Genomic DNA, 57,671 nt, shown 5'->3' with positions numbered 1-57,671 from the left:
AGTTGAAATATATTTCTATCTGGTTCTATGTGTACTGGGTGTTCGGGCGATGCAATTCGACTTCAAGCGCTACATCATCGCTGCCTTGGTGATTGCAGTCCTCGCCGCGCTGACGTTCAAATTCAAAAGTTATCTTATCGGTGTGCAGATGGCATCGGGTCTCATGCTGCTGCTGGGCATGAGTTACTACTCGCTGCTGAACAGCAAGCTCAGCACACGCCAGTTCTGGATACTTCAAGTATTGGTGAGTGTGCTGATTCCGATCTTGTGGCTGCTGGTAGCCACACGTGCTGAATATACCTACCAGTGGATGTCCGGCTATCTGGCAGCCATTGCAATCTTCCACCTCTGCTATCTGTCGAGAAACAGCTTCACGGACAACCGGCTGCTTTCCCATTTCGCCGATATCAGTTATCCGCTGTATGTCGTTCACGCCCTGTTTGGCTATGCCGTCATGTATGTTCTGGTGGAAAAGGGGGCGGGCCCGATAACCGCCATCGCCGTGGCGATGCTGGCCTCCTATCTGGCAGCGCTGGGTATTCACCTTGTGATCGAGAAACCATCACTGCGCTGGAGCAAGCTCGGACGTCCACAACCGGTCGCTACCTGACCCCCGGATGCAGCCCCTGCCCGTTGCCGGACAAGGGGGAGGTATTCAAGCCTGGATTTGTGCCACCACGGCCGCCAACGCTTGCGACGGATCGGCGGCTTGGCTAATCGGACGCCCGATGACCAGATAATCCGAACCTGCGTCCAATGCCTCACGCGGTGTCAGGATGCGTCGCTGGTCGTCCTGACGGCTTCCCGCCGGTCGAATGCCGGGAGTCACCAGTTTCAATGAAGGATGCGCCACCTTCAGCGCCGAGGCCTCCAGGGCAGAGCACACCAGACCGTCCATGCCAGCCTTTTCGGCAAGTGCAGCCAGGCGCAGAACCTGCTCCTGCGGCTCGATATCCAACCCGATACCTGCAAGATCCTCGCGCTCCATGCTGGTCAGTACCGTTACACCGATCAGCAGGGGCTGCGGGCCGCTGCGCTTGTCCAATTCCTCGCGACAGGCAGCCATCATGCGCAAGCCACCGGAGCAATGCACATTGACCATCCATACTCCCATCTCAGCAGCTGCCTTCACGGCCATGGCAGTGGTGTTGGGAATATCGTGGAATTTCAGGTCGAGAAACACCTCGAAGCCCTTGTCGCAGAGGGTTTCGACGATGCCCGACGCACTGCTGGTAAACAGCTCCTTGCCTACTTTGACCCGGCACAGAGCTGGATCAAGCTGGTCGGCCAAGCGCAGCGCAGCTTCACGGGTAGGAAAGTCCAGGGCGACAATCAGGGGCGTCTGGCAGGTCATGGTCTGTCTCGTGGCAATTCGAAAATGGCGCGCATTGTAAACGATGTGATCGGCAGAGGTAGCCGAAAAAGTTGAACGGCCATGCCCGGCACTATGCCTGGAAAGGAACCGAAAGAGCGGAAGAAAATCCAACGAAGACAAACGGCGCCAATGCCGTTTATGGGAGAGCAAGATGCCGTGGTATGCCTGGTTAATTCTGATCGTGGCCCTCGGGTCAATCATTGGCGGACTGATGCTGCTGCGCGACACCGCCAAGAAGCTGCCGCTGACCGAGGAACAACTGCGCAAGGTCCATGAGAGAAATGCCGAAATGGACGCTAAGGAGAGGGAGGACCGTTGACTTTCATCGACTAGACGGCCGATCTACATGGGTAGATCGGCCGATCTCTTTACTACCTTGAACGCTATTCCACTGTCAGCCTTTCTCGATTTCGATCCAGTAACGTCTTGCCGATACCTTTGATTTCGAGCAGTTCATCGACTGAAGCGAACGGCCCGTTGGCCTCGCGATAAGCAACGATGGCTTCCGCCTTGGTCCTACCGATTCCGCTCAGCCCTGCCTGAAGACCGATGGCATCAGCCTCGTTCAGGTTCAACTTGACCGGAGCCACCTGCACGCTTTGGCCATGCGTTCCGTCAGCTACGGCTACCGAATGGGAGGGCGCTGCAGGCAGGGTCATGGGCAACGCGGCAAAGAGAGCCGCCAGACAGCAGGAAAGGACAGTTTTTCGCATGGTTCATCACTCCTGTGACTTGATTGGCAAGGCAGCGTTTCCTTGAGCTGCGAGAGGAAGGTTAGAAGCAATTGGAGTGAGATAAAAGGCGATTGAATCGTCAATTCAATACCAAAAAAGTCAGGCCGGCAGCCTTCGGCACATCGCACAAGCGCGATGCATCACATGCTCCCAGCATGCTGGAAACATGTGATCTTCAACACCTGAGATATCCGATCAGTGCTCCAGTCGATACTCGCGACCTGCCTCAAGCAATCCCTGGCGAACACTCACAGGCGGCGTCCACTGCAACAGCCTCTTGCACTTTGACGAATCCACCTGCAGAGAGCCGCACAACTGGATATACAGATTCTTCTTTCCTGCTGCCGCAGCCAAGCCACCCAGCACCGCGGATGGAACGGGCAGCAGCACCTGCTTCTTGCCCATGCCCTCAGCGAGCAGACGCAGCATCTGCGCAGTGGAAACATCCTCGTCGTCACTGATCAGGAACAGCTCGTTCGCCGCGGCCGGATGACCTGCGCAAGTGATGATGAAGTCGGTAAGATTCTCCAGGGCCACAAGGCTTCTCTGGTTTTTCACCATGCCAAACGGCATTGGCAGACCGGAGGCAACGAGCTTCAAAAGCCGTCGGAAGTTGCCGGGGGCATGAGCGGCATAGACCAGTGGCGGCCTGATGATCACCAACTCCATGCTGCTACCGGACATCAATTGCTTCAGCGCCTCTTCAGCCTCGTACTTCGATGTTGCGTAGTCGGCATGGGGTGCCGGAACAGAAGACTCCGAGAACGGAACGGCATCGGTGACATTGCCATTGACGCCGATGGAGCTGATGAAGACGAAGCGCTTCACTCCCTTTTCGATGGCACTTCTGGCAAGCGCCAGAGCGGCCTCGACATTGGTACGCCTGAACGCCGAGAGCGGATCGGAATTGGTGTCGTTCAGGATATGCGCACGCGCTGCCAGATGTATAACGACATCGACACCGTCCAGGGCAATGGACCAGTCCGTATCCGGTCCCATGTCACCGATCGCGAAATAGGAGCCGGCAGAAGGCTCCTCTGCCGGCAGTGAGCGCACTGCCCCCGTTACCGTGATCGAGGCATCGGCCTGCAACCGTTCGAACACCGCGCGCCCCACAAACCCCTTCGCCCCGGTTACCAATACGCGCATATTTTCTCCTGAACCGGCTGCGAGCAGCGCATGCGGCGGCAGCCAGGTTTCTTGATCGTCAAAAAGCAAAATCGTCAGTTCATTGCATGAACTGACGATCGAACACTACCTGGCAGTTATCGGGTTGAACCGTACGATAACTTCACGGTTCGCAGCAGCGTTGCTGATGAATCCAGTCGACGATATCGCCTTCCGGCGCATAGCCGCTGACCGTTTCACGAAGCAATTGACGGACCCGGTTATAGTCGTCATTGGAAATGGCCACGAGCAATGCAGACAGCTTCTCTTTCAATACATCCCACGGCAGGTAATCTTCCGAGGCGCTCATGATCATCGGGTGTCGGGTGGCGGCGACATTGTCACCGATCAACAGCTCTTCATAGAGCTTCTCTCCAGGCCGGAGTCCGCTGAACACAATGGCGATATCACCATGTGGATTACGCTCGGAACGGACACTCAGACCGGAAAGATGAATCATTTTCTCGGCGAGTTCGACGATTTTCACTGGCGCCCCCATATCGAGAACGAATACGTCGCCCCCCTGCCCCATCGAGCCCGCCTGAATGACCAACTGCGCCGCTTCCGGGATGGTCATGAAATAGCGGGTGATATTCGGATGGGTCACGGTCAACGGCCCGCCCGACTTGATCTGCTTGTAGAAAAGCGGAATGACCGAGCCGGACGATCCCAGTACATTGCCGAAACGCACCATGGTGAAACGGGTCTTGTTTACCTGGGAAACGTTGCTCTGATCGGCGAACAGCACAGGAGCCAATTCACGGCTCAGCGCCTGCAACGTCATTTCGGCCAGACGCTTGGTACTGCCCATGACGTTGGTCGGGCGGACTGCCTTGTCGGTCGAGATCAGTACGAAATTGGCCACGCCCGCCTGCAGCGCTGCCTGAGCCGTGTAAAGGGTACCGATGACATTGTTCAGCACCCCTTCGGCGATATTGTGCTCGACCATCGGAACATGCTTGTAAGCAGCAGCGTGATAAACCGTATCGACGCTCCAGGTTTTCATGATGTCCAGCAACTGCGACTGATTGCGCACCGAGCCCAGAATCGGGATCAGGCGCACCGGCAGCGACTCGCGAGAGACCCGTTGCTCCAGTTCGGAAAGAATGGAGTACAGGTTGAACTCGCTATGTTCGAACAGAAGCAGGGTTCTGGGCCCTTGACTCAGGATCTGCCGGCATAGTTCGGAACCGATGGAACCACCGGCGCCGGTCACCAGGACAGATTGCGCAGCAATGCAACGTTCGAGGAGGTCCTCTTGGGCAGGAACGGCGTCACGCCCCAGGAGATCCGCAATGTCCACTTCCTGGATATCGTCCACCTTGACCCGACCACTCGCCAGATCCATGAATCCCGGAACACTGCGCACATGCAATGGGAAACCTTCGAGAAAGCCGAGGATCTCGCGACGCCGACCGCGCGAGGCGGACGGAACGGCCAGCAGTATCTCCTGTGCCCCCGTCATGTCGATCATCCGCTGAATATGGCGGGGCTTGTAGACCTGAAGTCCCGAGATAACGCGGTTGGATATGCTGCTGTCATCATCAATGAACGCGACAGGGCGCATCACCTTGCCCAGACGCAACGCTGCGACCAATTGATTGCCAGCAGCGCCCGCACCGTAGATCGCTACCTTGGGCAAGCCGTCGTCGCGCGTGGTGAACGGCACATGCTGTACCGCCGTGTACCAGTCACCGAGGAAGTACTGGCGCATGGCCAGACGTAGCCCGCCCACCATGATCAGGCTCAACCACCAGAAGTTGAAGATGATCGAGCGCGGAACGATATTCTGGTGCCCGCTGTACCAGTACACGACTACACCGAGAATCAACGACGCCAGGGAAACGGCCTTGATGATGGTGATCAAGGCGTCATTACCGAAATAACGCATGACGGCGCGGTACATACCGAACCGGATGAACAGGGGAATGGATATGACAGGAGCGACAAGGAACAACCAGAAGTGATCCATTATAGGATTGGCCAGATCGTCTATTCCAAGACGAACCACGAAGGCCAACCACAGGGCAACCCAGACCAAAATGACGTCCGTCACTACCTGCACCAACCGCTTCTGGCGCCGAGGCAACCCAAGCAGCGATGCCCGTACCCCATCCAAAACCCTATCGAACACCTGCACCGCTCCCATGTTGAATCTCTTTTACACCGGACATCGCTCGATGCTCCGTAGTCATCCCACTGACCAGTTTATTCGATGCTGCCCGCTTTATAGTAAAGCGCCAGACCTAGTAACGGTGCGTATGCAACCAGCAACGCCAGAAAACCATCGATATTCAACAGCATGACGCACAAGGCTACAGGTAACAACCAGAAAAGATTCACAGCAGCTACCCCCAGAGTCACCGGCAAATGCTTGCCGTAACGCCTCGAGGCAAACTGATAACCATGACTGCGGTGAGCCTCATAGACCTTGTCTCCCCGCGCCAGACGCCGAATGAGCGTGAACGTCGCATCGACGATGAACACGCCGAGGAGAATCAACCAGCACCAGAGCAGCTGAGAAGAAGCCCAGGCCGCCTGCAAGGACAGAACGCCCAGAATGATACCCAGGAATCCGCTACCCGCGTCCCCCATGAAAATACGCGCGGGAGGGAAGTTCCAGAACAGGAATCCCGCTACCGCCGCCGCGAGAACCAGGGGTAGAACGATCAGGTTGGCGAAACCGGTCAGCCAGTAGAGCAGGCATGCTCCCAGACAGGCGCAGATGGCCTCGATGCTGGCAAGGCCATCGATGCCATCCATGAAGTTGTAGAGATTCAGCATCCATACGAGATAAACCGCTGCAAGCACGCTACCGACCAGACCAAGGTCGATAGGCCAGCCAAACACGTGCAGTGGCGCCAGGCCATCGATCCAGAACAGTGCCCAGGCGGCAGCCGCAAAGTGGCCCAGCAGACGCCAGCGAGCAGCGATATGGCCATGATCGTCCATGAAACCGATGACCGCGACAAGACCACCCGCCCCTACCAGGGCCAATACCACCGAAGCGTCGATCAGGCCCAGCAGACCAAGGAAGCTGGCTGCAATAATGAATGCGAGAACAATGGCAACGCCTCCGCCCCGGGGAGTCGGAACCACATGCGAACTTCGTGCATTCGGGATATCAATGATGCTCTTTGCCAATGCATAACGTCGCAGTGCACCTGTCAACAGCACTGATACGAGCACCACCAGCGGAGCCAGCCACCATAGAGTCATTTTCTTGATTCTTCCTGATAATAACGAACGGCTGCTTCCAGCGCGTCATCGACACCCACAACGGGTGTCCACCCCAATAAAGTCCGCGTCTTCGATATATCAACCTGAAGCGATCCAAACAGACGCTTCGCGATGCTGGACCGCCCTAACATGCCCAACAACCACTTCAGCCAGCCCTCACCAAAAGGAACAAGAAGCACCGGCCTGTTCAGTGCGCGCGCCATTCGTCGCAACAGCATGGGTGTAGACAAATCTTCATCATCACTGACCAGAAACACCTGGTTTTCGGCAGCTGGATGGTCAGCGCATGTGACTATCAGACTGACAAGATTGTCGATGGCAACCAGGCTGCGCGAGTTTGCAATCGATGCAAATGGCAAAGGAATCCCACGATCGAGCCACTTCATCATCGAGAGGAAATTTCCTTTTACCCCTGGCCCGTAAACCATCACCGGGCGGATGATAACGACCTCGATGGAAGACTGCACAGCCAGTTCCAGCAATGCCTGTTCAGCTTCCAGTTTCGCAATACCGAATGCACCAACAGGGGCAGGAACATCATCAGTTCGATAAGGTTTTCCCGGAGTGGTGCCTTCGCCATTGACCTTGATCGAACTAATGAAGATAAAGCGCCTTACACCTGCTGACACAGCCTGGCGGGCCAGGTGAATGGTTCCCTCGACATTGCTCTTTCTATATTCATCCAGCAGATCGGCCTGCACGTCATCCATCACATGTGCCCGAGAAGCACAATGAATGACCACATCCACACCTTTCAGATGACTCTGCCAATCCGTTTTTGCGTCGAGAGGGTCACCCTTTATGACACAACCGGCCCCGATGGATGACAGGGCCTGGGTACGGGAGACTGCGGTTACGACAAATGAATCCATGCCCGCTAACGTCTTGTATACCGCACCACCTATGAAACCGCTTGCCCCCGTCAGAAAAACAGAACACGTCATGAGACCTCTTTCTTGCGCAAGGTCGCCGTGCGCATCAGAGACTCAAGCGTGATCATGAGCTTGTCCCTGGCGAAATGATCCTCATAGTACTGCCTTCCGGCACGCCCCATTGCTTCACGCTGTTCAGTTGTCATCAAAGCCATGGAACGCACGATCTGGGCGAGAGCAGCAGCGTCACCGGACGGACATGCAAGACCGGCTCCGGATTCATTGATGACCTTTGCCGCCTCTCCGTCCACCGCTCCAAGCACCGGACGCCCCGATGCAAGATAGGTCTGCACCTTCCCGGGAATGGTCTTGGCGATGATCTCGTTGGCCTTTAGAGACACGAGCAGTGCATCAGCCTGGGCGAAAAGTCCCGGCATGGCTTCCAACGGGTGCCTGCCCAGCAGATGAACGTCTTTCAGACCGCGGGCCACTACCTGCTCCGCAATCCACTCGCCCATTCGACCGTCCCCGACGATAATCCAGCGAACCGCGATATCGCCCGAGAGCGACTCCGCGGCATCGAGGATTGCTGGAAACCCCTGGGTTTCCCCCAGGTTCCCGGCGTAGACAATCGTGAATACACCTGGCTGGTTCTGGATCAGGTTCGACTGCGTCTGGTCCACCGATGAAAAGTTATCTTCTGCCCAACTTGGAAAATACACCAACCGATCTACTGGCATCGGTTTCGTGCAGTACTTCCTCACATCCTCCAGGAAAGCCCGCGATTGAACCAGAAGATAGTCGGTACGGTTATAGATCCACGAAACCATCTTCCCAACCATCGCCAGCAAACGAGGGTTCTTTACAACACCCACGAAATTCAATGACTCCGGCCACAAATCCAGGACCCAGACAAAGACCGGGGTGCGCTTCAAACGCCCCAGGACGATCGCAGGAATCGCCGCCATGATGGGCGAGACGGCATTCATGAAAATCGCATCGTACTTCCGTCCCCTGAGCTTATAGGCACCCAGGGTGGAAGCACTGATAAAGAAAGAAAGGTAGTTCAGCGCCAAGCCAAGCTTGCGGCTGCCCCGAGAAACAAGCGGCACACGCACTATTTCAGCACCGTGGTAGGACTGAAAAAGCTCTGGTTCCTTGCGATAGCTTTCGAACACTTCGCCTTCAGGGTAATTTGGCAGACCGGTCAAAACCGTCACCTCATGACCCTGCTCAGCAAAATAGCGGACCATATCATTGATCCGCATATTTTCTGGCCAGAAATACTGCGTAACGAGAAGAACTCTCAATTTTTTCTCGGTCATTCTCGTCACTCAGATCAATAGCGCTTCCAGACTACGCGGTTTACATAGTCGGTGTAGCTGTGAAGGATGCGAACGACCTTATCCGAGACGTTAGGCATGCTGTAGTCGCCCACCAAACGCAGGCTACGCTCCTCGCCACGCGCCTGGCTTTCGAGGATATTGAGGGCTTGCAGGACGCGCTCGGTTTCAAGACCGACCATCATTGCGGCTGCTTCCTCCATGCCTTCCGGGCGCTCGTGAGCTTCACGGATGTTCAAGGCCGGGAAATTGAGGATCGACGACTCTTCGTTGATGGTGCCACTGTCGGAGAGCACCGCTTTCGCTTCCAACTGCAGCTTGTTGTAGTCCTTGAAGCCCAGGGGTTTCAGCAGACGCACGTTTTCATGGAACGTAACGCCCATCGCATCCACTCGTTTCTGCGTGCGCGGATGGGTCGAGACGATAACTGGATAGTTGAATTGCTCCGCAACGGAGTTCAACACATCTACCAACTTGAGGAAGTTCTTGTCTGAATCTATGTTTTCTTCGCGGTGAGCACTGACCACAAAAAACTCGCCAGGCTTCAAACCGAGACGTGTCAGGACGTCGGAGGTATCGATGCCATCACGATAATGATTCAGCACTTCGAACATCGGACTGCCGGTTTTGATCACTCGGTCGGCAGGCAACCCTTCGCTCAACAGGTAATCCCGGGCGATGGTGCTGTAAGTCAAATTGATGTCGGCGGTGTGATCGACGATTCGACGGTTGATTTCCTCCGGCACGCGCATATCAAAGCAACGGTTACCGGCTTCCATGTGGAAGGTTGGAATCTTGCGACGTTTGGCCGGCAGAACGCTCATGCAACTGTTGGTGTCGCCCAGCACCAGGACAGCTTCAGGCTGAACCTCAGCAAGGACACGATCAACTGCAATAATGACGTTACCGATAGTTTCCGCACCGGTAGCACCTGCAGCGCTGAGGAAATGATCTGGTTTACGGATGCCAAGATCCTGGAAAAAGATCTCGTTGAGCTCGTAATCGTAATTCTGCCCGGTATGAACCAATATATGCTCGCAATGCTCATCCAGCTTAGCCAGAACACGCGACAAGCGAATGATTTCAGGGCGAGTGCCCACCACGGTTACAACCTTCAGTTTCTTCATTGCCGTTTCCTGTAGACAGTAACTCACGCCCCGGTACCGACCGGACGGGCATAAGTGTCTGGATGTTCGCGATCGAAAATCTCGTTAGCCCAGAGCATGACAATCATCTCTTCTTCACCGACGTTCGTGACATCGTGAGTCCAGCCAGGAACGGTTTCGACAATTTCCGGCTGCTCACCTGTGGTGAACAACTCATAATATTGTCCGGAAATCACATGGCGGAAGCCGAAACGCGCCTTGCCTTTGATGACCAGAAACTTCTCTGTCTTCGAGTGATGATAATGACCGCCCCTGGTGATACCCGGATGTGCGGTAAAGTACGAGAACTGTCCGGAATCCTTGGTCTTGAGCATTTCCACGAAGACGCCACGCGGATCACCATACTTGGCAACCTCGTAAGTGAAGCGCTCCGGCGGTAGATAGCTCAAGTAAGTGGAATAGAGCGCTCGGGTGAGCCCTGTCCCTACCGCTTCGGTGGTGATCGACGAACGGCTTTCCTTGAAAGCGTACAACTGGTCGGCAACTTCGCCGATCGTTACGCTATACACTGGCTCAGCCTGAACGAATGGATTTCCACTCAACTTGCCATCCATGACCCGAATGAACTGCCCTACGACATCGTCAATATAAACAAGTTTGACGATAGCCTTGGGGTCATGAATATTGATTGACAAGTCATTGGCGATATTATTGCAGAAAGTAGCTACCGCCGAATTGTAGTTTGGACGAGCCCATTTTCCGAAGACATTCGGCAAACGGAAAATATGCACCGGAATTTCGTGCTCTTCGCGGAGCTTCAGCAGTGCATTTTCCGCACCTCGCTTGCTACAGCCATACGGATTTTCAAGTTCCGCCTGGATAGAGGAGGTATACAACACTGGAATCGAGCGACCGGATTTCACGATCGCCTCTGCCAGCGCATGGGTCAAATCCGCGTTGCCCGACTGGAACTCTTGTGGATCCTGAGGGCGGTTGACTCCGGCCAGATGAAATACGAACTCAACCTGAGCGGCCAATTCTGGCAGGCTGTCCAATGGATCATTGCGGGTGAAACGCAAAACTTCAATATCATTGCGTTCTGCAAGATGAACCAACAGGTTTTGCCCAACGAAACCATTCGCGCCCGTAATCAGAACCTTCATCACTCATTCCTCTGGAGTAGCATGCTCACCGCGCTGGATGGCACGAATGAAGTCCAGCTTGAGCAGCAAACGCTGCATACCTTCAACGTCCAGACGCTGGGTATTATGAGAGTTGTAGTCTTCAGTGCGGGAAATCTTGGTTTCGCCCTCTTCGACAAACTTGGCGTAGTTAAGGTCACGAAGATCAGGCGGAACACGGAAGTAGTCACCCATATCTTCGGCACAAGCCATTTCTTCACGGCTGAGCAGGGCTTCGTAAAGTTTTTCACCGTGACGAGTACCGATAACCTGAATAGGATGCTCAGGATATCCGACCAACTGCGTCAGCGCTTTGGCAAGTACCTCAACGGTAGCGGCAGGAGCCTTCTGCACAAACAGATCACCGTTATTTCCATGCTCGAAGGCATAAAGCACCAGATCCACCGCATCGGCCAGCGTCATCATGAAGCGAGTCATGCTCGGATCAGTCAGAGTCAGGGGTTTACCGGCACGGATCTGCTCGATGAACAGAGGAATGACAGAACCACGAGAGGCCATGACATTGCCATAGCGGGTACCACAGATTACGGTTTTGCTTTCATCGACATTGCGCGATTTGGCAACCATGACCTTTTCCATCATGGCCTTGGAAATACCCATTGCGTTGATCGGGTACACCGCTTTGTCGGTACTCAGGCAGACAATGCGCTTTACATTGTTTTGGATAGCCGCTTCGAGAACGTTTTCGGTACCCAGAACGTTAGTTTTCACAGCCTCGAGCGGGTGAAACTCGCAGGAAGGTACTTGCTTCAAGGCGGCGGCGTGATAGATGTAATCTACACCACGACTGGCATTCAAAATGCTCTGATAATCTCGAACATCGCCAATATAGAATTTCAGCTTGGCGCTGGCATAGCGCTTGCGCATGTCATCCTGTTTTTTTTCATCGCGGCTGAATACGCGAATTTCAGCGATATCACTATCAAGGAACCGCTTCAGAACGGCATTACCGAAAGAACCTGTGCCGCCGGTGACCAGTAATGTTTTACCAGCAAAAATACTCACTTACTATTCTCCATAAATTCAATTACCCGCTTTCCGACGGCAATACTAGTTTTAGTCTCTAGCACCCATATCTTACCAAGCTCGGCCTTGGCTGACAAACGCCCTTGATCACTCGAGCAGAATTGAACCAGCGCTTGCGCTACCGCCTCGGCAGAGAACCCCTCGATCACATTCAAGTACTCGAAATACTCTGCAGGAATACCCTCCAGCCGCGTCGTCAGCACTGGAATACCAGCAGACATATACTCGATCAATTTAGAAGGAAATGAATAGCGCGTGAACGCCTCGGCAGGGTTTCGAGACAATACCAGGGCAGCCGCCTGCGCCTGATGCTCGGCAACCTCTGCAGGCGGCAGAAACCCAAGGTACTTGACGCTTGCATGCCGAGCACTGGTACTCACCAGATAATCTTCAAGATCACCACGCCCACAGATCACAAGCTCGTAATCGATCCCGGAGCTCAAAAACCCTTCCACCAGCTCCTCGATTCCATACGCTCGATTCACGCCGCCAGCGTAGAAAATTGTTTTCTTGCGCGCACCCGACTCAACCTTCGGAGCAGGAGAAGAATCAGCGATACCCTCAAGCACGAGGTAAGGCCTGGAACGCCAAGCCGGCATGTCTTCTACCATGGGGCGACTGATAACCAACAACCCCGCTGCCTCAGAGACAAGATAATTCAACAGTGCCGCATCGATTTTCTTGAGAATCGACCGCAGCACCCCTCGCCTCATTGCAACATCCATAAACCCTGGAAGATCAGGGATATAGACATAATACGGGAGCTTGTAAATTTTCGAACAAAGATAAGCGGCAAGTAGATTTGGTGAATGCGCCGCATATACACAAATGCCATCTACCTTGCGACCGATTTTTAGCAACGAATAAAAAGAACCAAAAAAACGAGTGGCCATTTTCACTGCCGGAAGATTGATCAAAGGCAGCACGAGACCACGTTGATCACCACCTGCCTGCAAACTGGCTGACGGAAACCAGATTCGCTTGATACGTGGAAAAGTCGACACAGCAATACTCGCGACCGTACGCACCTGAACACCGGTCGAACGAAGAGCAGAGAGCAGGCGAGCCTCCAATTTGTAAGCCGCTACCTGAGGAAAAGCATCACCTTTTGAATATCGATCAAAGTAATCATCCCCCACGTGAAACCCAAGCAGAACCAGATTACGCACTACATCCTCCCGGAACTTCAAAAGCAAAAATAACTACGAAGCGCGCACTGCCCAACTGCAACATACCCACCACCCCATCAGACAAACCGTCAGGGCCAACCATCTTGCTCAGGATGCGAAGTCACGCCAGCTTCGCACCGGCAAACTCTCTCCACGCTATCCCCTTCCACATCACCAACAATGACAAGACAGCAAATACCAGAATCCATGCCGTGACAATTGCCCACCAGGCTGCATCAAGCGTTATTACAAGTACGAGATGCAGCAGATACCCCAGCAGGACCGCCAGCAATGAAACACCCAAAGGACGAACAATGCCTTTGTAGAAACTGACTTTTTTCAAGACCGTTTGACCAACCAGGACAAAATAGGCGAACTGCCCAAGCAAAACACCAAGCGCGGTACCATACAAGCCAATGAACAAACCACCCACATAGGCAAATACAACGGAAGCCAATGCACAAACAACAGAAAGAATTGCCAACTTTCGCATTCTTCTATGAACCTCGAGCCGCTTCTGAACATACACAGCCGAGCAATTCAGAAAGACTCCAATGTAAGCGACCAACAGCGCGCCCATTGGCGCCGTGACCGGTTTACCAGTAAAATGCTCAAAAATCTCGAGACCGACGAAAGCAATCAAAGCCCATAGCAACGAAAAGACGATGATCAAAAAACCGATGGAGTTCTGAATCAGACTGCCTTCGAAGACGCCGTCACGGAAGCGCTTAATTATCAGGGGATGGACCAGCATCAGAAGCGGCATGCTCAAAAGACCGCCCGCCCCAACAAACAGGTCCTTCAATGAAAGATACGAATCACCACTTTCAATCCCGAGGTAGCCGATTGCAAAGCGATCCGCCGCAGCCATCACCAGCATGCCGAGCATCCAGGGAGCAAGTGGAGCCCCATACTCATAGACCAACCGGATATCGTGCTTCACCCCTGCAATCCCCTGCAGCTCGAACCGACCACACCGAGCGAGGAAGGCTATCAGCATGATCGCGGCCGCCGCCCCGTAGCCAACAGTCAGGGCGGTCATCGCCTGGAGATAGGAAATGCCATCGGCCGACATGAAAAGGAAAGCCAGCCCAACTTGAGCCAGAACCTGGACAGAAACTGCCAGCAGCTGCTGACGCACCAGAAAAGCGGCCTGACAAACGGAAGACATGAAGAAAAATCCCATCTGCGCTACGCACAGCCACCAGACACTCCCGAAAGCACCCTCAGCACCTGAAAATATTCCTGCTGCATATGCAGCCAATAAAGAGGACAACGGTGCAATGCACATTATCAAAATCAGGCAATGGAAAAAGAATTGGCTTTTCTCCTTTACACCTGAGTAATAATATACGAATGAATTAGCGACCCACATTGCACTAAGCTGCGCAACGATCAACGAGCAGGAAAGACTTACCGAATATGCAACATAGTCATCTGCGGAGAAGTATCGATACAAAAAAAAGATAAAACCCACGGTCAGCAATGCAGGCAACAGCTTTACCGGCACATAAAGCGCCAGTTTTTTCAGAAACCCATTGCCTTCACTCATTCATCACCTGCCAGTGCCACTACGAATACGCATTTCCATCTGCTGCTCAGTCTACGCACAGCTACCAAAATCCTTCCAGCCGATTTGAGGCAGAAAAATAGCTGACAATTTTAACTGAAATGCCACCTCTGAGGAACTAGCATTTAGGATCCAACCATCAACCTGCCAGATATCAACCTACCTCTCCACCACGACAGAATGAGACGAGGTCACACGCAAAATATCTGGGAGCGATAATGACGAAATGAACAACAGCGTCGAATGCCTGAGCAGCCGACCAACGGCAGCGCAAGCCTAACTCGTTGGCGAGCACAGGTTCGGAGAAGCGAAGTAGGGAAGCCTTGATACAGGCCACTACACATCGCTGAAACCATGACACTAATCCGGCGCACGAGAAAATATCAGCGCTTGCGCAGGCGCCCGGCAAGCACCAGCAACGGCCCGACCAACAAGCCAAAAATCAGGGCTGCCAATAGCAACACCGCCAGCGGCACAGAGGGCATCGACCAGCCAAAGATCACCAGCGTAACAGCCTGATGATTCTCCAACACCAGCACGACACTACCTATAACCAAAGCAAGTAGAAACAAGGCCAGTAGAAGCATTCTCAACCTACGCATACCTGGGACACCCCGAGTCAGATCGCATGATTTTCCTCTTCGTTCACACGATCACGCAGCTCCTTTCCGGGCTTGAAGTGCGGAACAAACTTGCCGTCCAAAGTAACAGACTGCCCCGTCTTAGGATTACGCCCTACACGAGGTGCGCGATAATGCAGTGAAAAACTGCCAAAACCACGGATTTCGATACGATCACCGGTCGCAAGGCACTGAGACATCTGCTCAAGCATGGTCTTGATGGCCAACTCCACATCCTTGGACGAGAGCAGCCCCTGATGGGTGACAATACGTTCGATCAGCTCCGACTTCGTCATATTTTTCCCTTCTGTATCAAGCAGCTAGGTCATTGCCTCCATTGGTTTTAGCATGGCTTGGTGAATTTGAACAGTGCGGTTATTGACTTGAACGGAAAATCCAGAAACAAAGAATGGCACCCCAACCCCGCAACGCCCTATTCACGGGGGTTGGCGCTTAACTGACTGAAATTTCAGGCATAAAAAAAGGCGACCGAAGTCGCCTTTTTTTGATCAAGCAGAACTTAGTTCTGTTTGGCCATTTCCGCACGCAGCAGGTCACCCAGGGTCGCGCCAGCGGCTTCTGGAGCCTTGTTGGCAGCGAGCACGCTGAGAGCATCTTTCTCTTCTTCAACGTCTTTCGACTTGATGGAGAGGTTGATTACGCGGGACTTGCGGTCAACGCTGATGATCTTGGCTTCGATCTCTTCGCCTTCCTTCAGGACGTTACGCGCGTCTTCAACGCGGTCACGGCTGATTTCGGAAGCTTTCAGAGTAGCTTCGATGTCGTCGGCCAGGGTGATGACAGCGCCTTTGGCGTCGACTTCCTTGACGGTACCCTTGACGATAGCGCCCTTGTCGTTCACAGCAACGTAGTTGGAGAACGGATCGTCTTCCAGTTGCTTGATACCCAGGGAGATGCGCTCACGCTCTGGATCAACGGACAGGATGACGGTTTCCAGCTCGTCGCCTTTCTTGAAGCGACGTACGGCTTCTTCGCCCACTTCGTTCCAGGAGATGTCGGACAGGTGAACCAGACCGTCGATGCCGCCGTCCAGACCGATGAAGATACCGAAGTCGGTGATCGACTTGATGGTGCCGGAGATCTTGTCGCCCTTGTTGAACTGGCCAGAGAAGTCTTCCCATGGGTTCGACTTGCACTGTTTGATGCCCAGGGAGATACGACGACGCTCTTCGTCGATGTCCAGAACCATGACTTCCACTTCGTCGCCAACCTGAACGACTTTCGACGGGTGGATGTTCTTGTTGGTCCAGTCCATTTCGGAAACGTGCACCAGACCTTCAACGCCTTCTTCCAGCTCAGCGAAGCAGCCGTAGTCGGTCAGGTTGGTGACGCGCGCCATGACGCGAGTGCTTTCTGGGTAACGAGCCTTGATAGCAACCCATGGGTCTTCGCCCAGTTGCTTCAGACCCAGGGAAACACGATTGCGCTCGCGATCGTACTTCAGAACCTTGACATCGATCTCGTCGCCAACGTTGACGATTTCCGATGGGTGCTTGATACGCTTCCAGGCCATGTCGGTGATGTGCAGCAGGCCGTCTACGCCGCCCAGGTCAACGAATGCGCCGTAGTCGGTGAGGTTCTTGACGATACCTTTGACTTGCTGGCCTTCCTGCAGCGATTCCAGCAGAGCTTCGCGCTCGGCGCTGTTTTCGGCTTCCAGGACACTGCGACGGGAAACGACAACGTTGTTGCGCTTCTGGTCCAGCTTGATGACCTTGAATTCCAGCTCTTTGCCTTCCAGGTGAGTGGTGTCGCGCACTGGGCGGACATCAACCAGGGAGCCCGGCAGGAACGCACGGATACCGTTAACGTCGACAGTGAAGCCGCCCTTAACTTTACCGTTGATAACGCCCTTGACCACTTCTTCGGCGGCGAAAGCTGCTTCCAGAACAATCCAGCACTCGGCGCGCTTGGCTTTTTCACGGGACAGTTTGGTTTCGCCAAAGCCGTCTTCCACCGCATCCAGCGCAACGTGAACTTCGTCACCGACCTTGATGGTCAGCTCGCCAGCTTCGTTGTAGAACTGCTCGAGCGGGATGACGCCCTCGGATTTCAGACCAGCGTGGACAGTAACCCAGTCACCGTCGATATCGACAACGATACCGGTGATGATCGCACCTGGTTGAAGGTTGAGGGTTTTCAGGCTTTCTTCAAAGAGTTCTGCAAAGCTTTCGCTCATTTTAATTCCTGTAGATTAGGGCGAAGAATACGCCCATCAGCCACATTCCAGACAATGTGGGTTCGTTCAAAGTAAGGTTGGCCTGCAGGACGTTGACTGGTGATCCTGCAGCCTCCCTGGTCATCCGGCGATATCGCGCAAAGCGACTTCGCTCAGAATGCGTTCCAGCACCTGCTCGATGGACAATTCAGTGGAATCCAGCTGAATCGCGTCGGCCGCCGGCTTGAGCGGGGCCACCGATCGCTGGGTGTCGCGCTCATCACGCGCACGTATCTCATCTAGCAGACTCGACAGACTAACATCATCACCCTTTGCCTTCAACTGCAGGTAACGGCGACGCGCCCGTTCCTCGGCGCTGGCTGTCAAAAAAATCTTCAACGGTGCATCGGGAAACACCACCGTGCCCATGTCCCGGCCATCGGCAATCAGCCCCGGCGCTTCGCGGAAGGCGCGCTGGCGCTGCAGCAGCGCCTCGCGCACCGCCGGCAGCGCGGCAACCTGGGAAGCACCGGCACCGACATGCTCCTTGCGGATGTCATTGCTGACGTCGTCACCTTCCAGAATGATGCGCTGCAACTGCCCTTCTTCGGCCGCAAGGAACTGCACGTCGAGATGGGCCGCCAGGGCCTTGAGCAATTCTTCGTTGGTCAGGTCGACACCGTGGTTGCTGGCAGCGAACGCCAGCAGGCGGTACAGGGCACCGGAATCCAGCAGGTTCCAGCCCAGGCGACGAGCCAGCAACCCCGCTACCGTGCCCTTGCCCGAGCCGCTCGGTCCGTCGATGGTGATGACCGGCGCTTGAGCGTTCACGATTTACCCTCTTCAGCGACACGGATGCCGACTTCCGCGCACAGCGCGAGGAAGTTCGGGAAAGAGGTCGCGACGTTGGCACAGTCGTGGATGCGAATCGGCGCGCTGGCGCGCAGCGAGGCGACACTGAAGGACATGGCGATGCGGTGGTCGCCATGACCATGCACCTCACCACCGCCAATCTCGCCACCGTCAATGATGATCCCGTCAGGAGTCGGTTCGCACTTCACGCCCAAGGCCTGCAGGCCGTCGGCCATGACCTGGATGCGGTCGGACTCCTTGACCCGCAGCTCCTCGGCACCGCGCAGCACGGTACGGCCTTCGGCGCAGGCAGCGGCGACGAACAGTACCGGGAACTCATCGATGGCCAGCGGCACCAGATGCTCGGGGATATCGATACCTTTGAGCTTCGCGCCGCGAACACGCAGGTCGGCCACCGGCTCGCCGCCGACTTCGCGCTGGTTCTCAAGGGTGATGTCGCCGCCCATCAGACGCAGAATGTCGATCACGCCAGTGCGGGTCGGGTTGATGCCGACGTGCTCCAGCAACAGCTCGGAACCTTCGGCGATCGACGCCGCGACCAGGAAGAAGGCCGCCGAGGAAATATCCGCCGGCACCTCGATATGGGTTGCGCTCAGCTTGCCGCCGGAGACCAGCGAGGCCGTCGCGCCGTCGACCTTCACGTCGTAACCGAAACCGCGCAGCATGCGCTCGGTGTGGTCGCGGGTCGGGGCCGGTTCGGTGACGGAGGTCTGGCCTTCGGCGTACAGGCCGGCCAGCAGCAGGCAGGATTTGACCTGCGCACTGGCCATCGGCAGCGTGTAGGTCAGCGCCTTGAGCTTGTGCCCGCCACGAATGACGACCGGTGGACGGCCCTGCTCCGCGGTCTCGATGACCGCACCCATTTCCCGCAGCGGGTTGGCGACGCGGTTCATCGGACGCTTGGACAGCGAAGCGTCGCCGGTCAACACGGTATCGAAGCTCTGCGCGGCCAGCAGGCCGGAGAGCAGGCGCATCGAAGTACCGGAGTTGCCCAGGTAGATCGGGCCAGGCGGCGGCTTCAGGCCATTGAGGCCGACGCCGTGAATCGTGACACGACCATGATGCGGACCTTCGATCACTACACCCATGTCGCGGAAGGCCTGCAGCGTGGCCAGGGCATCTTCGCCCTCGAGGAAGCCTTCGACTTCGGTGGTGCCTTCGGCCAGGGAGCCGAGCATGATCGAACGATGGGAAATCGACTTGTCGCCGGGAACGCGAATGCGTCCGGACAGACGGCCACCAGGTTGTGCCAGGAAAATCAGGTCGTTGGAGTTCATAGCGTCCACATAGGCCCGGCGGGCCAGGATTTTACTGAAATGCTCACGGGCCACCCGGGCGCGCGTGAACACGCCCAGCAGTTGATGCCCGTCCCCTGCATCGACCGCATCGCGCAAGGCGTCGAGGTCGCTGCGAAAAGTGTCCAGTGTGCGCAAAACCGCTTCACGATTGGCGAGAAAAATGTCATGCCACATTACAGGATCGCTTCCGGCGATCCGTGTGAAGTCGCGGAAGCCGCCGGCAGCGTAGCGGAAGATGTCCAGGTTTTCATTGCGCTTGGCCAATGAATCGACCAGACCGAAGGCCAGGAGATGCGGGAGATGACTGGTCGCAGCGAGGACCTCGTCATGCCGCTCGACCTGCATGTGCTCGACGTCCGCCTCCAGCGCGCGCCAGAGCCGGTCGACGATGGCCAGCGCTTCCGGCGCGGTTTCCGCCAGTGGCGTGAGGATCACCTTGTGCCGACGGAACAGCGCGGCATTCGAGGCTTCCACCCCGCTCTGCTCGGAGCCGGCGATCGGATGACCGGGCACGAAGCGCGACAACCGGCCAGGCATGGCCTCGCGCGCCGCGCGCACCACATTGCCCTTGGCGCTGCCCACGTCGGTCAGCACCGCCTGCCCGAGATCCATTCCGGCGAGACGGGCCAGGAGCTTTTCCATGGCCAGAATCGGCACCGCCAACTGGATGACATCGGCCCCGACACAGGCGCTTTCGAGGCTTTCCTCGCAGCGATCGACGACGCCCAGCTCCACCGCCAGCTTGCGCGACTGCGGATCCAGATCGACACCGACCACTTCACGGCACAGGCCGCTTTCACGCAAGCCCTTGGCGAAGGAGCCGCCAATCAGGCCGAGACCCACGACCACCAGGCGGCCGATCACGGCCCCGCCCTTTCGCGTTTCGACTTCAATCACGGAGCAGGACCCTGTTCAAAACATCACGCATCAGCATGCCTCAAAGCACCGCTTTCGGGTAGGAACCCAGCACTTTCAAGGCCACGGCCTCCTGGCTGATCTTCTCCAGGACGGCCTTGATCAGCGGATCGCGATGATGGCCGACGAAATCGATGAAGAACACGTAGGTCCATTTGCCGCTGCGCGACGGACGAGTCTCGATGCGCGTCAGATCGATGCCGTTCTCGTGGAAGGGCACCAGCAGCTCATGCAATGCGCCGGGCTTGTTGCTCATGGAGACGATGATCGAGGTCTTGTCGTCGCCGGTCGGCGGGACTTCCTGGTTGCCGATCATCAGGAACCGCGTGGAGTTGTCCGGACGGTCCTCGATCTTCTCGGCCAGGCGCGTCAGCCCGTACAGACCGGCAGCCATGTCACCGGCGATGGCCGCGGAGTTCCACTCGCCCTTGACCCGCTTGGCGGCCTCGGCGTTGCTCGATACCGCCACGCGCTCGACGTTCGGGTAGTGCGCATCCAGCCACTTGCGGCACTGGGCCAGCGACTGGGCGTGGGAATAGATGCGGCTGATGCTGTCGGTCTTGGTGTTCTCGCCCACCAGCAGATGGTGGTGAATGCGCAGCTCGACCTCGCCACAGATGACCATGTCGTGCTCGAGGAAGCTGTCCAGGGTGTGGTTGACCGCACCCTCGGTGGAGTTTTCCACCGGCACCACGCCGAAGTTCACCGCACCAGCGGCCACTTCGCGGAACACTTCGTCGATCGCCGCCATCGGCTTGCTGATCACCGCGTGACCGAAGTGTTTCATCGCCGCCGCCTGGGTGAAGGTCCCCTCGGGGCCGAGGTAGGCGACTTTCAGTGGCTGCTCCAGTGCCAGGCAGGAGGACATGATCTCGCGGAACAGACGGGCCATCTCTTCGTTACCCAGAGGGCCCTGGTTACGCTCCATGACCCGCTTGAGCACCTGCGCCTCACGCTCGGGCCGGTAGAACACCGGCTTCTCGCCCTCGGTCAGCGATGCCATCTTCACCCGTGCGACTTCCTGGGCGCAGCGGGCACGGTCGCTGATCAGCTCGAGGATCTTCTCGTCGAGACTGTCGATGCGCACCCGCAGGGCCTTGAGTTCCTGTTCCGACATCAGGAATGTTCCTTCTCGAATTCGACCATGTAGGCCACCAGTGCTTCCACGGCGTCCAGACCCAGGGCGTTGTAGATCGAAGCGCGCATGCCGCCCACCGAACGGTGGCCCTTGAGGTTGAGCAGCCCGCGGGCGTCGGCGCCAGCGAGGAAGGCCTTGTCCAGGCGCTCGTCGGCCAGGCGGAACGGCACGTTCATCCACGAGCGGGCGTTGGTGCTGATCGGGTTGGTGTAGAAATCGCTCTTGTCGATAAAGCCGTACAGGCGGTCTTTCTTCGCCCGGTTGCGCTGCTCCATGGCGGCGACACCGCCCTGCTCCTTGATCCACTCGAACACCAGGCCGGAGAGGTACCAGGAGTAGGTGGCAGGGGTGTTGTACATCGAGCCGTTGTCGGCGGCGATCTTGTAGTCGAGCATGGTCGGGCAGCTGCTGCGGGCGCGACCCAGCAGGTCTTCGCGGACGATCACCACCACCAGGCCGCTGGGGCCGATGTTCTTCTGCGCGCCGGCGTAGATCAGGCCGTACTGCGAGACGTCCATCGGGCGCGAGAGGATGTCCGACGACATGTCGACCACCAGCGGTACGTCGCCAGCCTCCGGAACCCAGTCGAACTGCAGGCCGCCGATGGTTTCGTTTGAGGCGTAGTGCAGGTAGGCGGCGCCCGGGGTCAGCTGCCACTCGTTCTGGCCGGGAATGGCCAGGAAATCGTATGGCTTGGCCGAGGCGGCGACGTTGACGTTGCCGAAGCGGCGCGCTTCCTCGATGGCCTTCTTCGACCAGATGCCGGTCTCGACGTAGTCGGCGGTGCCATTCTCGGGCAGCAGGTTCAGCGGGATCTCGGCGAACTGCTGGCTGGCGCCGCCCTGCAGGAACAGCACCTTGTAGTTGGAGGGGATGGACAGCAGGTCACGCAGATCCTGCTCGGCCTTCGCGGCGATGGCCACGTAGTCGTCGCTACGGTGACTCATTTCCATGACGGACAGGCCTTTGCCGTTCCAGTCCAGCATTTCGGCCTGGGCGCGCTGCAGAACAGCATCGGGGAGCGCGGCAGGGCCGGCGCAGAAGTTAAAGGCTCGTTTGCTCACATCCACTCTCGCTCTGCTCAAGATAACGGCGGAAGCGGGGCCATTGCCCCGCTTCCAGTCACACTGTTTACCAATCAGTCCTGCGCTGTCTCTTCATCGCCAGCGGCATCCGCCTGGGGCGCCTCGACGTTTTCGATATCGTCGCCGGCACCTTCCAGCACATCGTCTTCGTCGCCTTCGTCGGAAGGCTCCTGGACCCGTTCCAGGCCGACCAGGGTTTCATCGCTGGCCAGCTTGATCAGGGTCACACCCTGGGTGTTGCGACCCAGGCTGGAAACCTCGCCGACCCGCGTGCGCACCAGGGTGCCCTGGTCGGAGATCAGCATGATCTCCTCGCCTTCCTGCACCTGGACCGCGCCGACCAGACGGCCGTTGCGCTCGTTGCTGACCATGGCGATGACGCCCTGGCCGCCACGCTTGTACTCGGGGAACTCGCCGATCGCGGTGCGCTTGCCGTAGCCCCGCTCGGAAGCGGTGAGGATCTGGCTGCCTTCCTCCGGAATGATCATGGAGATCAGCTTCTGCCCTTCGCCCAGGCGCATGCCGCGGACACCGCGGGCGGTACGGCCCATGGCGCGGACATCGGACTCCTTGAAGCGGGTCACCTTGCCGGCGTCGGAGAACAGCATGACCTCACGCTCGCCATCGGTGATCGCGGCGGAAATCAGGATATCGCCTTCGTCCAGTTCCAGGGCGATCAGGCCGACGCTGCGCTGCCGGCTGAACTGCTCCAGCGGGGTCTTCTTCACGGTGCCGTTGGCGGTGGCCATGAAGATGTAGTGACCCTCGGTGTACTCCTCCACCGGCAGCATGGTGGTGATGTGCTCGCCCTCGCCCAGCGGCAACAGGTTCACCAGTGGCCGGCCGCGAGCGGCACGGGAGGCTTCGGGAATCTCGTAGGTCTTCAGCCAGTACACCTTGCCCTTGCTGGAGAACAGCAGCAGCGTGGTGTGGCTGTTGGCGACCAGCAGGTGGGAAATGTAGTCCTCGTCCTTGACTCCGGTAGCCGACTTGCCTTTGCCGCCACGACGCTGCGCCTGGTAGGCGGCCAGTGGCTGGGTCTTGGCGTAGCCGCCGTGGGAGATGGTCACCACGCGGTCTTCTTCGGGAATCATGTCGCCCAGGGTCAGATCCAGGCGCGCATCGATGATTTCGGTGCGGCGCGCGTCGCCGTATTCGGCGCGGATCAGTTCCAGTTCCTCGCGAATCACTTCCATCAGGCGCTCGGCGCTGCTGAGGATGCGGATCAGTTCGCCGATCTGGTTGAGGATCTCCTGGTACTCGGCCAGCAGCTTCTCGTGCTCCAGGCCGGTCAGGCGGTGCAGGCGCAGGTCGAGGATGGCCTGGGCCTGTTCCGGCGACAGGTAGTACTTGCCCTCGCGCAGGCCGTACTGCTCGTCGAGGTTCTCCGGACGGCAGGAGTCGGCGCCGGCGCGCTCGACCATCACCTGCACGGCACTGGATTCCCACGGCGTGCTGACCAGCGCTTCCTTGGCCTCGGAAGGCGTCGGCGAAGCCTTGATCAGGGCGATGACCGGGTCGATGTTGGACAGCGCGACCGCCTGGCCCTCGAGGATGTGCCCGCGCTCACGCGCCTTGCGCAGCTCGAACACGGTACGCCGGGTCACCACTTCGCGGCGGTGACGGACGAAGGCCTCGAGCAGGTCCTTGAGGTTGAGCAGGCGCGGACGACCGTCGATCAGGGCGACGATGTTGATGCCAAACACGCTCTGCAGCTGGGTCTGCGCGTAGAGGTTGTTGAGCACGACCTCCGGCACCTCGCCACGACGCAACTCGATGACCACGCGCATGCCGTCCTTGTCGGACTCGTCGCGCAGTTCGGTGATGCCCTCGAGCTTCTTCTCCTTGACCAGTTCGGCGATCTTCTCGATCAGACGCGCCTTGTTCAGCTGGTACGGCAGCTCGGTGACGACGATCTGCTGGCGACCACCGACCTTGTCGATGTCTTCGACGGTGGAACGGGCGCGCATGTAGATACGCCCGCGGCCGGTGCGGTAGGCCTCGATGATGCCCTGGCGACCGTTGATCAGGCCGGCGGTGGGGAAGTCCGGACCCGGGATGAACTGCATCAGTTCGTCGATCGAGATTTCCGGGTTGTCGATCAGCGCCAGGCAGCCATCGATGACTTCACCGAGGTTGTGCGGCGGGATGTTGGTCGCCATGCCCACGGCGATACCGCTGGAGCCGTTGACCAGCAGGTTGGGAATACGGGTCGGCATGACCGCGGGGATCTGCTCGGTGCCGTCGTAGTTGGGCACCCAGTCCACGGTTTCCTTGTGCAGGTCGGCCAGCAGCTCGTGGGCCAGCTTGGCCATGCGCACTTCGGTGTAACGCATCGCCGCGGCGTTGTCGCCGTCGACCGAACCGAAGTTGCCCTGGCCGTCGACCAGCAGGTAACGCAGGGAGAAAGGCTGGGCCATACGCACGATGGTGTCGTACACGGCGGTATCACCGTGCGGGTGATACTTACCGATCACGTCACCGACCACACGGGCGGATTTCTTGTACGGTTTGTTCCAGTCGTTACCCAGTTCACTCATCGCATACAGAACGCGGCGATGCACGGGCTTCAAGCCATCACGCGCATCGGGCAGTGCACGCCCGACAATGACGCTCATCGCGTAGTCGAGGTAGGACTGTCTCAGTTCGTCTTCGATATTGACCGGGAGGATTTCTTTGGCCAGTTCGCCCATGAGAAGCCTGATTCCTTTTTCTGGTGAAACTTCGTCACATCCATATGGGACGAACGAAGCTCGCCGCCGCGGAGGGCCTCCCCCGCAACGACTTACGACAAATCAACGAGTTATGCCATGGATCTGCGTAGTGAAGACAGCCCCGCGGGGCGGCCTTGGAAACCGCCGGATGTTATCACAGTCGCCGGGGCCATGGGAGTATGGCAAAACGCCGCCCGGCGCGAGGGAAAACGGGCCCGGAGGCGGCGCCAGGGCAGCGCACCGGCGGCGGCGATATCCCGCTGAAAATGCTCAGTGCAGGCGCTTGCGACACATCAGTTGGGCCAGTTTGGCGGTATCGGGGCGCTCGACGATGCCCTTCTCGGTCACGATCACGTCGATCAGGTCCGCCGGGGTCACGTCGAACACCGGGTTGCACACCTCCACGTCCGGGGCGATGCGGGTTCCGGCAATTTCCAGCAGCTCGCTGCCATCGCGCTCCTCGAGAACGATCTCGTCACCACTGGCCAGGCTCATGTCGATGGTCGAACTCGGCGCCACCACCATGAAACGCACACCGTGGTGCATCGCGTTGACCGCCAACTGGTAGGTACCGATCTTGTTCGCCACGTCGCCGTTGGCGGCGATACGGTCGGCGCCGACGATGACCCAGGTGATGCCCTTGGTCTTCATCAGGTGCGCGGCGGCCGAATCGGCGTTGACACTTACCGGAATGCCCTCGTTGGCCAGTTCCCAGGCGGTCAGCCGGGTGCCTTGCAGCCAGGGGCGGGTTTCATCGACGTAGACGTGCTCGATCATGCCATCCAGCCACGCGCCACGGATCACGCCGAGAGCGGTGCCGAAACCGCCGGTAGCCAGGGCACCGGTATTGCAATGGGTCAGCACCGTCTGCTCGCTGCCCTGGTAGCGGCGAATCAGATCAACGCCCAGCTGAGCCATGTTCAGGTTGGCTTCGCGGTCGCTGTCATGGATCGACTGGGCCTCGGCCTCCATCACCTGCGACGGATCGTCGCCCTCCTTGAGGCGCTGCAGGCGCTCGCGCATGCGATTCAGCGCCCAGGACAGGTTGACCCCGGTCGGCCGCGCGTCGCCCAGCACGGCGAAATCCGCCTCCAGCGACGCGCGCCAGTCGCCCCCCTCAGCCAGGCGCTGGCGCACGCCCAGCAGCAGGCCGTAGGCGGCGCTGATGCCGATGGCCGGGGCTCCGCGCACCACCATCGAGCGAATCGCCTCGGCCACACCGTCGGCATCGCGGTAGGCCAGCCAGGTCTCCTCGAACGGCAAGGCGCGCTGGTCGAGCAAGTAAAGGGTGCCATCACGCCAATCGATGGCCCTCACTTTCTCTGCAGCCAGAAGTCGATCGCGCATTCCCTCACCCCGTCATTCGGACATCAAAAACCGGCGATTATAACGAGCCCCAAGCGCGGGCGCTCGGGTATACTTCGCCACCTGCCCATGACCCAGGGAATTCCGTCCCATGCCCAAGCCCACCGTCCCTCTCGACCTGCTGCTCCTGCCAACCTGGCTGGTGCCCGTCGAACCGGCCGGCGTGGTGCTCAAGGAGCATGCCCTGGGGATTCACGAAGGACGCATCGTCTTTATCGGCCCGCGCAGCGAGACCGGCCGCTTCCAGGCCGCGCAAGTCCGCGAACTGCCCGACTGCCTGCTGACCCCCGGCCTGATCAACGCCCACGGCCACGCGGCCATGACCCTGTTCCGCGGCATGGCCGACGATCTGCCGCTGATGACCTGGCTGCAGGAGCACATCTGGCCCGCCGAAGGCCGCTGGGTCGACGAGGATTTCGTCCGCGACGGCACCAACCTGGCCATCGCCGAACAGCTCAAGGGCGGCATTACCTGCTTCAGCGACATGTATTTCCATCCGAAGATCGCCAGCGCCTGCGTGCACGACAGCGGCATTCGCGCGCAGATCGCCGTGCCCCTGCTGGATTTCCCGATTCCCGGCGCACGCAACTTCGATGAAGGCCTGCACCTGGCCGTCGAGCTGTTCGGCGACCTGCGCCATCACCCGCGTATCAGCGTCGCCCTCGGCCCCCACGCGCCGTACACGGTCAACGACGAGAACCTGGAAAAGGTCCGCGTGGCCGCCGACGAACTGGACGCGCCGGTGCACATGCACATCCACGAGACCGCCAGCGAAGTCCGCCAGTCCCTCGACGAGCGCGGCGAGCGCCCGTTGCAGCGCCTGGCCCGCATCGGCCTGCTCGGCCCGCGCCTGCAGGCGGTACACATGACCCAGGTCAGCGATGACGACCTGGCCTTGCTGGTAGAAAGCAACACCAGCGTGGTGCACTGTCCCGAATCCAACCTCAAGCTGGCCAGCGGCTTCTGCCCGGTGGAGCGCCTGTGGCAGGCCGGGGTCAACGTCGCCGTGGGCACCGATGGCGCCGCCAGCAACAACGACCTCGACCTGCTCGGCGAAACCCGCACCGCCGCCTTGCTGGCCAAGGCCGTGTCCGGCTCGGCCAGCGCCCTGGACGCCCACCGCGCACTGCGCATGGCGACCCTGAACGGTGCCCGCGCCCTTGGTCTGGAGGACATCACCGGCTCGCTGGAGGTGGGCAAGGCCGCCGACCTGGTGGCCTTCGACCTGGGCGGGCTGGCCCAGCAACCGATCTACGACCCCGTGTCGCAACTGATCTACGCCAGCGGCCGCGACTGCGTGAAGCATGTCTGGGTCGCCGGCAAGGCATTGCTCGACGATCGCCGCCTGACCCGCCTGGACGAGCAGGCCGTGCATGCCGCCGCCGTGGCCTGGGGCCAGCGGATCGGCGGACACACCGAATGACCCGACGGCAGCCAGCCTGCCGCACCGAATTTTCACAGCTTCAGAGGATTGTTCCATGAGCAACGTCGACCACGCCGAAATCGCCAAGTTCGAGGCCCTGGCCCATCGCTGGTGGGACCGCGAGAGCGAGTTCAAGCCGCTGCACGACATCAACCCGCTGCGGGTCAACTGGATCGACGAACGGGTCAAGCTGGCCGGCAAGAAGGTCCTCGACGTCGGTTGCGGCGGCGGCATCCTCAGCGAGGCCATGGCCCTGCGCGGCGCCACGGTAACCGGCATCGACATGGGCGAGGCGCCACTGGCAGTGGCCCAGTTGCACCAGCTGGAATCCGGGGTCAACGTCGAGTACCGGCAGATCACCGCCGAGGCCCTGGCCGAGGAAATGCCGGAGCAGTTCGACGTGGTCACCTGCCTGGAGATGCTCGAGCACGTGCCGGACCCGTCCTCGGTGATCCGCGCCTGCTTCCGCATGGTCAAACCCGGCGGCCAGGTGTTCTTCTCCACCATCAACCGCAACCCGAAGGCGTATCTGTTCGCCATCATCGGCGCCGAATACATCATGAAGCTGCTGCCCCGCGGCACCCATGACTTCAAGAAATTCATCCGTCCTTCCGAACTCGGTGCCTGGAGCCGCGCGGCGGGCCTGAGCGTCAAGGACATCATCGGCCTGACCTACAATCCGCTGACCAAGCACTACAAGCTGGCCGCCGATGTTGACGTCAACTACATGATCCAGACCCTTCGCGAGGAATGAACATGCGTTTGCGAGCAGTACTTTTCGACATGGACGGCACCCTGCTCGACACGGCGCCGGACTTCATCGCCATCTGCCAGGCGATGCGCAACGACCGCGGCCTGGCGCCGGTCGCCGACAACACCGTGCGCGACGTGATTTCCGGCGGTGCCCGGGCGATGGTCGCCGCGACCTTCGACATCGAGCCCGAAGCGCCGGAATTCGAGGCCCTGCGCCTGGAGTTCCTGGAGCGCTACCAGCGTGACTGCGCGGTGCACACCAAGCTGTTCGACGGCATGGAAGAGCTGTTGCAGGACATCGAGCGCGGCAAGCTGCTGTGGGGCGTGGTGACCAACAAGCCGGTGCGCTTCGCCGAGCCGATCATGCAACGCCTGGGCCTGGCCGAGCGCTCCTCGCTGCTGATCTGCCCGGACCACGTGAAGAACAGCAAGCCCGATCCAGAGCCGCTGATCCTCGCCTGCAAGACCCTCGACCTGGATCCGGCCAGCGTGCTGTTCGTCGGCGACGACCTGCGCGACATCGAGTCCGGTCGCGATGCCGGCACCCGCACTGCGGCGGTGCGCTATGGCTATATTCATCCCGAGGACAACCCCAACAACTGGGGCGCGGATGTGGTGGTCGATCATCCCCTGGAGCTGCGCAAGGTGCTCGACAGCGCCCTGTGCGGCTGCTGATCCCACAGCCAGTGGCCTTGCCGGGCCGGCCTGGTGGCCGGCTCGCTGGCGCCTGAAGCCATTTTCCTTTCGAGGCATCTCCCATGTTCGACTATTCCGCCCGCCCGGATCTGCTCAAAGGCCGGGTCATCATGGTTACCGGCGCCGGCCGCGGGATCGGCGCAGCAGCGGCCAGGGCCTTCGCCGCCCATGGGGCCACCGTGCTCCTGCTGGGCAAGACCGAGGCCAACCTGACCGCGGTGTACGACGAGATCGAGGCCGCCGGCCATCCGCAGCCGGTGGTCATCCCGTTCAATCTGGAAACCGCCCTGCCGCACCAGTACGACGAACTGGCGGTGATGGTGGAAAACGCCTTCGGCCGCCTCGACGGCCTGCTGCACAACGCATCGATCATCGGCCCGCGCACGCCACTGGAGCAGTTGAGCGGCGACAACTTCATGCGCGTCATGCACATCAACGTCAACGCCATGTTCATGCTGACCCAGACCCTGCTGCCGCTGCTCAAGCTGTCGGAAGACGCCTCGGTGGTGTTCACCTCCAGCAGCGTCGGACGCAAGGGCCGCGCCTACTGGGGTGCCTACGGCGTGTCGAAGTTCGCCACCGAGGGCCTGATGCAGACCCTGGCCGACGAACTGGAAGGTGTCGCCCCGGTGCGGGCCAACAGCGTCAACCCGGGCGCCACCCGCACCAGCATGCGCGCCCAGGCCTATCCGGCGGAGAATCCGCAGGACAACCCGCTGCCCGAGGCCATCATGCCGGTCTATCTGTACCTGATGGGCCCGGACAGCACCGGGGTCAACGGTCAGGCGTTCAACGCCCAGTGAGCCCCTGCGCCAGGGCGCCGCGCAGGCGCGTGCCCTGGTGCGACTCCTGCTCTTCCAGCTGCATGCAGCGTTCGAGGAACAGGTACATGTAGTCGTAACTCTTGCAGATCGCCCGTTTCAGTTCGGCCTGCAAGGCCTTGCTCGGGCTGTTGCCGGCCAGGGTACAGATGATTTCCAGCGCCTCCCACGGATGGGCATCATCGTACTGGGCGTGCATCTTCAGCCATTTCATCGCCCGCTTGCGGCCTTCTTCGGGGAAACCCCGGGCATAGGTATCGGTGGAGCAGACCACCGCCGACCATTCGCCCACCGCCCCTTCGATCGCGTAGTTGGTCGCCGCCATGGCCACCACCAGCGAATCCTGGCTGCAGGTGTGCCAGCACCAGTCGCTCAACGCTTGCAGTTCCGCCGGCACGTCCTGCGCCTGCAGGTCGTCGAGGGTGACGCCGTGCGCTTCGCACCAGTGCACCCAATAGTCGGCATGGTTGAGTTCGACGCGAATGTTGCGCATCAGCCAGCGTCGCGCCATGTCCTCGCCGGGGTGACGGGCATAGCGGGTCTTGGTCAGGTTGTGGGCCATGTACACGGAGAACTGCTCGACCACCGGCCAGCCACCCACCAGGTACTGGTGCATGGTCGTGCTGCCGACGAGGCCGTCACGCAGGCGCTGGTAGAAGGTGTGCTCCACCACCCGGCGCTTGCTCGCGCTGCACTCCTGGATCAGGCGCTGGGCCCAGAGGGGATAACTTGCGGCGTCCATCAATGGACCAGTCCGAGTAAATGCGTCAATCACTGTCAGCTCCTTGTCCTTGTGATTTGGATGGAGCGTCAGCGCAGCGTCCCCGGTGATCCGAACAGCACTGGCCCGGCGGCGTCACGCTGACGCTGCAGGCTGTCGCAGGAAAACACCTGGGGCCGTTGGATCAGGTAACCCTGGGCATAATCGACACCGATCTCCTGCAAGGCCTGCTCGATCAACGGCGTCTCGACAAACTCGGCGATGGTGCGTTTACCCATGACGTGGCCGATGTGGTTGATCACCTGGACCATCGCCCGGTTAATCGGGTCGTCGAGCATGTCCTTGACGAAACTTCCGTCGATCTTGAGGAAGTCTACAGGCAAATGTTTCAGATACGCGAACGACGACATTCCGGCGCAAAAATCATCGAGGGAGAACTTGCAGCCCAATCCTTTCAATTCGTTGATAAAACGAATGGCACTTCCCAGATTGGCGATTGCGCTGGTTTCGGTTATTTCGAAACAGATCAATTCAGGGGGAATGGCGTAGTCGCTGAACTGCCGCCGCAGGTAGTCGAGGAACTTGTCGTCGCCGATGCTGCTGCCCGACAGATTGATCGAACACATCGCCAGCGGCCCCTCACGCCCCTCGTTCAGGCACTGGCGTATCACCTCGAACACACTGCGCACCACCCAGCGATCGAGGGCGGTGATCAGGCCGAAGCGCTCGGCGGCGGGAATGAAGCTGTCCGGGAGGATCATGCGGCCGCTTTCGTCGTGCAGCCGCAGGAGGATTTCCAGGTGTCCGCCGCCCTCCTCGTGGGGGTCGAGGGCAGCGATCTCCTGGGCATACAGGCAGAAACGGTTTTCTTCCAGGGCAATGTGCAAGCGCTGGATCCAGGCCATCTCGCCGAAGCGCAGCGACAGCTCGGTGTCGTCGGCAAGGTACAACTGCACACGGTTGCGGCCTTTTTCCTTGGCCATGTAGCAGGCCATGTCCGCCGCACGCAATGCCGCTTCCAGCGAGTCCGGCGCCTGGTTCAGATGAACCAGGCCGATGCTCACGCTGTTCACGAACGGTCGCCCCTTCCAGACGAAATGCAGGCTCTGCACCGCCTGGCGCAGGTTCTCGGCAATCCGCTCGGCCTGTTCCGGCGGGCAATCGCGCAGCAGCACGCCAAACTCGTCGCCGCCCAGACGCGCCAGCACATCGCCTTCGCGCAGTCCCGATTGCAGCACCGCACAGATATGCCGCAGCAACTCGTCACCCGCGGCATGGCCGCTGGTGTCGTTGACCAGCTTGAACTGGTCGAGGTCGAGGAACATCAGCGAATGCCGGCCGTTGTTGCGGACCTGGTCGCCCAGCGCCTGCTCCAGGCAGTATTCGAACTCGCGACGGTTGGCCAGCCCGGTCAGGGCGTCATGGGTCGCCTGCCAGGACAGGTTGGCGATGTACTGGCGTTCCTGGGTCATGTCGTGCAGCACCAGCACGGTGCCACTGACCCGCCCTTCGGTCATGATCGGCGCGCCGACCAATGTCACCGAGACGGTGCTGCCATCCAGGCGCTGGATCAGCCGCACATGCTCCGAGCCGCCGCCCAGCGCGCCGTTGAGGATATGTTCGGTGAGGGTCAGGCTGTCCTTTTCGGCATTGTCATCCAGCAGGCTGAACAGCGCGGCCAGCGGCAGGCCCTGGGCGTGGCTGGCGTCCCAGTGGGTCAGTTGCTCGGCGGCGGCGTTCATGTAGACGATGCTGCCATCGACATCGGTGGTGATCACGCCGTCGCCGATGGACGCCAGGGTGATCTGCGCCCGCTCCTTTTCTTCCCGCAGCGCACTGGCGAAGGCCTGCCGCTGCGCCAGCAGCTTGCTCGAACGCAGCCAGGCCAGGGCGATGAGAAACGCCGCGGTGGCCAGGTTGGTCAGCAGCAGCAGGCGCAGGAGCATGCGCGACCCCTCCCCCAGCGCATCGCTGAAGGCCCGCGCGGCGGGAGTGACGTTGTCATTGATGGCGACGATGCGGCGCTTCCACTCGGCCAGGTCGCGCGGCGTGGCGCGGCTGCCGGCGATGCCGGCGTGAATTTCATCGGCCAGGGTGTCCAGTTCCTGCAGGAAGCTGTCCCCCACCTGCCAGCGGCTGATGGCCTTTTCCAGGTAACTGACGTGACGGAAGTTGAGGTAGAACCAGATCACGCTGGCGACGTCGTCCGGGTGGTTGCCACCGGCGAGGATGCCCTGGCGCGCGGCCTCCAGGTCCGGTGGATCGAGATCGAGGGCCAGGCGCAGGCGGTGACTGCCTTCGGGGATGGCGAAGGCGGTGCGGTATTTGTCGAAGTTCTCCTCGTCGCGGCTGTCGACGTACAGGCTCAGGTAGTAGATGGCGTCCTTCTGGCCCTTGGACCACAGGCTTTCCCCGGCGACATAGGCACGCATGGCCGAAAGCGCGTACAGGCTGATACCACCCAGCAGCGCCTGAAACAGCACCACGGCGATAAATGGCCAGATGATCCCCAGGAGCCTGGGCGTTTCAAGCGTCCGTTTTCCCTTCATGAAGTCCCTTGCAACTGCACCGGTGAGTTACCTCACTCTGTTCCGATACAGACTAGGCCATTTGCCTGCATGCGGATAAGTGATTTCTCACATTCGAGCGTTCAGCTCTGCTGCAGATGACCGTACAACTTGGCGTACAAACCACCTTCGGCGATCAGTTGCAGGTGGCCGCCATCCTCGGCGACATGGCCGCCGTCGAACACCAGTACGCGGTCGGCCTGCTTCACCGCCGACAGACGGTGGGCGATGATCAGGGTGGTGCGGGCGCTGAGGAAGCGCGCCAGGGCGTGGTGCAGGTTGTATTCGGTGGCGGCGTCGAGGGCCGAGGTGGCCTCGTCGAGAATCACCACCTTGGGCTTGGCCAGGACCATCCGCGCGATCGCCAGGCGTTGACGCTGGCCGCCGGAGAGCCGCACGCCGGAACGCCCGACCACGCTGTCCAGGCCTTGTGGCAGGGCGCCGATGGTTTCGTCGAGCTGGGCGATGGCCAGGGCCTGCCAGCACTCTTCATCACTGCAGTCGCGGCCCATGGTCAGGTTGGCGCGTACCGTGTCGTTGAACAGCGCCGGGTGCTGCAGTACCACCGCGACGTTTTCGCGCAGGGTTTCCAGGCCGATTTCCTGCAGGGTCGCGCCGCCGAAACGAATGCTTCCGGCCTGGGCGCTGTACAGACCGAGCAGCAGTTGCACCAGGGTGCTCTTGCCGCCACCGCTGGCACCGACGATGGCCACCTTCTCGCCCGGCGCGATGGACAGGTTCAACTGGTCCAGCACCGGTTCCTCACCGTAGCCGAAGCGCAGCCCGCGCACGTCGATGCCGACGGTGGTCTGGCCCTGGAACGGATCGGCGCCACCGGCGTACTGCGGTTCGTCGCCACGGGCGAGCAGTTCGTTGATCCGGCTCAGCGCGCCACCGGCGCCGTAGTAGGCGTACTGCAGGTTCAGCAACTGCTCCACCGGGCCGATCATGAACCACAGGTAGCTGAACACCGCGAGCATCTGTCCGACGCTGAGGTCGGAAAACAGCACGGTGAGCATCGCCGCGGCGCGGAAGATATCGATGCCGAACTGGAACAGCAGGCCGCTGGCGCGGTTGCTGGCATCGCTTTTCCACTGCGAGGCGATGGCATGGTTGCGCACTTCCTGGGCGCGCAGGCCGAGGCGCCCGAGGAAATAGCCCTGGCGGTTGCCGGCGCGGATCTCCTGGATCGCATCGAGGGTCTCGGCCAGGGCCTGGGTGAAGCGCGACGTGCTGTCGTTCTCCAGCTTCTTCAGGTGCTTGACCCGCTTGCCCAGCTGTACCGTGGCGAAGATCACCAGCGGGTTGAACAACAGGATCAGCAGGGCCAGTTGCCAATGCATCCAGATCAGGATCGCCGCGGTGCCGGTCAGGGTCAGCACCGCCACGAGGAAACGGCTGAGGGTTTCGCCGACGAACTTGTCGACGGTATCCAGATCGGTCACCAGGTGGGTGGTGACCGTGCCGCTGCCGAGGCTTTCGTACTCGCTCAGGGAAATCCGCTTGAGCCGTTCGATCAGGCGGATGCGCAGGCGATAGACGATGTCCTTGGCCAGACCGGCGAACAGCCTGGCCTGCATGACGTTGAAGGCCAGCGCCGAACAGCGCAGGACCAGGGTCACCACCAGCATCAGGCCGATATAGCCGGCCGCCACCTGCCAGCTGCCCGGGAGAAACTGGTTCATCCATTGCAACGCGGTGTCGCCGTGGCCGAGCAGCACTTCGTCCACCAGCAGCGGCAACAGCAACGGGATGGGCACGCTGCACAGCGCCGCCAGCACGGCAACACCGTTGGCGATCCACAGGGCCTTTTTGTGATGCAGCGCCAGGCGGCGGATTTCCGCCCAGCTCAGACGATCGGCAGACGCCGCCGCTGGCCCGGGAACCGGGTCGGGCGAGCCTGGCAGATCAAGCATAGGCCGCGCGCTCCAGCCAGCGACCGAGCAGCGGTTCGAGGGATTCCAGCGCCTGATAGCCGTTGGTCAGCAGGGCCAGCTGGCCGTTGCGTTCGGCCAGCAGCGTGGGGAAGCCAGCGATGCCCAGGTCCTGGACCCAGGTGAAATCGGCGGCGGTGGCGCTGCGCTGGTCGGCACTGGTGAAAGCCGCAGCGAAAGCGGCGCGGTCGAAACCGGCCTGCTCCGCCAGGTTGACCAGGGTCGGCGCCAGGGTGACATCCTCGGCGCGCTGGTAGAACGCCTGCTGGATCAGCGCCAGCAGTTTCCACACCTTGTCGGCGTCGAGGCTGCGCGCGGTGACCAGGGCGCGGCAGGCCGGCTCGGTGTCATAGACGAAACCGTCGGGCATGGCGCCGTCGAACTGGAAGGTCTGGCCGGTGGCCTGATTGACCGCCTGCCAGTGCTCGAGAATGTAGCGCCGGGTCGAGGCATCCAGCGCCGAGCTGCCGCTGCGCAGACCACCCACCACCAGGCGGGTTTGCACACCCGCCTGCCGGGCCTGGTCGATCAGGGCCGCGGCCACCGGCGCGAACCCCCAGCACCAGGAGCACATCGGGTCCATGACGTAAAGCAGGCGAGCGGTCATGCATCACACCTCGGCTTTGCGGTAGTTGAATCCGATCGGGTGCGGCTGGTTGCGGGCCTTGGCCAGTTCGATCTGCTTCTGCCGGTCGATGGCACTACGCCGGGTCTTCTCGCTCAGGCTGTCCCAGCAATGCGGGCAGCTGATGCCTGGCGAATAGTGCTCCGAGGCCCGGTCCTCGACACTGACCGGATGGCGGCAAGCGTGGCACTGATCGTAATCGCCTTCGCTGAGGTCGTGACGCACAGTGACCCGGTTGTCGAAGACGAAGCAGTCGCCCTGCCACTTGCTCTGATCCTGAGGAACCTCTTCAAGATATTTCAGGATCCCGCCCTTAAGATGATAGACCTCTTCGAAACCCTCGCCGAGCATATAGCTGGACGCCTTCTCGCAGCGGATGCCACCGGTGCAGAACATGGCGACCTTCTTGTGCCGCGTCGGGTCGAAGTTGGCCTTGATGTAGTCTGGGAACTCGCGGAAGGTCGTGGTCTTCGGATCGATGGCGCCCTCGAAGGTGCCGATGGCCACTTCGTAGTCGTTGCGGGTGTCGATCAGCAACACTTCAGGGTCGTTGATCAGGGCGTTCCAGTCCTGCGGTTCGACGTAGGTCCCGACCGCCTTGTTCGGGTCCACGCCCGGCACGCCGAGGGTGACGATCTCTTTTTTCAGCTTGACCTTGGTGCGATAGAACGGCTGTTCGTCGCAGTAGGATTCCTTGTGGTCGACATCCACCAGGCGCGGGTCCTGGCGCAGCCAGGCCAGCAGGCCGTCGATGCCTTCGCGGGTGGCGGAAACGGTGCCGTTGATGCCTTCCTCGGCCAGCAGCAGGGTGCCTTTGACACCGTTGGCTTCCATGCAGGCCAGCAGCGGCTCGCGCAGTTCGACGTAGTCTTCCAGGGTGACGAACTTGTACAACGCCGCCACGACGATGGATTGGGTCATGCTTGCAACTCTCCAGTGGTCACCCTCGCAAAGGGCGGACCGGGTCAGAAATACAAATAAAAACGCGCCGACAAGCGGCGCGGGTGCGGAGTCTAGCAAAAACCGACAGTGAAATCAGTGCTTGCTGCCTCCGGCGCAGGTTGGCGACGCCGGCGCGGCGCCGGTCTTTGCCCATTCCTGCGGGGTGTAGGTGTGCAGCGCCAGCGCATGGAACTGCCCCATCAGGTCGCCGAGGGTGGCGTAGACCTTCTGGTGCCGCTTGACGCTGTTCAGGCCCTCGAACTGCTCGCTGACCAGCACCGCCTTGTAGTGGGTTTCCACGCCACGGCTGTGCATGTGGCTCTCGTCCAGAACCTGCAGGTGCAGGGGCGCCAGCGCGCCCAGGCTCTGTTCGATCTTCTGTTGCATCGACATCGGCGACTCCGCTTACGGCTTCTTGGCCGGAGCGGCGGCCTTGCCGGCGTTCGGGTCCAGTTCGTTGGTCATGTCGGCCAGCAGCTTGTTGACCACCGGCACCGCGCCTTCCAGCTTCTGCTGGGTCAGCTGGGCCGACTGCTGGGTGACGCGCGGCATGGTTTCCAGGACTTTCTTGCCCAGTGGCGATTGGTAGAAGGCCACCAGGTCCTTCAGTTCCTGCTCGCTGAAGGCGCTGGTGTAGAGCTTGACCATGTCCGGCTTGAGCTTGTTCCAGCCGATGTTGTTGTCCAGGGCGGCGTTGGCCTTGGCCTGGTAGCTGTCGAGCACGGATTTCTTCGAGGCCGGAGCCTTGGTCTGCTCGAAACGCTGGGCGAACATCTGCTGCACTTGACCGTAGACCGGTGCTGGAAGCTTGTCGGCGTGGGCGAGCAGGAGGAATTTTTCAGCGGCAGCCTCGTGGCTGGCGCTGGCGGCGAATACCTGGCCAGTGGCGCAGACCAGCGCAACAGCCGTGCAGAGGGCGCGGAGACGGGTCATCGGTGTTCCTTAAAAGAGTAAGTGAGTGTTTCCAGCGTAGAGCATTCTGCGCCGAGGGACGCAACCGCTCAATAGGACGAGTGGGCTATGGAACCGGCCTTTGGAATCGGCACCTAAACTGTCTGGTCAAACCTGGCATCTTGCATAAGGAGTGGGTAGCACATGAGCCGCATCGAAACTGACAGCCTGGGCCCCGTGGAAGTTCCGGACCAGGTCTACTGGGGCGCGCAGACGCAGCGCTCGCTGATCAACTTCGCCATCGGCAAGGAACGCATGCCGCTGGCGGTCCTGCACGCGCTGGCCCTGGTGAAGAAAGCCGCCGCCCGGGTCAACGACCGCAACGGCGACCTGCCCGCCAATATCGCCCGGCTGATCGAACAGGCCGCCGACGAAGTGCTCGATGGCGAGCACGACGACCAGTTCCCGCTGGTGGTCTGGCAGACCGGCAGCGGCACCCAGAGCAACATGAACGTCAACGAGGTGATCGCCGGTCGCGCCAACGAACTGGCCGGCAAGGGGCGTGGCGGCAAGGACCCGGTGCACCCCAACGATCACGTCAACCGCTCGCAGAGCTCCAACGACTGCTTCCCCACCGCCATGCACATCGCCGCCGCCCAGGCCGTGCAGGAACAGTTGCTGCCGGCCATCGCCGAACTGTCCTCGGGTCTTGCCGAGCTGTCGGCGCGGCACACGCACCTGGTCAAGACCGGGCGCACGCACATGATGGACGCCACGCCGATCACCTTCGGCCAGGAGGTTTCCGCCTGGGTCGCCCAGCTCGACTATGCCCAGCGCGCGATTCGCGCCACGCTGCCGGCGGTATGCGAGCTGGCCCAGGGCGGGACCGCGGTGGGTACCGGGCTGAACGCACCGCATGGCTTTGCCGAGGCCATCGCCGCGGAGCTGGCGGCCTTGTCGGGGCTACCATTCATCACCGCGCCGAACAAATTCGCCGCCCTGGCCGGGCACGAACCGCTGACCAGCCTCGCCGGCGCCCTGAAAACCCTGGCGGTGGCCCTGATGAAGATCGCCAACGACCTGCGCCTGCTCGGCTCGGGCCCACGCGCGGGCCTGGCCGAAGTGCGTCTGCCGGCCAACGAGCCAGGCAGTTCGATCATGCCCGGCAAGGTCAACCCGACCCAGTGCGAGGCCCTGTCGATGCTGGCCTGCCAGGTTCTGGGCAACGACACCGCGATCAGCTTCGCGGCGAGCCAGGGGCATCTGCAGTTGAACGTGTTCAAGCCGGTGATCATCCACAACCTGCTGCAGTCGATCGAGTTGCTCGCCGATGGCTGCCGCAACTTCCAGCAGCACTGCGTCGCCGGCATCGAGCCGGATCCGCAGCAGATGGCCGCGCACCTGGAGCGCGGGCTGATGCTGGTGACCGCGCTGAACCCGCATATCGGCTACGACAAGGCGGCGGAAATCGCCAAGAAGGCCTACTCGGAAGGCACCACCCTGCGCGAGGCGGCGCTGACCCTGGGTTACCTGACCGATGCGCAGTTCGACCAGTGGGTCCGCCCCGAACAGATGCTCGAAGCGGGCGGCAAAGGCTGAGTCAGCCGGCCAGGCGTGCGCGCCTGGCCTTCCAGCCGGCGCTGAGCGACGGCCCCAGCGCGGTCAGCGCCGAGCCCAGCACCACCACCAGGGCGCCGAAATAGCCCAGGCCGTTGATCTGCTCGGCTATGACGAGGTCCGGCCACAGCCAGGCGGCCAGGGCGACGGCGACGAAGGTCACCAGCGGCGTGATCGCCAGGGTCGCGCTGACCCGCGAGGCTTCCCAGTGCGCCAGCGCTTCGGCGAACGCCCCGTAGGCCACCAGGGTGTTCAGGCAGCAGGCCAGCAGCAGCCAGCCCTGCAGCGCACTCAGGCGCAGCACCTCCAGCGGCTGCGCCCAGGGCGTGAGCAACAGGGCGCAGAACAGATAGATCACCATCATCACCTGCATCGAGTTCCATACCGTCAGCAGTTGCTTCTGGCCCAGGGCATAGAACACCCAGACCAACGAGGCCAGGAGGATTACCAGCACGCCGGTGGTGTAGCCGCTCAGCGAGGTGAGCAGCTCTTGCAGACGCTGGTTGAAAAACAGGCCGAACCCCGCCAGCAGCAGCGCCAGGCCAATCCCCTGGGCGACGCTGAAACGCTCCTTGAACACCAGCACGCTGCCCACCAGCAACAGCACCGGGCCGATCTGCACTACCAACTGCGCGGTGCCGGCGCTGACCAGCTTGAGGCCGACCAGATAGAGCACGTAGTTGCCCACCAGGCCCAGGGTGCAGATCGCCACCAGGCCTTTTCCGCGCCGCCCCAGTGGCGCGAACGACGGCAGCCTACGGGTCGCCGCCAGCCAGGCGAACAACAGGCTGCCGGAGACCAGCAGGCGATACCAGGTGACGGTGATCGGGTCCATGACCTGCAGCACTTGCTTCAGCTTGACCGGCAGGATGCCCCACAGCACGGCGGTCAACAACGCGAGGAACAGCCCGTACGCCCAGCGTCCGGAGGTGGTATGCATGACGGCCTCGATAATCCCGGGGTGGTGGAGGGGTGGAGTCTAGGGCGTAGGAAAGGGATTACACAGTGACAGTTGGGGAACAACTGTGCTGGTCTGGGAGCGACATGGAGATGATCGGGACCGCTGTGCGGTCCTTCGCGGGCAAGCCACGCTCCTACGGGAACGCGCACCGCCGTAGGAGCGTGGCTTGCCCGCGAAGGGCCGCACAGCGGCCCCAGATCCAACGCTTATTTCTTGTGCTTGCGAAACGCCGCTTCCAGCGCCTCGTTGATGGTGCGCAGGACCTTGATCCGCGCCCAGCGCTTGTCATTGGCCTCCACCAGGGTCCATGGCGCGATCTCGGTGCTGGTGCGGTCGACCATGTCGCCCACGGCGCGGGCATACAGGTTCCACTTGTCGCGGTTGCGCCAGTCTTCCTCGGTGATCTTGAAGCGCTTGAACGGAATCTCCTCGCGTTCCTGGAAACGCTCCAGCTGGGTCTGCTGGTCGATCGCCAGCCAGAACTTGACCACCACCACGCCAGCGTTGCTCAGTTGCTCCTCGAAGTCGTTGATCTCGCCATAGGCGCGCATCCAGTCGGCCGGCGAGCAGAACCCCTCGACCCGCTCGACCAGCACCCGGCCGTACCAGGAACGGTCGAAGATGGTGAAGGTGCCACGCCCCGGAATATGTCGCCAGAAGCGCCACAGGTAAGGCTGCGCACGCTCTTCCTCGGTCGGTGCGGCGATCGGCACGATGCGGTACTGGCGCGGGTCCAGCGCCGCCGCGACCCGACGGATCGCCCCGCCCTTGCCCGCCGCGTCGTTGCCTTCGAATACCGCCACCAGGGCGTGCTGCTTCATGCGCTTGTCGCGCAGCAGGCCGGCCAGGCGCGCCTGCTCCTTGAGCAGTTGCTTTTCGTAGTCCTGCTTGTCCAGGTGCACGCTGAGGTCGAGCGCTTCGAGCAGGCTGAGCTTGTCGATGCTCTCGCCCAACGGCGCGATCGGCGTCGGCGCCTTGATGTTGCCCTCGGCCTTCAACGCATTCTGCAGGCCTTCGAGCAGGATCTTGCCCACCGCCAGGCTGCGGTAGTACGGGTCGGCACCCTCGATCACATGCCAGGGTGCGTAATCGCGGCTGGTGCGGCGCAACACCCGCTCGCCGAAGCGCACGAAACGGTCGTAGGTCTCCGACTGCTCCCAGTCCAGCGGGCTGATCCGCCAGCGGTGCACCGGGTCTTTCTTCAGGGTCTTGAGCCGGGCCTTCATCTGCTTCTTGGACAGGTGGAACCAGAACTTGAAGATCAGCGCGCCTTCATCGCAGAGCATCTGCTCCAGGCGCTCGGCGCCACTGATGGCCTGGTCCAGCACGGCGTCCTTGAAACGACCATCGACCCGGCCCTGCAGCATCTGGCTGTACCAGTTGCCGAAGAACACGCCCATGCGCCCCTTGGCCGGCAGCGCACGCCAGTAGCGCCAGGCCGGCGGGTGGGCAAGTTCCTCGTCGCTCTGCTGGTCGAAGGTGCGCACTTCGATCAGACGCGGGTCCATCCATTCGCTCAGCAGCTTGACCGTCTCGCCCTTGCCCGCGCCCTCGATGCCGTTGATCAGCACGATTACCGGGAAACGCGCCTGCTGCTTGAGTTCGAACTGGGCTTCGAGCAGGGCCTCGCGCAGGGCGGGCACCTCGGCTTCGTAGGTTTCTTTGTCGATCGAGTGACCGATTTCAGCGGATTCGAACATACCAGGCTCCCTTCTTGGATAAGCAAGACTAGCGGATTGCCATTGCTTTTGTCCGGGTTGCGCCAGATCAAACAGCGCTCCGGTGATCAGCTAGAATGGCCGATCCGCTGTTGCCGAGCCCTTTCATGACCGACACGCCCGCCCCCCGCCACGCCCAGATCGACTGGGACGAACTGGGCCGCCCCTATTCGCGGCAGTACGACGACATCTATTTCTCCAAGGACCAGAGCCTGGAGGAAACCAGCCACGTGTTCATCGAGCAGAACGATCTGCGCCAGCGTTTCAGCGCGCTGGCCGCGGGCGAGTGCCTGGTGATCGGCGAAACCGGGTTCGGTACCGGGCTGAATTTTCTCTGTGCCTGGCAGCTTTTCGAGCGCTGCGCCGCGCCCACTGCGCGCCTGCATTTCATCAGCGCCGAGAAGTTTCCCCTGACCCGCGACGACCTGACCCGCGCCCTCGCCCTCTGGCCCGACCTGGCGCTGCAGGGCACGGCGCTGCTGGAACAGTACGTGGCGGTGCACGCGGGTTATCAGCAGTTTCTCTTCGACAACGGCCGGGTCAGCCTGACCCTGATGATCGGCGACGCCCGCGAGCAGTTCGAAAAGCTCGACGGGCACATCGACGCCTGGTTCCTCGATGGCTTCGCCCCGGCGAAGAACCCGGACATGTGGACCCCGGAGTTGTTCGCCCAACTGGCCCGGCTGTCGCGCCCCGGGACTACCCTGGGCACCTTCACCAGCACCGGCTGGGTGCGCCGCGCGCTGATCGCGGTGGGCTTCTCGATGAAGCGGATTCCGGGGATCGGCAAGAAATGGGAGATCCTTCGCGGCCTGTTCAATACCGCGCCCGAACCACAGCCATGGCCTGCCGTGGCGCCCTGGTATCGACGCCCCCCGCTGGCGAGCGGTGCGCGCCATGCCCTGGTGATCGGCGCCGGTCTTGCCGGTTGCGCCAGCGCTGCCAGCCTGGCCGCCCGCGGCTGGCAGGTCAGCCTGCTGGAGCGCCACGCGCAGGCGGCCAGCGAGGCCTCGGGCAACCCACAGGGCGTGCTCTATCTCAAGCTGTCCGCCCACGGCACGCTGCTGTCGCAACTGATCGTCAGCGGCTTCGGCCATACCCGCCGTCTGCTCCAGCGCCTGCAACGGGGCAGCGACTGGGACGACTGCGGCGTACTGCAACTGGCCTTCGACACCAAGGAAGACCAGCGCCAGGCGCAACTGGCCGGAGCCTTCAGCGAGGAACTGGTGCAGCGCCTGGATCGCCAGCAGGCCGAAGCGGTGGCCGGCGTGCCGCTGCCCAGTGGCGGCCTGTTCTATCCCGAAGGTGGCTGGGTGCACCCGCCGGCCCTGTGCCACTGGCAGACGGGACAGGCGAACGTGCGTCTGCTCACTCATCACGACGTACTGCAACTGCGCCGGGTCGATGGCCAGTGGCAGGCCCTCGATGGCGAGCGGGTGCTGGCCGAGGCGCCGGTCGTGGTGCTCGCCGGCGCTGCGGACATTCGCCGCTTCGAAGGGTGCGCCGGGCTGCCGCTCAAGCGCATTCGCGGGCAGATCACTCGTCTGCCGCTGACCGCAGCGAGCCAGGCCCTGCACACCGTGGTGTGCGCCGACGGCTACGTGGCGCCCCCGCGGCATGGCGAACATACCCTGGGCGCCAGCTTCGACTTCCATGGCAGCGACCTGACGCCGACGGCGGAGGAACATCGCAGCAACCTGGAATTGCTGCGCGAGATCTCCACCGATCTGGCCGAGCGCCTGGCGGTCGATCAGTTGGACCCGCAGCGCCTGCAGGGGCGCGCGGCGTTTCGCTGCACCTCTCCGGATTACCTGCCGCTGGTGGGGCCCCTGGCCGATGCCGAAGCCTTTGCCGGGACCTACGCCGCGCTGGCGAAGAATGCCCGGCAGGTGCCCGACGCGCCTTGCCCGTGGCTGGAAGGCCTGTATATCAACAGCGGGCATGGCTCGCGCGGACTGATCACCGCACCGCTGTGCGGCGAGCTGGTGGCGGCCTGGATCAACGGCGATGCCTTGCCGGTGCCCCGGGAGATCGCCGAGGCCTGCCATCCGAATCGCTTCATGTTGCGCGAGCTCAAGCGCGGCAAGGCTTGAGGGCCAATCGCGGGCAATGCCCGCTCCCACACTGTCCGCGGCGACACTGAACCTTGTAGGAGCGGGCGTTGCCCGCGATGAGGCCCTGAAGAACAACAAACCTCCCCAGGCAGCCATTGAGCAGTTATTCCATATCGATCTAAAACTCACAGGATTCGCACCGGTCAGTTCCTGAGTGCCCCTTGTTCGGGCACTTTCCCCAACGGCAAAACCGGTAAGGACTTATGTGCGGATTAGCTGGAGAGTTTCGTTTCACCCCCGTCGCCACCCCATCGCGCCCGGCGGACCTCGCCGCGGTCGAGCGGATCACCCATCACCTGGCCCCTCGCGGCCCCGACGCCTGGGGCTTTTTCAGCCAGGGTCCGATCGCCCTCGGTCACCGTCGCCTGAAGATCATGGACCTGTCCGACGCCTCGGCGCAGCCCATGGTCGACAATCAACTGGGCCTGGCCCTGGCCTTCAACGGCGCGATCTACAACTACCCCGAACTGCGCCGCGAGCTGGAAGACCTCGGCTACACCTTCCATTCCCGAGGCGATACCGAAGTCCTGCTCAAGGGCTATCACGCCTGGGGCGAGCAACTGCTGCCACGCCTGAACGGCATGTTCGCCCTGGCCATCTGGGAGCGCGACAGACAGCAGTTGTTCCTGGCCCGCGACCGTCTCGGCGTCAAGCCGCTGTACCTGTCGCGCAGCGGCGAGCGCCTGCGCTTCGCCTCGACCCTGCCCGCCCTGCTCAAGGGGGGCGATATCGACCCGGTGCTGGACCCGGTGGCCCTCAACCACTACCTGAATTTCCACGCCGTGGTCCCCGCGCCACGCACCCTGCTGGCGAATGTCGAGAAACTGCCGGCAGCCACCTGGATGCGCATCGACGTCCAGGGCCGCGTCGAGCAGCAGCAATGGTGGAGCCTGCACTACGGCCCGCATACCGATGAACAGGCGCTGACCCTGGAAGACTGGCGCGACCGCGTGCTGGACAGCACCCGCCAGGCCGTGGCGATCCGCCAGCGCGCAGCGGTGGATGTCGGCGTGCTGCTCTCCGGTGGCGTCGACTCCAGCCTGCTGGTCGGCCTGTTGCGCGAGGTCGGCGTGGACGACCTGTCGACCTTCTCCATCGGTTTCGAGGATGCCGGCGGCGAGCGCGGAGACGAGTTCCAGTATTCCGACCTGATCGCCCGTCACTACGGCACCCGCCACCACCAGTTGCGCATCGACGAACGGGAGATCATCACCCAGCTGCCCGCGGCCTTCCGCGCCATGAGCGAGCCGATGGTCAGCCACGACTGCATCGCCTTCTACCTGCTCTCGCGGGAAGTGGCCCGGCACTGCAAGGTGGTGCAGAGCGGCCAGGGCGCCGACGAGCTGTTCGCCGGCTACCACTGGTACCCGCAGGTGGACGGCGCCGCCGACCCGCTGGCGGCCTATCGCGCGGCGTTCTTCGACCGCAGCCACGACGAATACCGCGACACCGTGCAGTTGCCCTGGTTGCTGGAGCACGACGCCGCCGGCGACTTCGTCCGCCAGCACTTCGCCCAGCCCGGCGCCCGCGACGCGGTGGACAAGGCACTGCGCCTGGACAGCACGGTGATGCTGGTGGACGACCCGGTGAAGCGGGTCGACAACATGACCATGGCCTGGGGCCTGGAAGCGCGCACGCCGTTTCTCGACTACCGCCTGGTCGAGCTGTCGGCGCGCATTCCGCCGCGCTTCAAGCTGCCGGACGGCGGCAAGCAGGTGCTCAAGGAAGCCGCGCGCCTGGTCATCCCCAGCGAGGTGATCGACCGCAGGAAAGGCTATTTCCCGGTGCCCGGCCTCAAGCACCTGCAAGGCGCGACCCTGGACTGGGTGCGCGAGCTGCTGCTGGACCCGAGCCAGGATCGCGGGCTGTTCAACCCGGCGATGCTCGACCGCCTGCTGAGCGACCCGCACGGTCAGCTCACCCCGCTGCGCGGTTCGAAACTCTGGCAACTGGCAGCCCTCAACCTGTGGCTCAGCGAACAAGGAATCTGACCGATGAAAGCCCACGCAACCGCTTACGGCCAGCGCCTGCTGCGCGGCCAGGTGCCGTCCTACGAACGCCTGCAGGCGCGCCTGGCCGGCGACGGCAACGAGCCCAGCGACCAGCCGCGCGCCCTGCACTGCGGCTGGGGCCGGCTGCTGATCGGTCACACCTGGCCCGAGCCCGCGCAACTGGCCACCGCGCTGCTGCAGGAGCGTCCCGGCGAGCGCGATATCGCCTTGTATGTCGCAGCCCCGCAGCAGGTGCTGGCCCATGCGCCACAGCAGCTCTTTCTCGATCCCTCCGACACCCTGCGCCTGTGGTTCAGCGACTACCGCCCGGCCAGCCGGGTGTTTCGCGGCTTTCGCATCCGCCGCGCGCAGAGCGACGAGGACTGGCAGGCGATCAATAGCCTGTACCAAGGCCGCGGCATGCTCCCGGTCAATACCAGCCTGCTCACCCCGCGCCATCTCGGCGGACCGGTGTACTGGCTGGCCGAGGACGAGACCAGCGGCGCGGTGATCGGCAGCGTCATGGGCCTCAACCACCTCAAGGCCTTCGACGATCCGGAACTGGGCAGCAGCCTCTGGTGCCTGGCCGTGGACCCGAACACCACCCGCCCGGGGGTCGGCGAAGTGCTGGTACGGCATTTGATCGAGCACTTCATGAGTCGCGGGCTCAGCCACCTCGATCTCTCGGTGCTGCATGACAACCGCCAGGCCAAGCGCCTGTACGCCAAGCTGGGCTTCCGCACCCTGCCGACCTTCGCGGTCAAGCGAAAGAACGGCATCAACCAGCCGCTGTTTCTCGGCCCGGGCCCGCAGGCCGGGCTCAATCCCTATGCGCGGATCATCGTCGAGGAAGCCTACCGTCGCGGCATCGATGTCCAGGTGGATGACGCCGACGCCGGGCTGTTCACCCTCAGCCACGGCGGCCGGCGGGTGCGCTGCCGCGAGTCGCTGAGCGACCTGACCAGCGCGGTGAGCATGACCCTGTGCCAGGACAAGCAACTGACCCACCGCTGCCTCGCCGCCGCCGGCCTGAAACTGCCGGCGCAGCGCCTGGCCGGCGACGCCGACGCCAACCTGGCGTTCCTCCAGGAGCACGGCGCGCTGGTGGTCAAGCCGGTGGATGGCGAACAGGGCAACGGCGTGGCGGTCAACCTCACCAGCCTCGACGAACTCGACCAGGCCATCGAAACGGCGCGCCGCTTCGACAGCCGGGTCCTGCTGGAGAGCTTCCACGAAGGCCTCGACCTGCGCATCGTGGTGATCGGCTTCGAAGTCGTCGCCGCGGCGATCCGCCATCCGGCGCAAGTGATCGGCGACGGCCTGCACAGCATCGACCAGTTGATCGAGGCGCAAAGCCGCCGGCGCCAGGCCGCCAGTGGCGGAGAGAGTCGCATCCCGCAGGACGAGGAAACCCTGCGCACGCTGCGCGCCGCCGGTTTCGACTACGCCAGCGTGCTGCCGGCCGGGCAGCGCCTGGCCGTACGCCGCACCGCCAACCTGCACACCGGCGGCTGCCTGGAAGACGTCACCGCGCGCCTGCATCCGGCGCTGGCCGAGGCCGCGGTGCAGGCCGCGCGCGCCCTGGATATCCCGGTGGTCGGCCTGGACCTGATGGTTCGTGCCGCCGAGCAGCCGGAGTACGTGTTCATCGAAGCCAACGAACGGGTCGGCCTGGCCAACCACGAGCCGCAGCCCGTCGCCGAACGCTTCGTCGACCTGCTGTTCCCGCACAGCCGGCCGACGCCATGAGTGAAGGAGTGCCTATGTCCGCCCCACTACCCGAACCGGACCTGAACTACCTGCAGAAAGTCCTCCTGGAAATGCTGGCGATCCCCAGTCCCACCGGGTTTACCGACACCATCGTGCGCTACGTCGCCGAACGCCTGGAAGAACTGGGGATTCCCTTCGAACTGACCCGGCGCGGCACCATTCGCGCCACCCTCAAGGGTCGCAGGAACTCCCCCGACCGTGCCGTCTCCGCCCACCTCGACACCATCGGCGCCAGCGTGCGCACCCTGCAGGACAACGGCCGGCTCGGCCTGGCCGCGGTGGGCTGCTGGTCGAGCCGTTTCGCCGAGGGCAGCCGGGTCAGCGTGTTCACCGACAGCGGCGTGCTGCGCGGCAGCGTGTTGCCGCTGATGGCCAGCGGTCATGCCTTCAATACTGCGATCGACCAGATGCCGGTGAGCTGGGAGCACATCGAAGTGCGCCTGGACGCCTACTGCGCGACCCGCGCCGACTGCGAATCGCTGGGCATCAACATCGGTGACTTCGTCGCCTTCGATCCGCTGCCGGAATTCACCGAAAGCGGCCACATCAGCGCCCGCCACCTGGATGACAAGGCCGGGGTCGCGGCACTGCTGGCGGCGCTCAAGGCCATCGTCGAGAGCGGCCAGCAGCCGCAGATCGACTGCCATCCGCTGTTCACCATCACCGAGGAAACCGGCTCCGGCGCCGCGGGCGCCCTGCCCTGGGATGTCAGCGAATTCGTCGGCATCGACATCGCCCCGGTCGCGCCCGGGCAGCAGTCCAGCGAACATGCGGTGAGCGTGGCGATGCAGGATTCGTCGGGTCCCTATGACTACCACCTGTCACGGCATCTGCTGCACCTGGCCAATGAGCACCACCTGCCGGTACGGCGCGACCTGTTCCGCTACTACTTCAGCGACGCGCACTCGGCGATCACCGCCGGGCACGACATCCGTACCGCGTTGCTGGCCTTCGGTTGCGATGCGACCCACGGCTACGAGCGCACCCATATCGACAGCCTGGCGGCCTTGAGTCGCCTGCTCGGCGCCTACCTGCTGAGTCCACCGGTGTTCGCCGCCGATTCGCATCCGGCGGGGAGTTCGCTGGAGCGCTTCAGTCATCAGCTGGAGCATGACGCGCAGATGGAGAGCGATACCCGGGTGCCGACGGTGGATGAGGTGCTGGGGCAGAGGAATTAGGTGATTTTGAGGGCCTCATCGCTGGCAAGCGGAACGCCGCCCGGCCAGCTCCCACAGATTTCGCGGTGCATGCTGAACCTGTGGGGCCGGGCGGCGTTCCGCTTGCCGGCGATGAGGCCCTCGAGGACAAACACAGGTAGCATGTGCCATTACCTCTGACGAAGCCCCCACCATGCTCATCCCTTACGACCAGCTCGAAGCCGAAACCCTCACCCGCCTGATCGAGGACTTCGTCACCCGCGACGGTACCGACAACGGCGACGACACCCCGCTGGAAACCCGGGTGCTGCGGGTGCGCCAGGCGTTGGCCAAGGGCCAGGCGTTCATCCTCTTCGACATGGACAGCCAGCAATGCCAGCTGCTGCCCAAGCACGACGTACCGAAGGAACTGTTCGACTGATCAGCCGGCCTTCTGCTTGTCCAGCTCCGCCACCAGCCGCTGGTAGATCTCCGCGCGATGGATTTCCACGTTGCGCGGCGCGCTGATGCCGAAGCGCACGGTGCCACCGTCCACGGCGATCACCTTGAGCTTGATGTCATTGCCGATGTTGATGACCTCGCCAATCTCGCGTCCTATGACCAACATTCCCGAATCCTCCATTTCAAGATGAATTCGGAGACTGGTCTTCGGTGTAGTCCGCTTCAATACTCTGACTGGCTAAAAGAGTTGACCTACAACAGTAACGGAATACACCTACTGAAAAGTCCTACAAATTCAGCTCGCGCTGTGTAGCCGCGGGCCTAGCAGGATGACCGTCGCCCCCGCCACGCACAGCGCCGCGCCGAGCCAGTCGCTGCCCAGCGGCCGGCCCTTCTCGACGAACGCCAGCCACAGCAGCGAAGTGACGATGTAGATCCCGCCGTAGGCGGCATAGGCGCGTCCGGCGTAGGCCGCCTCGACCCGGGTCAGGAGCAGGGCGAACAGGGTCAGGCTGAGCAGCGCCGGGGCGATCCACCAGGCGCTCCTGTCCAGCCGCAACCACAGGTAGAAGGCGTAGCAGCCGGCGATCTCGAAGACCGCGGCGAGGAAGAACAGCAAGTAGTTGGTCACAGGTATCCCCGGTGCTGGCAAAAACGCCAAGGATACCTGACGGGTCGACTCAGGATTGCCCCGGACGGGCCTTGGCACGCATCTTTTCCGCCATGCTCGCCATCTCGTCGTAGAGCGCCTGCGGGTCGTGCTGCTTGAGATGCCAGGCCATGCGCCCCTGCTCGTGGGGCAGGATCATGAACTCGCCACGGGCGACCTGCTGCCAGATGTACTCGGCGATATCCGCGGCGCTGATCGGCGAGCTTTCCAGAAGCTTGCCGACCTGGGCCTTCATCGCCGGGGTCGGACCGCGGAACGAGTCCAGCAGGTTGGTCTGGAAGAACGACGGGCAGACCACATGCACGCCGATGTCCAGTTGCCGCAGCTCCACCAGCAGACTCTCGGACAGCGCCACCACACCGGCCTTGGCCACGTTGTAGTTGCTCATCGCCGGGCCCTGCATCAGCGCGGCCATGGAGGCGATGTTGATGATCCTGCCCTTGCTCTGCTCCAGCAGCGGCAGGAAGGCCTTGCAGCCCTTGACCACGCCCATCAGGTTGATCGCGATCTGCCAGTCCCAGTCCTCCAGCGACAGTTCGGCGAAGAAGCCACCGGAGGCCACGCCGGCGTTGTTGACGATCACATCGATACCGCCGAACTGCGTTTCGCAGGCCTGGGCCAGGGCGACCAGCTGGCTGTAGTCGCGCACGTCGCAGCGCTGGATGAAACCGCTGCCGCCGGCGTCGCGGACCATGGCCAGGGTCTGCTTGAGGCCCTCCTCGCCGACATCGCTCAATGCCAGTCGCCAGCCCTCGCGGGCCCAGCGCAGCGCGATCTCGCGCCCCAGTCCGGAGCCTGCGCCGGTGATCATCATGCGGTTCTGCATAGACAGCTGCCTTGTGTGCTTTGGGTCGGTGAGGGGCAGTGTAGCGAAGGGCGCGGCCGGGCTGGACCGCTATCAGGTTGCTGAATGGCGGGGGCAAAACGCGGGACGGTGCGGGGCATTGCGCGAGGCCGATTAAACTTTCTCCGTCCGTCAGCAGTCGCAACTACAAGCGGACCTGAACAGCAGGTCTGCCCATCCGACCGAAACCAGAGGAATCCGTCATGGGCACAATCCTGATCATCATCCTGATCCTGCTGCTGATCGGGGGTCTCCCGGTCTTCCCGCACTCCCGGAGCTGGGGTTACGGGCCGTCCGGGGTCATAGGCACGGTGCTGATCGTCCTGCTGATACTGCTGTTGCTCGGCTACATATGATCCGCGCCTGAAACACGGGCAAAAAAAGACGGCCCCGCGAGGGCCGTCTTTTTCATTGGCGCGAAGGATCAGTGGGAAACCGCACCACTGGCACCCAGGCCGGTCTGCGAGCGAACGAACTGCGGGAAGAACAGTGCACGTTCGTCTTCAGCTGCCTTGGACTTGTCGGTGATCGAGAAGAACCAGATACCGGCAAAGGCAATCAGCATCGAGAACAGCGCCGGGTACTCGTACGGGTAGATCGGCTTCTCGTGATGCAGGATCTGCACCCAGATGGTCGGGCCGAGGATCATCAGCGCCACGGCACTGATCAGGCCCATCCAGCCGCCGATCATGGCGCCACGGGTGGTCAGCTTCTTCCAGTACATCGAGAGCAGCAGCACCGGGAAGTTGCAGCTCGCCGCGATGGAGAACGCCAGGCCGACCATGAACGCGATGTTCTGGCTTTCGAAGAGGATGCCCAGGCCGATGGCGAGGATCGCCAGGGCGATGGTGGTGATCTTCGAAACGCGGATCTCGTCCTTCTCGTTGGCCTTGCCCTTGCGCCAGACGCTGGCGTACAGGTCATGGGACACCGCCGAGGCACCGGCCAGGGTCAGGCCGGCAACCACCGCGAGAATGGTGGCGAAGGCGACCGCCGAGATGAAGCCGAGGAAGATGCTGCCGCCCACCGCGTCGGCCAGGTGCACCGCTGCCATGTTGTTGCCGCCGATCAGGGCGCCGGCGGCGTCCTTGAAGGTCGGGTTGGTGCTGACCAGCAGGATCGCGCCGAAGCCGATGATGAAGGTCAGGATGTAGAAGTAGCCGATGAAACCGGTGGCGTAGAACACCGACTTGCGGGCTTCCTTCGCGTCGCTCACGGTGAAGAAGCGCATCAGGATGTGCGGCAGGCCGGCGGTACCGAACATCAGCGCCAGACCCAGGGAGAAGGCCGAGATCGGGTCTTTCACCAGGCCGCCGGGGCTCATGATCGCCTCGCCTTTCGGGTGCACGGCGATGGCTTGCGAGAACAGCTGGCTGAAGTCGAAGTTGACGTGCTTCATCACCATCAGCGCCATGAAGCTGGCACCGGAGAGCAGCAGCACCGCCTTGATGATCTGCACCCAGGTGGTCGCCAGCATGCCGCCGAACAGCACGTACATGCACATCAGGATGCCGACCAGGATCACTGCGATGTGGTAGTCCAGACCGAACAGCAGCTGGATCAGCTTGCCGGCACCGACCATCTGCGCGATCAGGTAGAAGGCCACCACCACCAGCGAACCGGAGGCCGACAGGGTACGGATTTCCTTCTGCCCGAGGCGATACGAGGCCACGTCGGCGAAGGTGTATTTACCCAGGTTGCGCAGGCGTTCGGCGATCAGGAAGAGAATGATCGGCCAGCCGACGAGGAAGCCGATCGAGTAGATCAGGCCGTCGTAGCCGGAGGTGAACACCAGGGCGGAAATGCCCAGGAAGGACGCCGCGGACATGTAGTCGCCAGCGATCGCCAGGCCGTTCTGGAAGCCGGTGATCTTGCCGCCGGCGGCGTAGTAGTCGGACGCCGAGTTGTTTTTCTTGGAAGCCCAGTAGGTGATGCACAGGGTGGCACCGACGAAGGCGACGAACATCAGGATCGCCGCGACGTTCAACGGTTGCTTCTGCACCTCGCCGGTGAGGGCGTCGGCGGCCCAGACGGCGGGTGCGAACGCGCCGATGGCCAGGGTTGCCAGTACACGCCGGATCATTGCTGAGCCTCCTTGAGGATTGCGTTGTTCAGCTCATCGAACTCGCCATTGGCACGACGTACGTAGATGCCGGTGAGGATGAAGGCCGAGAGGATCAGGCCCACGCCGAGGGGAATGCCCCAGGTGATCGACGAGTCGGGACTGATCTTCGATCCGAGAATCTGGGGACCGTAGGCAATCAGCAGGATGAAAGCAGAGTACAGGCCGAGCATGATCACCGAGAGAATCCAGGCGAAGCGCTCGCGTTTTGACACCAGCTCCTTGAACCGCGGGCTGTTTTGTATCGAGAGGTAAATGCTGTCGTTCATTGTTTTTGTCCTCGCAGCACAGATTAGGTAGAACCCGTCACCACTTTATGCTGCCCATGGACGCGCTCCAGACGACCTTAGTCTTAGATGTAACAGTCTCTTGCGAATCCGGTAACAACCCATGAACGACAAGGCCGCCCGCCGGAAGATCCGGGGGCGGCCCTGGGAGGCTCGGAATAGAGGCATCAAGCCATTATTTGCCGGTCCACTCGGCCACGCGCTCGGGGTGCTTGGCGACCCAGTCCTTGGCGGCCGCGTCGGGCTTGGCGCCCTCTTGAATGGCCAACATGACCTCGCCGATTTCGTCCTTCGACTGCCAGGAGAACTTCTTCAGGAACTCGGCGACTTCCGGCGCCTTGCCCGCCAGTTCCTTGCTGCCGATGCTGTTCACGGTCTCGGCGGCGCCGTACACGCCTTTCGGGTCTTCGAGGAAACGCAGTTTCCACTTGGCGAACATCCAGTGCGGCACCCAGCCGGTCACCGCGATGTCCTGCTTCTTGTCGTAGGCACGGCCCAGTTCGGCGGTCATCGCCGCGCCGGAGCTGGCCTGCAGTTTGTAGCCGGTGAGCTCGTAGTCCTTGATCGCCTGGTCGGTCTTGAGCATTACCCCGGAGCCGGCATCGATGCCGACGATCTTCTTCTTGAAGCCTTCCTCGGTCTTGAGGTCGGCCACCGACTGCGCCTTGACGTATTCAGGGACGATCAGGCCGATCTTGGCGTCCTTGAAGTTCGGACCGTAGTCGACCACGTTGTCCTTGTTCTTGGTCCAGTACTCGCCGTGGGTGACCGGCAGCCAGGCGGAGAGCATGGCATCGAGTTTGCCGGTGGCGACCCCCTGCCACATGATGCCGGTGGCCACCGGCATGAGTTTCACGTCATAGCCCAGCTTCTGTTTGATGACCTCGGCGGCCACATGGGTGGTCGCCACACTGTCGGACCAGCCATCCACATAACCGATGCTCACTTCCTTGGCCATCGCCTGAGCGGCGCTGAAGGCCAATGCCAGGGCGGTGGTCGCCCCCAGGAGTCGTCGCATTTTCATCAAAGCTTCCCCTTGTCACTTCACGGATAGAGTCGAGCGCCCGACGCAGATCGGGCTACGTCTTGTTCTGGTGCACGGCGCCCCCTTCACGCCTCAAAGCCTGGACCAGGACCGCATCAGCGGAGTACTGATGGCGTCCATCATCAACCCCGGCTCGCGACGAACCTGCTCTGTCAGCGACCTCGAAACATCGAGAAACGACACCATATAGCCAGCACCTGCCCGCGACACGGGGGCCTCCGGCAAACCCGCCCGAACTTTGCATGCCGAAGGAAAAACCGCGGGAATTTGCAGGTAGTATTGGCGGCTTTGTTGCCTCACCGGATCGCTCCATGTCTTCGACCGCCCGCTCTGCGCTGCCGCCTTACCTGTTCGCCTGCCTGCTCGCCCTGTTCGCCCTCGGCGGGCTCTGGTACGGGCTCGGCAAGCCGGTGCTGCTGCCCGACGCCGCCAGCGCCACGCACAAGCTGCAGTGCGCGTCCTACACCCCGTTCGACAAGGACCAGTCGCCCTTCGACCAGCCCTTCACCCTGCGCCCGGAACGCATCGATGCCGACCTCGCGCTGCTGTCGAAACGCTTCGAGTGCATCCGCACCTATTCCATGACCGGTCTCGAGGAGATCCCGGCCATCGCCCGCAAGCACGGGTTGAAGGTGATGCTGGGGGCCTGGGTCAATGGCAATCCGGTGGATACCGAGAAGGAGATCGTCGCCCTGATCGCCTCGGCCAACGCCAACCCGGACGTGGTCCGCGCGGTGATCGTCGGCAACGAGACGCTGCTGCGCAAGGAGGTCACTGGCGATCGCCTGGCCGAGCTCATCGCCCGGGTGAAGAGCCAGGTGCAGGTGCCGGTGACCTACGCCGATGTCTGGGAATTCTGGCTGCAGCACCCGCAGATCGCCCCGGCGGTGGACTTCCTGACCATCCACCTGCTGCCCTACTGGGAAGACGACCCGCGCGGCATCGACGATGCCCTGGCCCATGTCGGCGAGATCCGCCAGGTCTTCGGCAACAAGTTCGCACCGAAGGACATCCTCATCGGCGAGACCGGTTGGCCCAGCGAGGGTCGCCAGCGCGAAACCGCCCTGCCCAGCCGGGTCAACGAGGCGCGCTTCATTCGCGGCTTCGTGGCCATGGCCGAGCAGAACGGCTGGCACTACAACCTGATCGAAGCCTTCGACCAGCCCTGGAAACGCGCCAGCGAAGGCGCGGTGGGTGGCTACTGGGGGCTGTACGACGCCGATCGCCAGGACAAGGGCGTGCTCGAAGGACCGGTGAGCAACCTGGCGTTCTGGCCGCAGTGGCTGGCGGCCGGGGTGGCGCTGTTCATCGGCGTACTGGCGCTGGCCGGGCCGGCGAGGGGGACGCGCAATGCCCTGGCCCTGCCGCTGCTGGCGGCGATCGGCGCGGCGAGTCTTGGCTTGTGGGGCGAGCTGGCGCGGACCAACAGCCGCTTCATGGGCGAATGGCTGTGGGTGGTATTGCTGGCGGGGCTGAACCTGCTGGTGCTGGCCCATGGCGCGCTGGCCCTGGCGTACCGCGAGGGCTGGCGTGAGCGGGTGTTCGGCTGGCTGGAAGCGCGGGCCGGCTGGTGGGTCGTGGCGGCGGGCTTCGCGGCAGCGGTGAGCGTACTGGCGCTGGTGTTCGATCCGCGTTATCGCAGCTTCCCGAGTGCCGCGTTCGTGCTGCCAGCGCTGGTGTACCTGCTGCGGCCGGTGCGGGTGCCGCGGGCGGAGGTGGCGTTGCTGACCTTCATCGTGGGTGTGGGCATTGCACCGCAGTTGTACCGGGAAGGGCTGGAAAGCCAGCAGGCCTGGATCTGGGCGCTGGTCAGCGCCGTGATGGCTGTCGCTTTGTGGAGATGCCTGCGGGTCCGGCAGTGAATGGTTTTGGGGCCTCTATGCGGCCCTTCGCGGGCAAGCCACGCTCCTACGGATAACGCGCGATGCCTCTGTAGGCGCTGGCTTGCCTGCGAAGGCCTGCAAAGCAGGCCCAAAGCCTGATTACCGAGTCTTCCTGACCAGCCTCAACCCCGCCAGCACCACCGCGAACACCGCGATGCTCGCGGTATACAGCACCAACGCCGGAATCCCCGCCACCAGCGCCGCCACCGCCAGCCACCAGCCCGTCCGCCGCGGCACGAAACTGGCCAGCAGCGCCAGCCCCAGGCCGATCCAGGCGAGAATGCGGAAATGAATGGTCAGCCCCAGCGCTGACCGCACCTGGCATTCCCAGGTCTGCACCTGCGCCGAACAGATCCCCACCCACTGCGCATCCTCCATGAAGCCGTAACGCACGCCGTAGCTGGCAGCCAGCCACAGCGGCAGGAACAGCAACAAAGCGATAAATGGCAAACGCGATGACATGGAGTACTCCAGAAACAGAAAAATCGGCGCCCAGCATAATCCCCCGGAGCGTCTACGCAAGGCGAAAGCGCCCGCCTCGGCTATTTTTACCGCAAAGGAAAATGCAACCTGTTGTTGCCGTGGCCAAGCCCGGCGCGGCAACATCCGGGACAACAAAGACAGTGGCACTTGGCAACTTCTTTCGTCACACAAGTGTCCTAGGGTGCAACGAGTTTTTTGTCTTTT

Annotated in this window: 51 protein-coding genes (1 of these 51 cut by a window edge); 14 read left to right on the top strand and 37 right to left on the bottom strand. The window is 61.7% G+C overall.

Annotated features, from left to right (window positions below):
- Positions 1-610: the 3' portion of an acyltransferase gene (locus tag RTI28_RS09530; RefSeq protein WP_316920219.1), read on the top strand. Its footprint begins 473 nt before the window's first position; the window shows 610 of its 1,083 coding nt (coding positions 474-1,083); the start codon falls outside the window, past its left edge; the stop codon is at positions 608-610.
- Between the two features lie 45 nt (positions 611-655).
- On the opposite strand, the gene pyrF is transcribed toward RTI28_RS09530, so the two are convergent.
- Complete coding sequence (gene pyrF / locus RTI28_RS09525) at positions 656-1,354, bottom strand: orotidine-5'-phosphate decarboxylase (RefSeq protein WP_316920218.1); 699 nt, start codon at positions 1,352-1,354, stop codon at positions 656-658.
- Between the two features lie 172 nt (positions 1,355-1,526).
- Here pyrF and RTI28_RS09520 point away from each other — a divergent pair, with 172 nt between their 5' ends.
- Complete coding sequence (locus RTI28_RS09520) at positions 1,527-1,694, top strand: DUF2897 family protein (RefSeq protein ID WP_316920217.1); 168 nt, start codon at positions 1,527-1,529, stop codon at positions 1,692-1,694.
- A gap of 64 nt (positions 1,695-1,758) precedes the next feature.
- On the opposite strand, the gene RTI28_RS09515 is transcribed toward RTI28_RS09520, so the two are convergent.
- The 20 genes from RTI28_RS09515 to mtnA form a co-directional block, all read right to left on the bottom strand.
- Entirely contained in the window at positions 1,759-2,088 is a 330-nt protein-coding gene (locus tag RTI28_RS09515) for a helix-hairpin-helix domain-containing protein (RefSeq protein WP_316920216.1), read from the bottom strand.
- A gap of 216 nt (positions 2,089-2,304) precedes the next feature.
- Complete coding sequence (locus RTI28_RS09510) at positions 2,305-3,327, bottom strand: NAD-dependent epimerase/dehydratase family protein (protein WP_316920215.1); 1,023 nt, start codon at positions 3,325-3,327, stop codon at positions 2,305-2,307.
- 73 nt (positions 3,328-3,400) lie between these two features.
- Positions 3,401-5,425 carry a nucleoside-diphosphate sugar epimerase/dehydratase gene (locus RTI28_RS09505; RefSeq protein ID WP_316920214.1) on the bottom strand — a complete coding sequence of 675 codons (2,025 nt, stop codon included), beginning with the start codon at positions 5,423-5,425 and terminating at the stop codon, positions 3,401-3,403.
- A 59-nt stretch (positions 5,426-5,484) separates the two neighbouring features.
- Entirely contained in the window at positions 5,485-6,495 is a 1,011-nt protein-coding gene (locus tag RTI28_RS09500) for a glycosyltransferase family 4 protein (protein WP_316920213.1), read from the bottom strand.
- Positions 6,492-7,460, bottom strand: a complete 969-nt coding sequence (locus tag RTI28_RS09495) for an SDR family oxidoreductase (protein WP_316920212.1) — start codon at positions 7,458-7,460, stop codon at positions 6,492-6,494. The genes RTI28_RS09500 and RTI28_RS09495 overlap by 4 nt, the downstream gene beginning before the upstream one ends.
- Positions 7,457-8,713 carry a glycosyltransferase family 4 protein gene (locus RTI28_RS09490; RefSeq protein WP_316920211.1) on the bottom strand — a complete coding sequence of 419 codons (1,257 nt, stop codon included), beginning with the start codon at positions 8,711-8,713 and terminating at the stop codon, positions 7,457-7,459. Before RTI28_RS09490 ends, RTI28_RS09495 begins: the two co-directional genes overlap by 4 nt.
- Positions 8,714-8,727: 14 nt before the next feature.
- Positions 8,728-9,858, bottom strand: a complete 1,131-nt coding sequence (wecB, locus tag RTI28_RS09485) for a non-hydrolyzing UDP-N-acetylglucosamine 2-epimerase (protein ID WP_316920210.1) — start codon at positions 9,856-9,858, stop codon at positions 8,728-8,730.
- 23 nt (positions 9,859-9,881) lie between these two features.
- Positions 9,882-11,000: a UDP-2-acetamido-2,6-beta-L-arabino-hexul-4-ose reductase gene (gene wbjC, locus RTI28_RS09480; protein ID WP_316920209.1), complete on the bottom strand. Its 1,119-nt coding sequence runs from the start codon at positions 10,998-11,000 to the stop codon at positions 9,882-9,884.
- A gap of 3 nt (positions 11,001-11,003) precedes the next feature.
- Complete coding sequence (locus RTI28_RS09475; protein WP_316920276.1) at positions 11,004-12,038, bottom strand: polysaccharide biosynthesis protein; 1,035 nt, start codon at positions 12,036-12,038, stop codon at positions 11,004-11,006.
- A gap of 2 nt (positions 12,039-12,040) precedes the next feature.
- On the bottom strand, positions 12,041-13,234 hold the full coding sequence (locus RTI28_RS09470) for a glycosyltransferase (protein ID WP_316920208.1): 1,194 nt from the start codon (positions 13,232-13,234) through the stop codon (positions 12,041-12,043).
- A gap of 121 nt (positions 13,235-13,355) precedes the next feature.
- Positions 13,356-14,786, bottom strand: coding sequence for a sugar transporter (locus RTI28_RS09465; protein ID WP_316920207.1), 1,431 nt, complete (start codon positions 14,784-14,786; stop codon positions 13,356-13,358).
- A 401-nt stretch (positions 14,787-15,187) separates the two neighbouring features.
- On the bottom strand, positions 15,188-15,391 hold the full coding sequence (locus RTI28_RS09460; protein WP_316920206.1) for a lipopolysaccharide assembly protein LapA domain-containing protein: 204 nt from the start codon (positions 15,389-15,391) through the stop codon (positions 15,188-15,190).
- A gap of 32 nt (positions 15,392-15,423) precedes the next feature.
- Complete coding sequence (gene ihfB, locus RTI28_RS09455; RefSeq protein WP_316920205.1) at positions 15,424-15,720, bottom strand: integration host factor subunit beta; 297 nt, start codon at positions 15,718-15,720, stop codon at positions 15,424-15,426.
- A 224-nt stretch (positions 15,721-15,944) separates the two neighbouring features.
- A complete protein-coding gene (gene rpsA / locus RTI28_RS09450; protein WP_316920204.1) occupies positions 15,945-17,624 on the bottom strand; it encodes a 30S ribosomal protein S1 in 1,680 nt (559 codons plus the stop codon).
- 120 nt (positions 17,625-17,744) lie between these two features.
- Positions 17,745-18,434, bottom strand: coding sequence for a (d)CMP kinase (cmk, locus tag RTI28_RS09445; protein WP_316920203.1), 690 nt, complete (start codon positions 18,432-18,434; stop codon positions 17,745-17,747).
- Positions 18,431-20,638, bottom strand: a complete 2,208-nt coding sequence (locus RTI28_RS09440) for a bifunctional prephenate dehydrogenase/3-phosphoshikimate 1-carboxyvinyltransferase (RefSeq protein WP_316920275.1) — start codon at positions 20,636-20,638, stop codon at positions 18,431-18,433. Before RTI28_RS09440 ends, cmk begins: the two co-directional genes overlap by 4 nt.
- Positions 20,639-20,711: 73 nt before the next feature.
- On the bottom strand, positions 20,712-21,806 hold the full coding sequence (gene pheA, locus RTI28_RS09435; protein WP_316920202.1) for a prephenate dehydratase: 1,095 nt from the start codon (positions 21,804-21,806) through the stop codon (positions 20,712-20,714).
- Entirely contained in the window at positions 21,806-22,891 is a 1,086-nt protein-coding gene (serC, locus tag RTI28_RS09430) for a 3-phosphoserine/phosphohydroxythreonine transaminase (RefSeq protein WP_316920201.1), read from the bottom strand. Before serC ends, pheA begins: the two co-directional genes overlap by 1 nt.
- 74 nt (positions 22,892-22,965) lie before the next feature.
- The gene (gyrA, locus tag RTI28_RS09425) at positions 22,966-25,605 is read right to left on the bottom strand and encodes a DNA gyrase subunit A (RefSeq protein WP_316920200.1); all 2,640 of its coding nucleotides are present in this window, start codon (positions 25,603-25,605) and stop codon (positions 22,966-22,968) included.
- Between the two features lie 291 nt (positions 25,606-25,896).
- On the bottom strand, positions 25,897-26,973 hold the full coding sequence (mtnA, locus tag RTI28_RS09420) for an S-methyl-5-thioribose-1-phosphate isomerase (RefSeq protein ID WP_316920199.1): 1,077 nt from the start codon (positions 26,971-26,973) through the stop codon (positions 25,897-25,899).
- 109 nt (positions 26,974-27,082) lie between these two features.
- Between mtnA and RTI28_RS09415 the strand changes: the two genes are divergently transcribed.
- The 4 genes from RTI28_RS09415 to RTI28_RS09400 all read left to right on the top strand — a co-directional run bounded on the left by RTI28_RS09415 (position 27,083) and on the right by RTI28_RS09400 (position 30,666).
- Entirely contained in the window at positions 27,083-28,414 is a 1,332-nt protein-coding gene (locus RTI28_RS09415) for a TRZ/ATZ family hydrolase (RefSeq protein WP_316920198.1), read from the top strand.
- Between the two features lie 55 nt (positions 28,415-28,469).
- Positions 28,470-29,168, top strand: coding sequence for a bifunctional 2-polyprenyl-6-hydroxyphenol methylase/3-demethylubiquinol 3-O-methyltransferase UbiG (gene ubiG / locus RTI28_RS09410; protein WP_042122517.1), 699 nt, complete (start codon positions 28,470-28,472; stop codon positions 29,166-29,168).
- A gap of 2 nt (positions 29,169-29,170) precedes the next feature.
- Positions 29,171-29,842, top strand: coding sequence for an N-acetylmuramic acid 6-phosphate phosphatase MupP (mupP, locus tag RTI28_RS09405; RefSeq protein WP_316920197.1), 672 nt, complete (start codon positions 29,171-29,173; stop codon positions 29,840-29,842).
- 83 nt (positions 29,843-29,925) lie between these two features.
- On the top strand, positions 29,926-30,666 hold the full coding sequence (locus RTI28_RS09400) for a YciK family oxidoreductase (protein WP_316920196.1): 741 nt from the start codon (positions 29,926-29,928) through the stop codon (positions 30,664-30,666).
- On the opposite strand, the gene RTI28_RS09395 is transcribed toward RTI28_RS09400, so the two are convergent.
- From RTI28_RS09395 to RTI28_RS09365, 7 genes are all read right to left on the bottom strand, one after another.
- Positions 30,653-31,459 carry a TenA family transcriptional regulator gene (locus tag RTI28_RS09395; protein ID WP_316920195.1) on the bottom strand — a complete coding sequence of 269 codons (807 nt, stop codon included), beginning with the start codon at positions 31,457-31,459 and terminating at the stop codon, positions 30,653-30,655. The two genes, RTI28_RS09400 and RTI28_RS09395, sit on opposite strands and share 14 nt — an antisense overlap.
- Before the next feature lie 35 nt (positions 31,460-31,494).
- Complete coding sequence (locus tag RTI28_RS09390; RefSeq protein WP_316920194.1) at positions 31,495-33,954, bottom strand: EAL domain-containing protein; 2,460 nt, start codon at positions 33,952-33,954, stop codon at positions 31,495-31,497.
- A gap of 101 nt (positions 33,955-34,055) precedes the next feature.
- Complete coding sequence (locus RTI28_RS09385) at positions 34,056-35,888, bottom strand: ABC transporter ATP-binding protein (protein WP_316920193.1); 1,833 nt, start codon at positions 35,886-35,888, stop codon at positions 34,056-34,058.
- Complete coding sequence (locus RTI28_RS09380) at positions 35,881-36,513, bottom strand: DsbA family protein (RefSeq protein WP_316920192.1); 633 nt, start codon at positions 36,511-36,513, stop codon at positions 35,881-35,883. The genes RTI28_RS09385 and RTI28_RS09380 overlap by 8 nt, the downstream gene beginning before the upstream one ends.
- Positions 36,514-36,516: 3 nt before the next feature.
- Entirely contained in the window at positions 36,517-37,452 is a 936-nt protein-coding gene (locus tag RTI28_RS09375) for a rhodanese-related sulfurtransferase (protein WP_316920191.1), read from the bottom strand.
- A 114-nt stretch (positions 37,453-37,566) separates the two neighbouring features.
- Entirely contained in the window at positions 37,567-37,866 is a 300-nt protein-coding gene (locus tag RTI28_RS09370; protein ID WP_316920190.1) for a BolA family protein, read from the bottom strand.
- A 12-nt stretch (positions 37,867-37,878) separates the two neighbouring features.
- Positions 37,879-38,406, bottom strand: coding sequence for a DUF2059 domain-containing protein (locus tag RTI28_RS09365; protein ID WP_316920189.1), 528 nt, complete (start codon positions 38,404-38,406; stop codon positions 37,879-37,881).
- A 162-nt stretch (positions 38,407-38,568) separates the two neighbouring features.
- On the opposite strand from RTI28_RS09365, the gene RTI28_RS09360 reads away from it, so the two are divergent.
- Entirely contained in the window at positions 38,569-39,963 is a 1,395-nt protein-coding gene (locus tag RTI28_RS09360; RefSeq protein WP_316920188.1) for a class II fumarate hydratase, read from the top strand.
- Position 39,964: 1 nt separating this feature from the next.
- Here the strand turns inward: RTI28_RS09360 and RTI28_RS09355 are convergent, their stop codons facing one another.
- Positions 39,965-40,921 carry a DMT family transporter gene (locus RTI28_RS09355; protein ID WP_316920187.1) on the bottom strand — a complete coding sequence of 319 codons (957 nt, stop codon included), beginning with the start codon at positions 40,919-40,921 and terminating at the stop codon, positions 39,965-39,967.
- 227 nt (positions 40,922-41,148) lie between these two features.
- On the bottom strand, positions 41,149-42,642 hold the full coding sequence (gene pap / locus RTI28_RS09350; RefSeq protein WP_316920186.1) for a polyphosphate:AMP phosphotransferase: 1,494 nt from the start codon (positions 42,640-42,642) through the stop codon (positions 41,149-41,151).
- Positions 42,643-42,767: 125 nt separating this feature from the next.
- On the opposite strand from pap, the gene mnmC reads away from it, so the two are divergent.
- From mnmC to RTI28_RS09325, 5 genes are all read left to right on the top strand, one after another.
- A complete protein-coding gene (gene mnmC / locus RTI28_RS09345) occupies positions 42,768-44,753 on the top strand; it encodes a bifunctional tRNA (5-methylaminomethyl-2-thiouridine)(34)-methyltransferase MnmD/FAD-dependent 5-carboxymethylaminomethyl-2-thiouridine(34) oxidoreductase MnmC (RefSeq protein WP_316920185.1) in 1,986 nt (661 codons plus the stop codon).
- 224 nt (positions 44,754-44,977) lie between these two features.
- Positions 44,978-46,765 (top strand): N-acetylglutaminylglutamine amidotransferase, encoded by a 1,788-nt coding sequence (locus RTI28_RS09340; RefSeq protein WP_316920184.1) that lies wholly within the window; start codon positions 44,978-44,980, stop codon positions 46,763-46,765.
- A gap of 3 nt (positions 46,766-46,768) precedes the next feature.
- Positions 46,769-48,514, top strand: coding sequence for an N-acetylglutaminylglutamine synthetase (ngg, locus tag RTI28_RS09335; RefSeq protein WP_316920183.1), 1,746 nt, complete (start codon positions 46,769-46,771; stop codon positions 48,512-48,514).
- Between the two features lie 14 nt (positions 48,515-48,528).
- Complete coding sequence (locus RTI28_RS09330; protein ID WP_316920182.1) at positions 48,529-49,713, top strand: osmoprotectant NAGGN system M42 family peptidase; 1,185 nt, start codon at positions 48,529-48,531, stop codon at positions 49,711-49,713.
- Positions 49,714-49,885: 172 nt separating this feature from the next.
- Positions 49,886-50,113: a YheU family protein gene (locus RTI28_RS09325; RefSeq protein ID WP_042127954.1), complete on the top strand. Its 228-nt coding sequence runs from the start codon at positions 49,886-49,888 to the stop codon at positions 50,111-50,113.
- Here the strand turns inward: RTI28_RS09325 and csrA are convergent, their stop codons facing one another.
- The 3 genes from csrA to RTI28_RS09310 all read right to left on the bottom strand — a co-directional run bounded on the left by csrA (position 50,114) and on the right by RTI28_RS09310 (position 51,629).
- Positions 50,114-50,299, bottom strand: a complete 186-nt coding sequence (gene csrA / locus RTI28_RS09320; protein WP_316920181.1) for a carbon storage regulator CsrA — start codon at positions 50,297-50,299, stop codon at positions 50,114-50,116.
- 129 nt (positions 50,300-50,428) lie between these two features.
- Positions 50,429-50,764, bottom strand: coding sequence for a YnfA family protein (locus tag RTI28_RS09315; RefSeq protein WP_316920180.1), 336 nt, complete (start codon positions 50,762-50,764; stop codon positions 50,429-50,431).
- A gap of 49 nt (positions 50,765-50,813) precedes the next feature.
- Positions 50,814-51,629 (bottom strand): SDR family oxidoreductase, encoded by an 816-nt coding sequence (locus tag RTI28_RS09310; RefSeq protein WP_316920179.1) that lies wholly within the window; start codon positions 51,627-51,629, stop codon positions 50,814-50,816.
- A 221-nt stretch (positions 51,630-51,850) separates the two neighbouring features.
- Between RTI28_RS09310 and RTI28_RS09305 the strand changes: the two genes are divergently transcribed.
- Entirely contained in the window at positions 51,851-52,003 is a 153-nt protein-coding gene (locus RTI28_RS09305) for a DUF3309 family protein (RefSeq protein ID WP_009407510.1), read from the top strand.
- 68 nt (positions 52,004-52,071) lie between these two features.
- On the opposite strand, the gene RTI28_RS09300 is transcribed toward RTI28_RS09305, so the two are convergent.
- From RTI28_RS09300 to RTI28_RS09290, 3 genes are all read right to left on the bottom strand, one after another.
- Positions 52,072-53,730, bottom strand: a complete 1,659-nt coding sequence (locus RTI28_RS09300) for a cation acetate symporter (protein ID WP_316920178.1) — start codon at positions 53,728-53,730, stop codon at positions 52,072-52,074.
- A complete protein-coding gene (locus RTI28_RS09295; protein ID WP_316920177.1) occupies positions 53,727-54,038 on the bottom strand; it encodes a DUF485 domain-containing protein in 312 nt (103 codons plus the stop codon). Before RTI28_RS09295 ends, RTI28_RS09300 begins: the two co-directional genes overlap by 4 nt.
- A gap of 193 nt (positions 54,039-54,231) precedes the next feature.
- Positions 54,232-55,080, bottom strand: a complete 849-nt coding sequence (locus tag RTI28_RS09290; RefSeq protein WP_042127942.1) for a glycine betaine ABC transporter substrate-binding protein — start codon at positions 55,078-55,080, stop codon at positions 54,232-54,234.
- A 332-nt stretch (positions 55,081-55,412) separates the two neighbouring features.
- Between RTI28_RS09290 and RTI28_RS09285 the strand changes: the two genes are divergently transcribed.
- Complete coding sequence (locus tag RTI28_RS09285; RefSeq protein WP_316920176.1) at positions 55,413-56,963, top strand: beta (1-6) glucans synthase; 1,551 nt, start codon at positions 55,413-55,415, stop codon at positions 56,961-56,963.
- A 120-nt stretch (positions 56,964-57,083) separates the two neighbouring features.
- Here the strand turns inward: RTI28_RS09285 and RTI28_RS09280 are convergent, their stop codons facing one another.
- Positions 57,084-57,446 (bottom strand): hypothetical protein, encoded by a 363-nt coding sequence (locus RTI28_RS09280; RefSeq protein WP_316920175.1) that lies wholly within the window; start codon positions 57,444-57,446, stop codon positions 57,084-57,086.
- Positions 57,447-57,671: the final 225 nt, after the last annotated feature.

This window comes from Pseudomonas sp. zfem002 (genome assembly GCF_032621685.1).
Lineage (GTDB): Bacteria > Pseudomonadota > Gammaproteobacteria > Pseudomonadales > Pseudomonadaceae > Aquipseudomonas > Aquipseudomonas japonica.
This window is presented reverse-complemented; position numbering and strand designations above follow the sequence as displayed.

Bases quoted from the DNA above. Each gene is read 5' to 3' on its own strand.
- wecB (WP_316920210.1), bottom strand. From the start codon at position 9,858: ATGAAGAAACTGAAGGTTGTAACCGTGGTGGGCACTCGCCCTGAAATC.
- RTI28_RS09490 (WP_316920211.1), bottom strand. From the start codon at position 8,713: ATGACCGAGAAAAAATTGAGAGTTCTTCTCGTTACGCAGTATTTCTGG.
- RTI28_RS09365 (WP_316920189.1), bottom strand. From the start codon at position 38,406: ATGACCCGTCTCCGCGCCCTCTGCACGGCTGTTGCGCTGGTCTGCGCC.
- RTI28_RS09500 (WP_316920213.1), bottom strand. From the start codon at position 6,495: ATGACTCTATGGTGGCTGGCTCCGCTGGTGGTGCTCGTATCAGTGCTG.
- RTI28_RS09385 (WP_316920193.1), bottom strand. From the start codon at position 35,888: ATGCTTGATCTGCCAGGCTCGCCCGACCCGGTTCCCGGGCCAGCGGCG.
- rpsA (WP_316920204.1), bottom strand. From the start codon at position 17,624: ATGAGCGAAAGCTTTGCAGAACTCTTTGAAGAAAGCCTGAAAACCCTC.
- RTI28_RS09505 (WP_316920214.1), bottom strand. From the start codon at position 5,425: ATGGGAGCGGTGCAGGTGTTCGATAGGGTTTTGGATGGGGTACGGGCA.
- ihfB (WP_316920205.1), bottom strand. From the start codon at position 15,720: ATGACGAAGTCGGAGCTGATCGAACGTATTGTCACCCATCAGGGGCTG.
- mnmC (WP_316920185.1), top strand. From the start codon at position 42,768: ATGACCGACACGCCCGCCCCCCGCCACGCCCAGATCGACTGGGACGAA.
- RTI28_RS09290 (WP_042127942.1), bottom strand. From the start codon at position 55,080: ATGAAAATGCGACGACTCCTGGGGGCGACCACCGCCCTGGCATTGGCC.
- RTI28_RS09390 (WP_316920194.1), bottom strand. From the start codon at position 33,954: ATGAAGGGAAAACGGACGCTTGAAACGCCCAGGCTCCTGGGGATCATC.
- RTI28_RS09400 (WP_316920196.1), top strand. From the start codon at position 29,926: ATGTTCGACTATTCCGCCCGCCCGGATCTGCTCAAAGGCCGGGTCATC.
- csrA (WP_316920181.1), bottom strand. From the start codon at position 50,299: ATGTTGGTCATAGGACGCGAGATTGGCGAGGTCATCAACATCGGCAAT.
- RTI28_RS09370 (WP_316920190.1), bottom strand. From the start codon at position 37,866: ATGTCGATGCAACAGAAGATCGAACAGAGCCTGGGCGCGCTGGCGCCC.
- RTI28_RS09330 (WP_316920182.1), top strand. From the start codon at position 48,529: ATGTCCGCCCCACTACCCGAACCGGACCTGAACTACCTGCAGAAAGTC.
- RTI28_RS09520 (WP_316920217.1), top strand. From the start codon at position 1,527: ATGCCGTGGTATGCCTGGTTAATTCTGATCGTGGCCCTCGGGTCAATC.
- RTI28_RS09355 (WP_316920187.1), bottom strand. From the start codon at position 40,921: ATGCATACCACCTCCGGACGCTGGGCGTACGGGCTGTTCCTCGCGTTG.
- pyrF (WP_316920218.1), bottom strand. From the start codon at position 1,354: ATGACCTGCCAGACGCCCCTGATTGTCGCCCTGGACTTTCCTACCCGT.
- pheA (WP_316920202.1), bottom strand. From the start codon at position 21,806: ATGTCGGAACAGGAACTCAAGGCCCTGCGGGTGCGCATCGACAGTCTC.
- ngg (WP_316920183.1), top strand. From the start codon at position 46,769: ATGAAAGCCCACGCAACCGCTTACGGCCAGCGCCTGCTGCGCGGCCAG.
- RTI28_RS09380 (WP_316920192.1), bottom strand. From the start codon at position 36,513: ATGACCGCTCGCCTGCTTTACGTCATGGACCCGATGTGCTCCTGGTGC.
- RTI28_RS09360 (WP_316920188.1), top strand. From the start codon at position 38,569: ATGAGCCGCATCGAAACTGACAGCCTGGGCCCCGTGGAAGTTCCGGAC.
- gyrA (WP_316920200.1), bottom strand. From the start codon at position 25,605: ATGGGCGAACTGGCCAAAGAAATCCTCCCGGTCAATATCGAAGACGAA.
- RTI28_RS09325 (WP_042127954.1), top strand. From the start codon at position 49,886: ATGCTCATCCCTTACGACCAGCTCGAAGCCGAAACCCTCACCCGCCTG.
- mupP (WP_316920197.1), top strand. From the start codon at position 29,171: ATGCGTTTGCGAGCAGTACTTTTCGACATGGACGGCACCCTGCTCGAC.
- pap (WP_316920186.1), bottom strand. From the start codon at position 42,642: ATGTTCGAATCCGCTGAAATCGGTCACTCGATCGACAAAGAAACCTAC.
- mtnA (WP_316920199.1), bottom strand. From the start codon at position 26,973: ATGCGCGATCGACTTCTGGCTGCAGAGAAAGTGAGGGCCATCGATTGG.
- wbjC (WP_316920209.1), bottom strand. From the start codon at position 11,000: ATGAAGGTTCTGATTACGGGCGCGAATGGTTTCGTTGGGCAAAACCTG.
- RTI28_RS09300 (WP_316920178.1), bottom strand. From the start codon at position 53,730: ATGATCCGGCGTGTACTGGCAACCCTGGCCATCGGCGCGTTCGCACCC.
- RTI28_RS09465 (WP_316920207.1), bottom strand. From the start codon at position 14,786: ATGAGTGAAGGCAATGGGTTTCTGAAAAAACTGGCGCTTTATGTGCCG.
- RTI28_RS09310 (WP_316920179.1), bottom strand. From the start codon at position 51,629: ATGCAGAACCGCATGATGATCACCGGCGCAGGCTCCGGACTGGGGCGC.
- RTI28_RS09280 (WP_316920175.1), bottom strand. From the start codon at position 57,446: ATGTCATCGCGTTTGCCATTTATCGCTTTGTTGCTGTTCCTGCCGCTG.
- RTI28_RS09295 (WP_316920177.1), bottom strand. From the start codon at position 54,038: ATGAACGACAGCATTTACCTCTCGATACAAAACAGCCCGCGGTTCAAG.
- RTI28_RS09495 (WP_316920212.1), bottom strand. From the start codon at position 7,460: ATGACGTGTTCTGTTTTTCTGACGGGGGCAAGCGGTTTCATAGGTGGT.
- RTI28_RS09375 (WP_316920191.1), bottom strand. From the start codon at position 37,452: ATGACCCAATCCATCGTCGTGGCGGCGTTGTACAAGTTCGTCACCCTG.
- RTI28_RS09460 (WP_316920206.1), bottom strand. From the start codon at position 15,391: ATGCTTCTACTGGCCTTGTTTCTACTTGCTTTGGTTATAGGTAGTGTC.
- ubiG (WP_042122517.1), top strand. From the start codon at position 28,470: ATGAGCAACGTCGACCACGCCGAAATCGCCAAGTTCGAGGCCCTGGCC.
- RTI28_RS09340 (WP_316920184.1), top strand. From the start codon at position 44,978: ATGTGCGGATTAGCTGGAGAGTTTCGTTTCACCCCCGTCGCCACCCCA.
- RTI28_RS09515 (WP_316920216.1), bottom strand. From the start codon at position 2,088: ATGCGAAAAACTGTCCTTTCCTGCTGTCTGGCGGCTCTCTTTGCCGCG.
- RTI28_RS09415 (WP_316920198.1), top strand. From the start codon at position 27,083: ATGCCCAAGCCCACCGTCCCTCTCGACCTGCTGCTCCTGCCAACCTGG.
- RTI28_RS09285 (WP_316920176.1), top strand. From the start codon at position 55,413: ATGTCTTCGACCGCCCGCTCTGCGCTGCCGCCTTACCTGTTCGCCTGC.
- RTI28_RS09305 (WP_009407510.1), top strand. From the start codon at position 51,851: ATGGGCACAATCCTGATCATCATCCTGATCCTGCTGCTGATCGGGGGT.